Raw genomic sequence first — 57,671 nt, 5'->3', positions numbered from 1 at the left:
TACGTCGGTATTGCTGGCGAGATAGAAGCCGTATGTGCCTGTTTTGCCCGCAACAAATTCCGCTTTCGTCTTCGCATCGTCATTGCGCAAATAGAATTCTTTATCGATCAGCCCATGATTGTACTGGTAGTTCAGGTTTTTCAGGTATTCCTCCGTTTCCTTCGTAGTCAAGTCCGCTACGCCAAGATCGGAATACAGCGCGCGGTATTTCGGATCAATCGGCCAATCGCGGAAGGCATAGTTGAAGGTATAGTTGTTCTGCAAGAGGGATGCGCCGGCAACGCCAAGTCCAGCCGCCTTCCATTTCTCCAGCATTTCGTTATATTTCTCAAGAGAAGTCAAATCCTCTACTTTCATGCCAACCTTCTCCACCCAATCTTTGCGGATCAGCGTGGTGAAGTTATCGGCTGGCGGACGCTGTGCGAAGAAGAATACGTTTTTGCCGTCTACGACACCGTATTGCTTGATTGTCTCGCTCATATTTTTCCAGTAAGTAGGCGCGTAGTTGGCAATTTCATCGTAGTCCAGCTCCTGCATGACATCCTCGCCGTAGTAGGCAAGCGCTTGTGGCATATCGTAGTGGAAAATAATATCCGGAGCCTTATGCGAAGCAAGCAGCTGCTCATAGTCCGTTACTTCGCTGTTTCTTGTGATCGGTATGAATTTAACGTCGATATTGTATTTATCGCCGAATTCCTTCTGAATCCAGCGCGTATAGTAGTTATCCGATACATTCCAGCCTTCGAAAGCGCGTTCATAGACCGGAATCTGAAGCGTAACTTTCTCCGGGAAGCCTTTCGAATAATCCGGATACTTGCCTGCCGGGCTTTCGCTTGGCGTATTGCCCGCAGTATCGCTTGCGGAAGGAGAAGGTTCGGTAGAGCTCTTTGTATTCGCATTGTTGTTATTCGTGCAGCCCGACAAAATGCCGAGTGCCACAAACAAAGCCATAAATACGGATACCATATTTTTTCTGCTCATTGCTGGTTCCCCCAATCATTCATTTTCGTATTCGAGATTATTCCTTCACGGCTCCAAGCATAACGCCTTGGACAAAATACTTCTGGATAAACGGGTACACGCAAATAATGGGAAGAGTCGCGAATACCACGCAGGATGCTTTAAGAACTTCGGGATTACTGAGCGATACCTGAGTCGCTTCCAGCTGGAAGCTTTCGCTCGCTTGAATAACCAGGTAATACAGCTTCAGCTGCAGTGGCCGCATATCCACGTTTTGCTTGATGTAAAACAATGCGTCCTGGTACGTATTCCAGCGCCCAACCGCATAGAAGAGAGATAAGGTTGCAATGATTGGTTTGGACAGCGGCAGCACAATGCTGACAAGAATCCGGAAATGCCCGGCCCCGTCAATCCTGGCCGATTCCTCCAGACTGTCCGGTATGCTGCTCGACAGCGCCGTCTTCATGATCAGCAGGTTGAAGGCGCTGAAGGCGGGCGGCAGGATAATGGACCACATGGTGTCCAGCAGCCCCAGGTTGTTCACGAGCAAATATTCGGGAATGATACCGCCGCTGAAGTACAGGGTGAAGATAAAGATAAACGTCAGCACGGTACGTCCCTTTAATTGCTTGCGGGATAACGGATAAGCGGCGCAAATGGTAATAATCATGCCAATGATGGTGAACAGCACCGTTACCAGAACCGATACATACAAGGAACGCAATATACTGCGGTCCGCGAAAATTTTCTTGTACGCCTCGAAAGTAAACCCTTCCGGCCAGATGAAAACTTTATTCGCGATAACAAATGCGTCTTCGCTTAAGGATTTGGATACGACATGCAGAAACGGCAGCAAACAGGCAAGCGAGGCAATGATGATAAAGAGGTGAATAAGCACATCCCAAATATCAAACCGCCTTCTGCGATGAACAGCAAGCGTGCTGTTCGTTGCTTTCATGGTCACCTCTCCTTAAAAGAATTGCCACCTTTATGCTCTATATTAGGGCATTTGTGGGAATTCTTACTTCGTAAGAATTAACTCTATAAAATTCCGTCCTCGCCAAGCTTCTTCGCAATCCGGTCCGCCGCGAGCACAAGCACAAGCCCGATGACAGCCTGGAATAGTCCAAGCGCCGTTGCCCGGCTAAAGTTGCCGCTTTCGATGCCCCACCGGTACACCAGCACGGGAATCGTGACCGTGTATTCCGTCGTAGCCTTGTTTTGCAGAGCGAATACCCGTTCGAACGAGCCTTCCATGACTTTGCCGAGATTCATGATAAGCAGGGTAACAATGGTCACTCGAATCGATGGCAGCGTCACGTTCCATACCTTCCTCCAGCGCCCCGCGCCGTCAACGATGGCTGCTTCGTACATTTCCGGGTTTATGCTGCTGATCGAGGCAAGGTAGATGATCGTTCCCCAGCCCATGCTCTGCCAGACGCCAACCGCCAGATAACTGATCAGCCAATTGGAATCGTCCTGCAGGAACGGAATCCGGTCGCCGCCCATCATGGCAATGAGATTATTGATCGCGCCGTTACTCTCGCTGAGCAGCTGGTAAGCAATTGCGCCGATAATAATCCAGGATAGAAAATGCGGCAGATACAGCAGCGTCTGGTTCACGCGTTTGAATCTTACGCCTCTTACCTCGTTCAGCAGCAAGGCCAGCACGATCGGCATCGTAAAGCTGAATAACAAATCCAGGCTGTTAAGCAAAAGCGTATTGCGGACGGCGCGGCCAAAGTCATGCTTGGCGAATATCTCCTGGAACACTTGAAAGCCAACCCAGTCGCTCCCCCAGAACCCTTTGGCAATCTTATAGTTTTTGAAAGCAAGAATGAGGCCTGACATCGGTGCGTATTTGAAGGTCAGTACAAAGGCCAGCGGAATCATTAACAACGCGTAAAGCTGCCAATCCCGCCGAAGATAATACGCCATCCCGCGTCTGTTTAATCCGAGATGCTTTAAAGCGGTTTCGTTTTGTTGTGAAGCGCTTTCAATTTTCACATTCTCACCCCCCTCAGCCTTTAATCCCCCGGTCCTTTGCTCGCTTCAGACATCGTCCGCGGCTGACCTCATCATACCCCCGCTTTTTCCAAACGGTAAATCTTGAGTATTGATTCTCCCTGTCATTTTTGATCGCAAAGGCATCATTTCTGCTTATCCGGCGCGGTTTTTGATCAAATCTGATAGGCATGAGCAAAAATAAAAGCTGTCCTGCAGGCGGCATGACAGCTCTCATTCTATTACGCTTACGAAGTCTTGGATCTCGACGTCTTATAGCTGCTTGGCGGCATCCCTTCATACTTGCGGAAGAACCGGTTAAAGCTTTGCACGTTATAGTAGCCTACTTCGGAAGCAATTTGCGTGATCGTCATTTTGGATTCGATAAGCAGCTGCTTTGCTTTTTCGATCCGCAATTGATTCATATAATCGATGAGGCTTTTGCCGGTTAATTCATAGACGATCTTCCGCATGTAGGAATAGCTGATGCCAATCTCCTTCGCCATCTCCTCGAAGACGATTTCCTTGCGGAAATGCTCCTCCAGATAACGGATAATCCGCTCGCCGTGATTCGCTTCTCCCGTACTCCGCTCCAGATGCTGCACGATCTCGGTAAAGAAATCGCGGAGATGGTTCTCCAGCTCGTCAAGCGTATCGGTGGAAGCAATCGCCGAGTAGATATTTCCCCGTCCGGAGAAAATCCGCGACGTGCTGACGTTGTTTTCCCGGAGATGACGGATCGTAACGCCAATCAGCTGATTGTAGATAAACAGGATATTGTCATAGGAAACGTTGGAATCGGAATAAATGTCAGCCCGGATACTCTCCAATTCCTTCAGAATGCTGCCTAGGTCCGCACGCTCCAGGAAATTCACGATACGCCGCTCGCTGTTTGCCGGGTACATATATTTCTTGCCGCGGTCTTCATCAGGCTTCCAGTAAAAAATACAGCCGCTCCCCTTGATCATGCGTTGCTTGATGGCATCCGTCGCCTCCGCAACCCGCTCGGGGATCGACTCGCTGAATTCCGTCCGGCCGCTGACGCCGGTCGTAACCGAATGACCAAGCAGGTCCAGCGCCGTATCGCGGATTTGAACAAGCGTTGCCTTTATTCCTTGAAGCCCGTTCTCCGCCTCCTCCTGCCCGTAGTTGATCACGAATGCGAAGCAGCCTTCGCCTTGATAAATTCCCCGGGCATGCAGACCATCCGGAAACAGGCTCTCGCATTTCGTGAGAAGGAGATAACGGTGGAAGCTGCGGGTCTCCGGATTATTTTTGCTCGCGTATCTCCTATACCGGTCGATGGAGATAACCGCTACGGTGTAATAGGGCCCGGGAAACATCTCGGCGATCTGTTTCTTCACTTCGCCGCGCAGCAACTGATGAATCGATAAGCTTCGGGTATCCTGCTCCCGCTCTTGCAGCAGCGTATGCAAGCTTTCCTCCTCTTCCTGCATCCGCCTGAAAGCCGACTCCAGGAAAGCCAGCTCGTTTTTGTTCGTGCCGCCGTGATTGCTGCGCTCGCGCATTGTGCGGACAAGCTTCCGGAGCGGCTGGGATAACCAGGTGGCCAGCAATACGGCAATAATAGTGCCTGCGATGATGATCATGCCCGTAATGAAAATGATGCCCTTCTGCAGGTTGTACGTCTTCGTCATTAACTGGTCCATCGAATAAATATTGACGTTCCACCAGCCGAGCTGCACCGAGCGGGACCAGGTATACAGCAGCCGCTGGCCGTTTAATAGATGGTAGGCATAGCCTTCCCTTTTGCTATTGCTTAGGATCTGCCGGATAAAAGGCTGCTTGTTGCCGTCCGTCAGAAGCAAAGACTTGTCAGGATGCGAAATAATCGTGCCGTCGGATCTCAGAAGCATATAGCCTTCCGAACCCGGTTCTGAGGATTTTAAATAGCTTGCAATCTGGCTCTCCTTCAAATTCACGACAATCGTGCCGCGCGTAGTCGTTGACAAGCGGTTTAACGGCAGCACATAGGAGACGACCTGCATGCCGGATTGCAATTTGCGGGGGTACCAGACGCCTCCGATTCCTCTCCGACCCGCAAGCGCCTTTTCCATCCAATCGACCGGTTCGTATCGGTCCAGCGTCGTAATTCCCCGGTCGGTCGAGACCACGTAATCCGCTTCGTCAAGCAGGAAATAGGTCGAGTATACGCCGTCCACGCGGTGGTTCAGACTCGCCAGTTCATTTAGTATTCTTAGCGCGCTGTACACGTCGCTATAGTCCGAATTAAGCGCCGAATACGTCTTGAAGCTGCGGATCCGGTCGAATATATTCGTGCCGGCCAGCTGGACCGCATCCTGCGCCAAATTGCTCAGCGCATTCTCGTTAAGCTCCCTGTTTGCGATAAGTCCCTCCAGCGAGGTATCCGCAATGGCGCCTTCCGAATAACCCACGATCTGCGTCCCGCTATACCAGGTCAGTATGGCCGTCGGAATAGCCATGACACAGATCAGAATCAGCATCAGCTGAAGCATCATGGGAAATCGTTTCATCCGCCCGTCCTCCTATCGTTATTCATAATAGCCATGGAGTTCCTCTAAGCCGGATTTTTGTAAGCGCTTTAAATTTGTTCGAAAAAACCACCGACTCAACTACCAATATTGGATAATTATACACGATAAAGAACGGCTGGGTCTATTTCCCTATTTGAATTTTCACTATAAAAATAAGCCAGCCGTATAAAGAGCGGCTGGCTTATTTTTGAACCGGAGCTGCTATGCCCCTACACTACGCTTGATTAAGCTTAATGATCCGCACGTCATAGCCTTTAAGCTCCGTTGCGCCGCCTTGGACGCTGGCGCCCGTAAGCAGATCGGTCCCGGTCTGCTCTCCAAGCGCAACCGTAACGGCATCCGCATTGTGATTAAGCACAAACAGATAATCCTGGCCGTCTTTGGAGCGGACCGTTGTCTCCACGCCTTCCGGCGTGCCGGAGACAAGCGGCTTGATGCCGCGGGAAGCGCATAGCCGAGGCAGCCAGTCCCGCAGGAAGGCTTCTTCCGGGCTTGTCGCCAGGTACCAGGCTTCGCCTTCGCCAAACTTGTTAACCGTCAGAGCAGGCATGCCGCGGTAGAAATCATCCCCGTATACGGCCTTTACTTCGGCGCCTTCCGAATGAATCAGATCGCAGAGCATGCCGCACTCGTATTCCGCCTGCGAGCCAAGCGTGCCATCGGACAGAACAATCCGGTTGCGCTGCGAAGGAAGCAGGGCATCAATCTCTTCCGCCCAGATGCCGAATAAGTTACGCAGCTTGCCCGGGTAACCGCCCAACGTTACCAGATCGGTCTCGTTTACGATACCGCTGAAGTAGGTTGTAATAACCGCGCCGCCTGCAGCCGTATAAGCTTCCAGCTTCTCCGCCACGCCATCCTTCACCATGTACATGACTGGCGCAATCACCAGGTCGTAGCCGCTGAGGTCCGCTTCCACGCTGACCACGTCCGCCGCAATGCCGGCACGGTACAAAGCATCATAGAATTTATGCGCTTCATTCACGTATTTAAGAGCAATGGACGGACCGCTGGACATTTCAATCGCCCACCAGTTTTCCCAATCGAACAGGATAGCGACCTTTGCTTTCACTCTCGCATCCAGCAAAGCATCTCCCAGCTTCCCAAGCTCTGCGCCAAGCTCCGCGCATTCGCGGAATACGCGGGTATGCTCGTGGCCGGCATGCTCGATAACCGCGCCGTGATATTTCTCGCAGGCGCCGACGGAACGGCGCAGCTGGAAGAACAGGACCGTATCCGCTCCGCGGGCAACGGCCTGGTAGCTCCATAAGCGCATAACGCCCGGGCGCTTTAGCGAGTTGTACGGCTGCCAGTTCTGCTGGCTTGGCGTCTGCTCCATCAGCATAAACGGCTGGCCTTCCTTCAGGCCGCGCATCAGATCATGCATCATGCCGGTATAGCTGTGCGGCGTATCGAAGCGAGGGTAGTTATCCCAGGATACAACGTCCATATGCTTCGCCCATTTATGATAATCCAGCTTTTTGAAAGCGCCCATCAGGTTCGTTGTAACCGGAATATCCGGCGTAACCTTCTTGACCGCTTCGTACTCCAGCTTGTAGCACTCGAGCAGGCTGTCCGAATGGAAACGCATGTAATCAAGCGACAGACCTTGGAAGTTTGTCTCCGTCCGGCCGTTGGCGCCGTACCATTCCTCGCTGCGGCCGCTTGGCAGAACGATATCCTCAAAATCATAGAAAATATGACCCCAGAACGCCGTATTCCATGCTTTGTTCACTTGTTCAATCGTTCCGTAACGATCCTTGAGCCATATACGGAATGCCGCTTCGCAATTATCGCAATAGCAGTTGCCCGCTCCGCCGTATTCATTGTTGATATGCCAGATAAGCAGGGCCGGATGATCTTTGTACCGTTCGGCGAGCTTCCCGGCCATGCGCACCGAATACTTCCGGAATGTCGGGCTGTTCGGGCAGGAGTTATGGCGTCCGCCAAACTTGCGTTTGTTGCCGTTGAAATCGACTTGCAGCACATCCGGATATTTACGGGCCATCCACGCGGGATGCGCCGCCGTGCTTGTTGCCAGACAGACGCCAACGCCGTCCGCATGAAGCTTGTCCATCATTTCGTCGAGCCAGCCGAAATCGTAGGTATCCTCGTCAGGCTGGTTTTTTGCCCAGGCGAATACGTTAAGCGTCGCCACATCGATTCCGGCAAGCTTGAACATCCGTAAATCCTCGTCCCAGACTTCCTTCTCCCATTGATCCGGATTATAGTCACCGCCGTACCAGATCTTCGGTATTTTCGCATTTATCATCTTGTCACACCTCATTGTATATGATAAAACTGCATTATCTTTTTCTATTGTAAGCCCTAATATTTCTGTAACCCATATAAAATTAACGATTTCACATATAAAAATAGGGAGGTTCCTATGATGCGACGAGTCGTTCCCGCCTTCCCTTCGGAGCAGCTGCCCCTGCAGCTCGAAACGATTGGCTTGAACCCCGACCAGGAAACCTTGGACAGACCGGAAGGCTATCCGTATTTCCACTGGCTCCAGACGCTGGAAGGGGAAGGCGAATTAACGGTCAGCGGTCAAACCTGGAAAATGAATGAGCGCTCCGGCGTCCTTCTTGCCCCGGGCACGCCGCACCGGTACGAGGCCAGAAACGGCTGTTGGCAGACGGGTTATATCACGTTTCGCGGAGGGATGGCCGCCAGTATCGTGCAAGCCATCGGCTGGGGAAATGCCGAACGCTTCCAGTGGGAAGCCGGCAACGACCGGATTAGCGATCAGTTATTCCGCATGCTCGCCTTTGCCGAAGCCGGAAGCGATCCATCCGGGTGGCAGTCATCGGCCGATTTATACCAATTCCTGACGCTCCTTCGGACCAATGCCCGCACGGATAACCGACCGTCCATGTCCAAACGGCTGGAGCGGATTCAAGTGCTGCTGTCCTGGCTGGAGCAGCATTTTGCCAACCCGGAGATCGGATTGGCGGACATGGCCGCACAGCTTGGAATCGGCGAGAGACAGCTGAACGAAAGATTCCGCGAGCTGTTTGGCCAAACGGCCTACTCGTATCTCATTCAGCTTCGGATCCGGAAAGCGAAGGAATGGCTTCCCTCCCGGCCGGACTGGACGGTGCGCCGCATCGGCGAGGCGGTAGGCTTTCGCGACGCGAGCCATTTCGTCTCCACCTTTCGCCAACGGGAAGGCATGACGCCGGAGACCTACCGAAAGCTGTATGGACGTTAATATTGTGAAGGGATCCATCTATTATGAATAGTAACGGTCGCGATACTCCTGCGGCGTGCAGCCTTCGTTTTTCTTGAATTGATACGTAAAATAAGCAGGCGTTTGAAACCCTATCCGTTCTGCTACTTCGTATATTTTTATGGTAGGATCCTGCAGCATTTCCTTCGCTTTTTTCATTCTCAGGTTTTTCACAAAGTCGGAGATCGTCTGCCCTGTTTCTTTCTTGAATAACACGCTTAGATGGCCTGCGCTAAGATGAAACTTGTCAGCGAGCTGTTTCGCGGTTATGCTGACCGGCAGCTGGTCTTCCATATGGGACACGATGCGGCTAATCAGATGATGCTGTTGGAGTGACCGTTCTTTTCTCTCAAACAAAACAGCCGAACGAATATAATCGATAACAATATCCTTCGTCGCATCGATTGTTTTGCAATCCAGAAGTCGATGCCAAGCGCGCTTGTTCAGGAAATTAATCTCTTCCGAGTCTTGCCATACTTTTAAAGACAGCTCGCCAAGCAAACTGATGCTAAGCGATTGGATATAAGCGAAGGTATGCTCTCTTCGCTCCAAATCCGTAAAGGACTGTTCAACCTTATCAATCAATAATATCGGATCGTCACTTTCAGCCAGCATTAGCAACTCGGGCAGCATATTCTCATGCATTCGAAAGTCCTCAAATGCTTTTCTCTCCGCATTTCCTACATAAACGAGCTGCCCGCTCCCGCTATGCCGGGCATCGGCGATCGTAAATTTCACTTCCCTGAAGAGCTGGTTCATTTCCTGCCATTCGCTGCCCCATCGGCTGATCCCAACGGTAACCGATACACCATAGCTATTGTGCATATATTCCTGAACGAAATTGATTTGTTTGCTTATATAGCTTCGTTTATCAATCGGCGGACTAACAATAATAGCTACAAGCTGATCCGGCCTAATTTTTGAAACCAGAACATCGCCCAGCTCCCTTAACGCTATAGACGTCGATTGTTGAAGGGCCGAACCAACCATAAGCCTGTTGTGCGCACTGACGGAAGAATCGGCGTAGTTGTCGAGAACAGCTGTAATCAGTTGTATACCATCCGTCGGCCTCTGGGGCAGATGAAGTAGTTGGCACCAGGAGTGCAAAGTCTCCTCCTCCATCGCCTCTTCCTCCAGCAGATCGAAAATAAACGTGTCCTTGAGCATCTCCTGGCTATCCGTTACGATTTCCTTAAGCTTTACGGTCTGTTCATTAATCTGGGTTATCCTTTCAATCGTCTGCCGGAATGCAGACAGCTTGCGTTCGATTTCGGATAATTTGAGAGGTTTAAGCACGTATCCCTTTGCCCCAACTTCAATCGCTTCCTGAGCAAATTCAAATTCGTTGTAACCGCTGATGACTAGAATTTGAATATCGGGATATACCCGTTTGGCTTCCGCCGCAAGCTCAATGCCGTTCATGCCGGGCATAGAGACATCGGTTATCAGCACATCAATCGGACTAGCTTCCAGTATAGGGACAGCTTCCTCGCCTGACTCCGCTGTAAGCGGGTTTGTATAACCAAGCTTAGCCCAAGGGATATGCCTGACCAATCCATAAACATTTGACGGCTCGTCATCTACAATAAGTGCTTGCAGCAAGATTATCCCTCCCGTTGAATATGCGGCTTATGGGTATAAACAGGCATTGTAATTCTAATGAGAGTTCCCGTGTCGGGGCTGCTCTCAACGTGCAATTTGCCTGCTTCGCCAAAGTACAAATGAAGGCGTTCTCTAATATTTCTTAGCCCAAACCCATTCCCTTTTCCAGCTTTTTCCCCATTTTGAATCCGTTCCAGCGTTTTGGAATCCATCCCGGTGCCATTGTCCATTACTTCGTATCGAACCTGATTATTAAAACGTTTTACACGAATGACAATATAAGCATGAGGCCGGGTAAAGATCTTCCCGTGTATATAGGCATTTTCTACAATCGGCTGCAAAATCAGCTTGATTGAGTACAGCTCCGGTACATCCTCGTCGATATCCCATTCTATACGGACGCGTTCCGGATAGCGCAGCTGTTGAATATCCAGATAAGCTTTTACATGTTCCAGCTCATTATGAATCAACGTCACGTTAGAGGTATTATCAAGGGCGAACCGGTAAAAAGTTGTTAAGGCTTCAATGGTCTCAACCTGAGTGTGATCGCCTTGATCTAGAGCACGCCATTGCAGCAGACTAAGCGAATTATAGATAAAATGCGGATTAATCTGTGCTTGAAGCGCCCGGAAGGAAGATTCCTTCTCTTCCAATTTGGCGCTGCTCAGCATTTCTATCACCGAACCGAGCTTACCCGCCATTTGGTTAAACATAAGCTCGAGATCCCCAAGCTCATCCGTGCTTTTGCTTTGGACAGATACATCAAAATCACCCTCGGCGATATCGCTCATCCGGTGACCAAGCTTACGAATACGAAAAACAATGTTTTTCAGTACAATCCTCACAAGAAACAGAGAGAAGAACAGGAAAAAGACAGTTATAGCAACAATACTGTAGACAATAAACGCAGACTGCTTCTCCATTTGACGCATCTGGATAAGAGCGGCCACCTTCCATTCGCCATTGATGTGACGAACCGTGAAGTATTCGCCGTTATTCGTTCGGCTCGCATCTTCTTTCACGCTCGTCCAAAGCTTGGATAAGGCTGTCTCTCCAACGGGCTTGCCTATCAATGAACGGTCTGAAGCCGCAATAATCCGGTCATTCTCGTCTAATAAAAACAGGCTTCCCGAGCCTTTGAAAGGACGGTCCATTAGTTCGCCAAATACGCTGTTATAGTCGAGAAGCATATAGATGGCACCATAGGTATAGCCCGTAGCGTTCGTAATTTTTCTGGAGACAGCAAGCTGTGCATGTTCCCCCGGTGCATCGGACCATTGCAATGCGATGGGCGAAGCCATCACGCTATCATACCAGGATTTCTCGTCGGTATGATTTAACAGTCTGCCAGACGGTTTCCATAACAGTCCTCCATCTTCCGTAAGCGTTGGATTGTCATGATAAATCCGAAAGTTTTCAATACCCGGCAAATAGCGGCTCATCACCTGAAAGGAGCGGTCAATATAATTCACCGATTCCAGCTGTTCCGTAAAGCTCGTATAGGTTCGGCTTAGCCTGGAAATAAGCTCTCCGTCGGTCCCCGTCCGGTTCGCAAGAAGATCATAGCTTTGCTTGCGGAATTCAACGCTCTGCGTCGTCTGACGAACCGCTTCATTAATCGTGACGATATAATTGTCCCTGACGTTCTGAAGAGCCAGATAACCCGCTCCAACTCCCAGAATAATGGTAGGTATAACTACGATCAGTCCATAGAGCAAGACAATTTTGCCGCGCAGACTCATCCTGCGGGTCAATCGGATCGTATTTCTCTCAATCCAGCGTCGCATCAGGCATTTCTCCCATTCTTTGCCCGGTATCGTTATCTGCCAGGAAACTGCAAAGGGAGCATCCCCGGTAAAGGGGCTGCTCCTCGATATGCGTTTATCTCTTTATTTATTGCTCATTGCTTGGTATAACTCATTCCATTCTGTCTTCAGCTCGCTCCAATGTCCGCGTTTCTCAAGCGCGGAAGCGAACTCCGTCCATGCTTTCTCGAATTGCGCGTCATCCTTCGCCATAAGAAGCTTGGCGCGGTACTCTTTATATACGGTAGTTAATTCAGGTGCGTATTTTTCCCAAGCGCCGCCTGCTTTTGCTTTAACCATATCATAATTTTCCGCAACGCGAGTAGCTCCCATTTTGGCAATCTCTTGAGAGAACTCTCCTGTCTTCACACCGCCGGCATGAACATTTTCGTTAGTCCACCAAGCATACCATTCATTGCTGTAGTTCGAAGTCATATAGAGCTCCGGCGTCACTTGCGCTTTCTTGGCCTGATCACCCGAGTTGCGCAGTGCTTTGTAGTTCTCGTCCGTAAATGCCCACTTGCCGTAAGGCTGATCCACCCATCCCCAATATTTCCCTACCGGACCCTCATTGACGACCATGTTCTGCTCCGGCTTCTGCGTTAAGGTATAATCATAGAATTTAAGAATCGCATCCAGGTTTTTCGTATTTTTGCTAATATACGTATCGAAGCCTGGATAAGGATTAATCACTTGCGTAGTGCCCAGTACGTTTACGCCTTCAATTTTCGGGAAAGGAATCGGTTTGTAGAACCAGCCCGGTCCTGTCGGGCCATCCAGCTGCTCCCATAAAGATGAGTCAAAATTCCAGAAGCTTCCGATGTTCATTGCATAACGGCCGTTTTTGTTCTTTTCAACATATCTTTCACTCTTATCCGTCAAAGCCTCAGGATCAATGAGCTTATCACGATACAAACCGTTCATCCACTTGTAAGCAGCCTTGAATCCCGGATTATCGTACATAAAGATAAAGTTGCCGCCATCTTGTTTCACCGGAGTAACCCCGCCAGCCGATGCAACCGTTACGCCAAAAGCGGCCAGAACCGCATTCTCATCGTTTTTATCCGTAAGAATACCAAGCGGCAGCAGGTTTTTGCCCGACTCATCCTTAAGCTCTGCCGCTTTCTTCAGATACGATTCTACGCCATCAAGGGTAGTCAGATCATTCTCCGTCATACCCACCTTCTCCAGAACGTCCGTCCGGATAAACCAGGCACTGGAAGACCAGCCCGGCCATGGCTCGGAAGGATTACTGTCGAACCAGCTAGGAAGCGACCAGATATGACCATCAGCATCCTTCATCTGCTCCAAATATTCCTTCGGAATAGCAGCCAGACTTGGATACTTATCAGGCATGTTAAAATATTGCTCAAGAGGCATTAGCAGATTTGAACGCTTCATCGCATCGTCAATCACCTGGCTGCGGTTGAAGATCGCCGCGTCATCAAAGCCGCCTGTATTAAGCTTGAGGTTAAGCGCTGTCAGCGCGTCGCCTTGCGTCGCTTCAAGCTGAACGTCAACGCCCGGCTCTTCTGTTCTCCAGTATTGCTGCACCAGGCTGTCATTGTTAACCGTTGCCGTCCAGCCCAGCCACAGCTTGAACTTGCCTCCGCTGTCCTTCGTATTTGTATTCGTTGAACTAGCTGCTGCATTATTCGGTTCTGTATGGCTGTTTCCGGAGCATCCGGCCGCTATACCTACCGTAGCTGCCAGGGTAAGAGCAACGATACCGCTTCTTTTCAATTTCATGCTTTTTCCTCCCCTATTTATGCGAGTCTAGTCTTTCCAATGGTATATGGTAGATCAATTATACCCGAAGGTGAAAGGGCTATCGCCATCCTTGGCGAAGCTCGTTTCAATCAGCCTTTGACCGATCCGATCAAAACGCCTTTGGCAAAGTATTTCTGCAGGAATGGATAAATGGCGAGAATCGGAAGAGCACTGATCATAACCGTAGCCATTTTGACCGACATCAGCGTAATATTATCCATTGAACTCCGTGCCAGTACTTCCTGATTTTGATTAGAGCTCATGATCGCAGATAAGTCTTGTGCTGTCAGCAGCTGCTGCAGAAAGGTTTGGACCGGGATTAAATTCTGGCTCGTTACATAAAAGGCGCCCGAGAACCAGTCATTCCAATGGCCGACAGCCGTAAATAGTCCTAGAGCGGCAAGCATGGGCTTCGACAGCGGCACGATAATCTGAATCAGTATCCGAACGGGGCCGGCACCGTCCAATTCGGCGGATTCGAACAATGCTTCAGGAATGCCATGTATAAACTTTTGCATAACGAACATGTTCCACGCCGAGAAGAGACCCGGGATGATAAACACCCAAAACGTATTGGTTAATCCGAGCTTAAACAATTGTATATAGAAAGGAATCAAGCCTCCGCTGAATAGCATCGTTAAGAGAATATAAGTCAGTATGCCGTTTCTGAACGGAAGGCGTTTATATGATAATCCGTAAGCAGCTGCCAGGGTAATGGCAAGCCCGCCGATAGTGCCAATAACCGTTCTTGCAATCGTGATCAGATAAGCATGGCGGATGACCTGATTCCCAAGCACGATTTCATAGTTGATCCACGTAAATGACCTCGGCCAGAGATACACGCCGCCTTTTGCTGCATCTGCTCCGGTATTAAGCGAGATAGCCAGCATATACACAAAGGGATATATAATGGAAACGCACATGAGTAAGAGCAGGATTAGGATAATCCATTGTCCGACCCGTTCAAGCCCCGTTGCCTTCATCTGTCACCACAGCCCCTCGCCGTTGATTTTCTTGGAGAATGAGTTTGTTGTCACGACAAGCAGCAGACTAATGATCGACGAGACGAGGCCAACTGCGGTTGCCATTCCAAAATACCCCTGTTGAAGCCCGTTGCGAAGCACATACGTATCGAGAACATCGGCAACTTCCTGATTCGCTGAGTTCATCATCGGATAAATTTGATCCATCCCCACTGTAATCAAGCTTGGAATACTCAGAATAAGCACGATGGAGATTGTTGGCAAAATGCCCGGAAACGTAATATGCCGAATCTGCGCAAATTTCCCTGCCCCTTCAACCTTTGCTGCCTCATAAAGCTGCGGATCAATCGTGGAAATCGCTGCCAGATAGAGAATAGTGTTCCAGCCCACCTCTTTCCACAAGCCGCTGGATACGATCATCGGCCGGAACCATTCATTGGAACCAAGGAAGAAGATCGGCTCGCCGCCTACACGTCCAATAAGGTCATTAACCAGCCCGCCGTCCAATGTCAGGAACGATTGCAGAATATAAGCCACGACAATCCATGAGAAGAAATGCGGAAGATAGCTGACCGACTGGACGAACTTTTTGAAGAAAGGATGCGCCACCTCATTAATCATAAGAGCAAGGATAATCGGCAGCGGGAAACCAAAGACGAATTTCAATACCGAAATATAAAGGGTGTTCTGGACCACCTTCCAAAATTGCGGCTCATGCACGAATGAGAAATTGTCAAAACCAACCCAGCTGCTGTCCCAAATCGAAGTGCCGATGGAGAAGTTCTTGAATGCGATCTGAATGCCCAGCATCGGAATATAGTTGAATAAAAACAACAGCACAACCGCGGGCAAAATCATCAAGTACTGCCAGCGGTATTTATACATCTTAGCTATCATGTGTGTCCCCCTCCTTAGCTACACCTTCATTCTAATCGCAGGGCAAAAAGGGAGAAATGTAACAACGATCAGATTTCTATCAATTTGATAAGATGTTTGCAATAAAAAAACAAGCAGTGACAGTCCACTGCTTGTTTCTTTCACAACGATTGACGGCGGTACCAGGGCAGTCTGGACAGAGGCGATACATCCAGCCACACAGGACAACAACCTTAAACTATTGCAACAGACTATAACGAAAAGCCCTCGCGCAAGCTAAACTTGCGCCAGGGCTCTTTCTCTGCGTACGACAAACAGGATCCACCATCCGAGAAGTCCGCCAAAGCCATTCAGAATAAGGTCGTCGACATCAAAGCTGCCCATGGCCAATAGTAGCTGCGAGCATTCCAGGGCCAGGCTTAGGCCAAACGAAAGCGCCGCTGCGCCAAGGAAAGATATGGAGTCATGCTTCGTCCATAATCCGACAAGAATTCCGCAGGGCAGAAATATCGCGATATTGCCAAACAGATTGACCTGCTCGTGACGGTACGACAGACCGTGAAGATTTTGCGCGATCGATTTGAAAGGGGTAAAATTAGCCCGCTCCAGGCCGTACCGCATGTATTCCGGATATTCTAACGTCCAGTGAAGCTTTTGCCATAGAAACGCTATATTAACCGAGCCGAACTTAAACAGAATCACCTTAAGCAAAATATAAAGATAGAATAAAAAAAGAACCGATAGGATGCTGCCTCTCGTGTATTTCATCATACTTTTCCCTGCCCTTCCGTTAAGCCAATCGCCACCTGCGTTGACTTAATCAGAATAAGACTCATAGTTTAAAAATTAAGCAGGGCAAATCTAAAGTTTTTCTTAATTATTCTCCGCCCAGCATTGGGTTTCCGTCGTGACCGTTTCGCCCGTCTGCACGGATTGCTTCATCATAAGCGCCAGATAATGATCCTGGCAGGCTTCCGCCAGGCTGTAGAAAGCTTCGCCTCCGGCAGCGTATACGCCCATCTTCTCGAGGCATGCCGCCACCGCAATCTCGTCGTCGGTCAGACGCGCCGGCGCCGTGTCATTCTTATAGACGATCTGTTCGCCTAAGTGAAGGCTCTTCAAATAATAGCCTTCCAAATTGCCGTCCAATCCTGCCTGCTGACGGGTCAACTGCAGATGGACCGGCGTTAAATGATCAAGCAAATAACGGACGTCAAAGTTGTTGATTTCACCACGTTCGCCCCTCACAAGCAGGCGCGGCGAGCGGATCCAGGAGAAATACTGGTCGCCCGTAAAATCGTAAACGCCGTATTTGCCGCCAAAATCGAAGGAGGCCATAACCTGCTGCGATTGAACGATGCGGCTCTCCGCGGGCGCACCGGAACGTCCCGGCCCTTCGATAATCGGCGAAGCGAAATTCGCTGCGCGAATGCTTGCGTTCTCGAAGCCGATGCCGAGATAACGGCGCATCAGGCTGATGCCGTGGTAATCATGCGCGGCCGACACTTGCGCCTGCGTCACCTGGCCAAGCTTGCCGGAGCGCACGATGGCCAGCCTCCCGGCGTGATTCGGCTGAAACGCGTATTGCTCGGCAACCTGAATCCGTCCCTTGCCGCCCACCTGCCGGTATAAAGCGATGAGATCCTCCAGCTGCTCGGCTGGCGGCGTTTCGCATAACACCGCAACATCGCGAGCCGTCAATTCCAGCATCACGTCCGGAGCAACCTTCCGCGGCACGCTGACGACAACAAACGCAAGAGAAACCGCATCCAGCATCGCGGCAGCCGTGCGGAAGGTCGGCACGCCCCATGCTTGCTCGAATGCTTTGCCCTTCTCCTCATCCCTCACAACCACGCCTGCAATATCAAACCGTTCGGGCAGCGCTTGTGCAATGCGCAGAAAAAACTCGCTGCGCCAGCCGCCGCCCACAATGCCGAACCGTACAATACTCATAATATCCTCCTCTTGCCCGCTAAGTGTATGTTTAATTCCTTACTCCCTTTAGTATACCAGCTGCAGACGGGCGGCACGAAGCCCGCAGTCCGAAACGTTTCCGGACTACGGGCCTTAGAGACAAGCTGAACCATCAGGATGAGTTTTTTTCGCGGAGACGATCGTGGAGCGAAGCATGGTCAGGCACGGCAACGGACTGCCGGATAGACAGCGTGGGAGAAAGCACGATCCGTTCGCTCTCTTCTCCCGGCTGACTGATCTGGCGGACAAGCAGCTGCACCGCTCTTTGCCCCATCTGTTCAATCGGCTGGGCGACCGTTGTCAGCGGAGGATCCGTGACGGAGGCAAGCACCGTATCGTCAAACCCGACAATCGAGCAGTCCTGCGGAATCCGCAGTCCCAGCTCCTTGGCGGCGCGGAGCGCGCCAATGGCCAGGAGATCGTTGCAGCAGAAAATCGCGGTCGGACGGTCCTTCATCTGAAGCAGCTCCCATGCCCGGTCCTTGCCGTCCTTATGGCCGCAGCTGACGACGAATAACGGATCGAGCATAAGCCCCGCCGCTTCGGCGGTCTGCCTGAATCCCCGCACCCGCTCCCGGCTGCTGCTGATCGAGCCCTGCTCGGCCAGAACGGCAAGCCGGGTATGCCCAAGCGAGATCAGATGCCCGGCTGCCGCAGCCCCTCCCGCGTAATCGTCCACGACTACCGTCGGAACCTCGACGGAAGGAAACTCCCTTGCCAGCAAAGCAACCGGAACTCCTCCCTGAAGCAGCGGATTTAATGCGGACAGCTCCTTCAAGCCGGTACTGATAATAACGCCGTCGACGTTTTTCTGCTGCAGCAGCGCGGCATAATGCTCCACCTTCTCGTCCTTGTTGTCCGTGCTGCATATAAAGACGCTGTAGCCGTGACGTTGTCCTTCATCCTCAACCGCCCTGGCGATTTCCGCGAAGAATGGGTTCGAGATGTCCGGCACAAGCAAGCCTAAAGCATACGTTTTCTTGCCGGTAAGCGCGGATGCGATCATGCTTGGCTTGTAACCCATGCGCAGCATGATCCGCCTGATCTCTTCCCGGCGCTCCTCGCTGATTTTCCCTTTGCCGTTAATGACAAGGGATACCGTGGCAATGGATACGCCGGCTTCTTTAGCTACATCGTATATGGTTGCTTTCATCATTGACGGTCTCCAATCGCGCGAAACATAGTTAAGTCCATTATGCGCGTTAAGGAGAGCGCTTTCAACGTTTATCTGGAATATTTGAAAATTGCTTTTTTAAGAGCTCAAGTTTTCCACTTCAACCGATAGAACGTTTTTAAACCGGCGCATTTCCTCATAGATCGAAGTCGTCGGATACGGCTCTCCGGATGACAGGACAAGCCGGATTTGCAGCCGGCCCTCCCCGATATCCTTGATCGTTGTATGCTTGATCTGATGATCCGAGCGGATGCTTGCCAGCATCCCGTCCAGCTCGGCCGAGCGGTCGAAGGTCAGGCAGACCGATACGTCGCGCTCCCGCAGCTTGGAAGGGCCAAGCGCCCGAACGGCAAGGGGCACGAGGTTAACGGCAAGAATGATAATGCCGGCTGCCGTGAAAGCTTCCTTGTAAAAGCCCGCTCCCGCCGCGATGCCCAGCGCCGAAGCGGACCACACCATCGCGGCTGTGGTCAGGCCGGAGATGACATCGTTGTTCCGCCGCAGAATAACACCGGCCCCGATAAAGCCAACCCCGCTTACGATTTGCGCGGCGAGTCGCATCGGATCCATGTTGGTCATCCCCGGATGGGCAAGCCTGGAGGCCGCTTCAATGGACACCATCGTAATGAGGCAGCTGGCTACCGAGATGACCATGCTTGTCTTAATGCCAAGCGGCTTATGACGAAGCTGACGGTCCACGCCGATGAGCAGACCTAGGGCTAACGCCGCCCCAAGCTTAATTGCAAACAACCGTAATCCCCTCCTTGCGAAGCCGCACGCCCCCGTTAGACAACGCTTCCTGCGCGGTTAAGCCTGCTTACCTCAACTCCGGCAAGCATCATAATGCCGATGCCATGATTGTCGTTAACGACCGTGCGCAGGTCGTGCATATAGTAATCCGGCGAGAAGGAGTATCGCGAGCCGCTGCATACGCCATGGACGTTACCTCCGCGGTCGATCGCATTCTCGGTCAGACCTTTCCAGGCTTTCCTCGCTGCGGCCGCGTAATCGCGGTCCCCGTTATCCAGCCAGCCGAAACGGACGCCTCGGGAGAAGGCATAAGCGAACATCGCGGTACAAGAAGCCTCCTCGTACGCTTCGGGCTCGTTCAGCACTTGTCTCCAAAGGCCCGAGCCGCTCTGCAATTCGGCTACTCCGGAACACATCGCATTAAAGAAGTCGAGCAGCGCTTCGCGGTCCGAATGATCCTCCGGCAGACGTTCAAGCAGCTCGGACAGCGAGAACAGCACCCATCCGTTGCCCCGTCCCCAAGGCACTCGGGTTGCCTGGCCGTATTTGAAATCATAGACATGCGACATAATCCGTTCTTCTTCTATAAACAGGTAACGGCGGAACAGCAAAAACTGCCGGGCAGCTTCGTTCAGCACTTCCTTGTCGCCGGTTATAACGGCGTAACGGGTCAGGAACGGCGCGCTCATATAGAGATCGTCCGCCCACATGGTGTTGTCGAAGTATTCTCCTTCGCTCAGCCGGAAGAACGCTCCGTCTTCTCTCCGCTCCAAACGCTTCAGCATAAAGTCAACGATGGAGTCCGCAATGCGGCGGAACACGCCGTCTCCTTCCTGAAGGCAGGCTTCCAGCATCGCCGAGCCAAACGAGCCGCAATTGTCCAGCATCTTCATTAGCACCAGCTGATGATTAACGCTCGGGAATCCGTACTCTTCCCGGTCCCATAAGGAATAATCGTACATATCCGTACAGGTGCGGATATGCGACAGGGCATAACGGGACCAGTCCTCCCGGTTCAATTCGCGGGCCGTTCGCAGCAAGCCGTACATCGTAACGCCAAGCGGATAGTCCCACCGCCCGTAATTGGTAGCCGTGCCAACCGTCCATTTATTGCTCAGCATCGCATTTTCATAATAAGGACGCAGCCGGGTCTTAGGCATATCCAGCTCCCAATACGAGCGGCCCGCATCCTGACCGTCTAGTCGAACGGCAGGCAGCAGAGCCGACAAACGGCCAACCGCCGAAGGGTCCAGCTCCGCATTTGCCGCGATTGGACCGGCATAGATCCATTCTCCGTCATAGCCATGAATGTGTACGGGCTGCCGAAGAGCCATCGGCTTGCCGTCCGAGGAAGCCTTCAGCTCAAAGCCCCAGCCTTGCTCTCCGCTTTCCGTGCGAATTATCAGATCACCGTTACCGGTATCCGGCTTAAGACTTTCGCGAAACACTCCCGCTTCAGCCAAGCTTAGTACCAGCTGGCCGTCCAGCCATACCGACGCCGGTCCCAATACCCGTCCTTCAAGCACGAGCGAATCGGTTCCCGGCAGCAACGGAAGCTTGGTCCAGCCGCAGCCGGCCACGGTTGTCTCCGGAGTACCGAAGAGGCGCTCCAGGTTCGGCTTCGAAGCTTCATCCTCCTGCCACTTCGTGCGGGGAAGCCAGCGGATGCCGGTCTCCTCCTCGGGCAAGCGTTCGTTAGGGAATCCTGTCTCCCCGTACAATGCTTTCTTTACCGGTTCGGAGAACACCCATCCGGCGCTTCCGTCCCGTCCCGCGAATGGAGCAAGCACGTTCAGAATGCGCACCTTCGCCTCATCCGCCCCAAACCGGCAGCCAAAGCCCGCAGGGGTCCGTCTCGCCTCGACTAGAATCCGGTTCCAGCCTTGCGTCAGCAGCATCGGAACTACGACGCGGGCATCCGGCTTCATTTCCTCCACGGCGGAAGTCCGGAACAGCAGTTGATCGTTCATGTATAGCCGAATGGGGCCGATCGGCTCCAGATTGCAATCGATCGAGCGTTCATTGTCGCTCCATACAAGCCCGTAGACGTAAGCGTAATCGCCGGTTACCGCATCCGGCCATCTGGAGCCAAGCTCCATGTCGTACAAGCCTTCTTCATTTTGCAGAATGCCTTGCTTCGAGAAGGGGCGATACGCAAACGGGATTGGCGGATTTGCGCCGACATAACGGCTAGCCAATAGCTCCAAAATGCGGTGCTCTTCATCGCCAAACGCAGATCTGGCACTATCCCGAGGCTCTATATACACGGTCATTGTCCGTTTCTCCCCCCATCATTTGAAGACGAAAGCCGAATATCAAAGGTCCGGTCGTACGGCGTCAGCACATTCACCACAAGCGTCTGGCAGTCAGCCGGGTAGGCTGCTCCGCGAATCGACTTCATCCGATGCTCATGGGCGCCTCCGTCCAGTTGAATCCAGTCTTCGCCGGCCATGAACGTTACGATGCCCTCTTTCCAAAATTCGGTTCCCGTCTCCGCAGGCGTCCGATCTCCCCCGCTAAGCTCTCCGTCTTTCCCGAAAATAAAGGAAATCTGGGTCAACAGCACATCCGGCTTGCCGCAGCTTACGCGCAGTCGCCAGCCTTCAACGGTTTCAGTCAGCTCCACCTCCACCTGATGCTGCTGAAGATGCGTGACCTCGCGCAGCTGATGCGGCAGCAGATACCAAGGGCTTACCTGTTCTGCCGCCGATTCGGGCAGTTTGTCAGCGGCAATCGGACCGTAATAGCCCTTCGTTTCCGAACCGCTGAGCCTGTAGCCGTTCTCCGCCTGATCCAGCTCGTTCATCTTGATAAAACCCGGCTCAAACGAGCTGCTTACCTGCACGCCAAGCAGCTTAGCTTTGCCATGGCGAAGCGCAAAGAAGGAATTCGTCTCCGCCATTACCGTCACGCTGGTCCGCCCATCCCGCTGCCGGGCAACCGGTGCGCCAAATTCCGGATGAAGCCGGCTGTGATAAATTTTCCCGCCGTGTCCGGCGGCGTCCATCCGGCCTAAATAATGCTTCCTGTCGAACTTTCCGTTAATAACAACCTTGTAGGACTCCGGCAACCGGCCTGCCTCAACGGAAGGGGTGCGCAGCTCCGGGTGCAGCAAGAGGCCCAGCAAAGCGTTGTTGGGAATCGCTCCCGGATGGGTGGACGACTCGGCGCCCAGCTTGGCAAGCGCGGCGAATAACGGATCCTTGTCGTATTCGGCCATCAGGCAGGCTACGAACAAATAGCCGGACATATCGTATTTATGGCCAAAGTCCTGCCGGCCGGAATAGTCGGTTACGACTTCCCCTTCCGGATGAATCAGGTAAGCCATCATCCGCAGATTGCGGCGAACCGGCTCCAGCAGCTCGGGACGGCCAAGCAGCTCGGCGGTGTGGAAGAGCATCACGTCGCTTACGCCGTTATAAATCCCGTTGCTTCGTTCCGTCCATTCGCCGTCCTCCGTGCAATCCATCCCTTCCGCGAGCCATGCTTCGGCGCGGGCAATCAAAGCCTCATTGCCCGTAAGTGCATAAAGGAAGCCAAGCGCAGCCGTCAGCACCCAGCGGTGGTTAGGGGTATGGCAGCCGCCGGTAAGCATCGCCGGAACCGATTGCTCCAGGAAACGCCTAATCTTTAGGCATACGGGCTCCAAGGCCTTCCATTCGTGTTTGTCCAGCAGCTCGTACAGCTGGGCGAGCCCCACGACGGCAAACGCCGTGTCCGGCGGCGAATGCATATTCGTCCAGCCCGGGGAGATCGTGCCGTCGGCATGCTGCTGACGGACAATAAATGCCGCCGCCTTCTCCAGGCTGGCAAGCAGCTGCCCGTCATGATAGTAACGGGAATCCGAATTAACGAGCGCGCAGCCCCAAATCGCCATTACGGCTAACGTGCCGGTATGGGTAGGAAACGGAATCCCGCTGTCCGGATCCGCAACCCCGCCATAAAAGCGGCTTTGGCTGTCCTTTATTTGATTATCCAAACCTGGCGCAACCCAGTCGTCATTAACGGCTACAAGCTTCTCGTACATCGTAATCATCCTTCCAAAGGCTCCTTCAAGCCGGCAAGTGTATGTCTGATCGTTGCGAGTTCCGCTTCGATCCTATCCGGTATTTCCTCGTACAGCGATTTCCATGGAACAAACAGGCTTTCCTGCTTCGCAAGCTCGTAAGGGACAAATTCGAAAGACGGCGTAAACCGGTGATGCCTCTGCTGATACGCGCGGACCAGCTCACTCGTCTTGTCATCGTATTGCCCCTTGGCCTTATACCATGCCGGCAGCGTCAAGCCGTCCGAACCCGCCCCTTGCTGCGTTGCCGTTCTTGCATGGGGCAGCAGTTCGAATAAGACGGGCAGCGGCGAGAAAGCATGCTTGCCCGGCTGGGAGTAGAGGCTTACCGTTCTTCCGTCGAGGTTCGAGCGGTCCGGCAGCAAGGCTTTCAAATACTTGCCGTGAAAGCTCGCTTCGGCATCCGCTACTTCGCCGTTCGAATCGGCGTAAATCCATACATGCTCGAGCTCGTATAGATGCTGAATATCGTAATCCCAATAAATAGCGAATTCAATCACGTAATCGATTCCGCCCGCGAAATGCTCGAGCCTGCGCGGAAAGGAAGGGGAACTCTCGCCCCGATGAAGAACAGAAACCCCAACCCGCACCGGGTAAAAGGGTTCCTGTTTATCGAAATATAACCGCGGAGCGTATGCGGCCAGTTGGCGGATATCCATCTTCTAGCCTCCGAATGCCGCAAGCTTCCCGAGCAGCCGGTCATGGCTAAGCTCGATTTCTTCCGGCGTGCATGCCGCTTTCAGCTCGTACACCTTGACGGGAGCGGCTGCGATAATCGGGAGGAAGCGGTCAAAATAATGCATGTCGCCGCTGTGCACGTAAGGGCACCAATGATCCGACAGCCCCACCGTCTCGTGAATATGAATGCCGACGACATGATCCTTGATCGCTTCCATGTCGCGGGCGTTATCGTACAGCCCCATCCGTTCCATCATCATGCCATGGCCAAAATCGTACCATAACCCGACCTTGGCGCCCTTCAGCCGGTCAAAGACCGTCTTCGCTTCTCTTAACGTCGGCATTTGATAGCAGCGCGAGCGCGTCTCGATGCCGATCGATACGTTTAAGCCTTTCGCCTCGAGCCGGTCGCATACCTCCTCGAGACTGTCTCCAATCCTCTCGAGGTAATGGCCGGCTGCCGATTCCCGGCGTTCAATCATTTCGCTCCACAGCTTGACGTACGCAGCCGATTCCGGACCTTGCTCGTTGTAGATCTTTTTCAGCTCCTGATCGATATTGTAGTCGAACGGCACCTCTCCAGGATGGACCACAACCGCTTTCGCGCCATAACGATTCGCGTATTCGGCAGAGCGGAGCAGCAGCTCAATCGAACGCTGACGCTTCTCTTCGTCATCGAAGCCAAGCAGAACCGAATCGGTACCGTAATCGGGATCCGCCACATGCGGGAACGTATTATGCACGCTCGACACCCCGATTTGTCCCCGTTCAATCATCGGTTCAATCGTGGACAGCAGCTCGCTCGTCACATTGTAGTTCAGCTCTACGTACCGGAAGCCAAGCCCCCGGATCTCTTCGATCATGCCGCTGCCCGTTTGATGCCTTTTAATATTCCAACAGGTTGAGAACGAATATTGTCCTTTGTCCTTCCCCATGTCTTTCATCCTCCAGATGCATAGCGGCGATTGCCGCCTCTTTGGTTAGCCTTTTACCGCGCCAAGCATAACGCCGTTTACGAAATAGCGCTGCAGCCACGGATACACGATCAGGATCGGTACGGTTGCGAAAATAACGCTTGCGGCCTTCAGGCTTTCCGGCTGCAGCATTTGGCGTCCGCTTGCGCCCTCCGCCGCGATCAAATCGGTGACCATGTTGTTTTGAACAAGCTGGTACAGCTTTAATTGGAGCGGATACAACTCCGGGCTTGTAATGTACATCAGCGTATCGGTAAAGCCGTTCCAACGGCCTACCGCATAGAACAAGCTTAGCGTAGCAATAACCGGCATCGACAGCGGCACGATAATACTCGTTAACGTACGGAAATAAGAGCTGCCGTCGATCTCGGCCGATTCTTCAAGCGAATCGGGAATATTTTGAATAAACGTAATCAGAATAATCAGATAAAACGGACTGATTAGTCCCGGCAGCACAAGCGCCCAAATCGAGTCGAGCAGGTGCAGATTGCGCACGAGCATGTATTCCGGAATAATGCCGCCGCTGAAAAACATCGTGATGATGATAATAAACATGACAACCTTGCGGCCTTTTAATTTGGTTTTGGCCAGCGGGTACGCTGCCGCAATCGACATCACCATGCACAACACGGTGAATAGCACCGTCAGCAAAATCGTAAAGCCGAGTGAACGGATCATCGACATGTCCGTGACTACCTGCTTGTAAGCACCCCAATTGATTTCCACCGGATAAATACTGACATCGCCTGACATAATAGCGCGCGACGAGCTTAAGGAAATCGCAATTATATGAATAAACGGAGCCAGACATATCAGCACGAATAGAAGTATCGCAAGAGTGTTAATCACGTCAAATGACCGGCTGGCGTTTCGATCTCTCATGTCTTACCGCTCCTTTCCCGTTTTCGATAGCATAGATTACAAAATACTTTGATCCGCCAATTTCTTGGAGGCGTAGTTCGCGCCGAGTACAAAGACGAGTCCAACAAGAGCCTGGAATAAACCAACTACGGTAGCAATCGTATATTGCCCGGATTCAATGCCGATACGGTATACGAACGTGCTTAGCACATCCGCGTAATCCCGAACCGCGGTATTGCCGATAATGTAAGGACGTTCAAAACCGATTGCAATCATATGCCCCAGGTTGATAATGAGGAGAGTTACGATTGTAGGTTTCAGCGATGGGAGCGTAATGTTCCAGATCTTTCTGAGACGGCCCGCGCCATCCACGTCTGCTGCTTCGAACAATTCCCTGTTAATACCCGTAAGAGCAGCCAAGTAAATAATCGTACCCCATCCGGCACTCTGCCAGACGCCAACGGCCAAGTAGGTAATAAGCCAATCCTTCTTATCCGTCAGAAACGGAATGGCATCAAAACCAAGCGATGTAATGATGTTGTTAATCATGCCGGACTGCGTACCGAATACCTGCAATACGATACCGCCGATTATGACCCAGGAAATAAAATGCGGAATATACAAAATCGTTTGCGACAGCTTTTTGAACCAACCTATTTTCAGCTCATAGAGCATAATGGCCAGAAAGAGTGGAGCCGGGAACGATACAATGAGGTCCAAGAAGTTAAGCATCAACGTATTGCGCAGTACCTTGTAAAAGTCCGGCATCGCGAACACTTCCCTGAATCCGTCTAAGCCGATCCATTCGCTGCCGTTAATGCCCTGGAAGAAGTTGAAGTCTTTAAACGCGATCAGAATGCCGTACATCGGACCGTATTTGAAAATAATAAAGTAACTTACCGGTAGTATCAGTAGAGCATATAATTGCCAATATCTGCGTAAATACGAGAGTCCTTTCAATGCCATCCACCCCTGTCCGCTTACGATGTGCCGGGAGACGAGAGCCTTATGCTCGCTCGTCGTCCCCAGGCAAATATATTGTAGGATCTGCCTCTATTTCATTGCCTCGTAAGCTTTTGTGCGTTCATCCAAAATCGCTTGACCGCCGTTTGCCATGTAATCCTTCATTACGGACTCATAAGTGCTCTCGAATTGGTCCGGTTTCGCCATTGTTGTCTTTACAATGATTTCATTGAGCTTATCACGTAAAGCCGTGCCGTATTTCGCTTGCGCTTCAATCGGATGGTCGAACAGAACAGGCTTGATTGTGTCGGATCTGGAGATGCTGAGCGCTTTGCGTGTCTCATCCTGGTAAGCCTCAGGCATACCGTATACGTAAGCCTCTACGTTCTTGTCTGCATCGCCAAGCTGCTTCCCGTTCGAGATAATCGCCATATCTCCCCAGTTGTAAATCCGGTTTTTTACATCATCCGATGCATCTGTCTTTACAATAGGAACGCCGTTTTGAAGAGTATAATTCTCGCCTTCGACGCCATTTTGCATGTCGAACAGGTTATTCTCCGATGCCATCCAATCCAGATACTTAACTGCTTCTACCGCATTCTTGCTGCTCTTAGGAATCATTAAATACATGCCGATTGGCGCATATTCCGGTTTCGGATGCTTGCCTTCCGAGTTGGTATAAACATCAATTGCCGACAGCTTTGCATCAGGAATATTTTTCTGAAGCGTTGCGTACGTGCCGTCCGCATAGAAAGGATTCATGTCATCCTCGCTGTAGAAACCGATTAAACCTTTTGCGGCATCCTCTCCGAGCTTCTTCTTATCCTCATCAAGACTGAAATCGGCGCTCATAAGCCCTTCGTTATAGAGCTTATTCATGAATTGCAGCGCATCCTTGAAGCCTGGCAGCAGCACCGGATAATCATTGGAACCAAGCTGCTGCGTTAAGGTGTATCTCTGTTCCTCCGTCACAGGCTGGATGAAGGACCAGATCAATGGCTCGAATTGGGCCGGTGCAAGCGCCATGCCAAGCGGAATGACTTTGCCTCCGGTTTGACCCGGGTCTTTTTCCTTAAACGCTTTCAAGGTATTGTAAAGCTCGTCGGTTGTTGTTGGAACCGGAAGGTTCAGCTTATCGAGCCAATCCTGACGGATAAACGACGAGTATTTGCCAAGATGCGAGCGTTTCGCCGGCAGAGCAAACTGTTTCCCTTGATATTGTCCGTAAGCAAGAGTTTCTTCGCCAAGGAATTTTTTCAGGTTAGGACCGTATTGATCAAGCAGCTCACCAAGATCCGTCAGACCGCCTTGCTGCGCGTACCTGTAGAATGTGCCCGAGTCGTAAGTAAATACGATATCCGGAACGTCGCTGCCGCTCGCCATCAGTACGTTCAGCTTCTGAACCTCTTCCGACCGCGGAATCGGTACGAATTGCACGTTAATGTTGTTCGGCGTACCGAATTTGTCCTGTACAAGCTTCGTCAAGTAGTTGTTCGTAATGGTAGAGCCTGCAGGAGAATTGCCCCGGTCGAATACTTCAACCTTAAGCGTGGAGGCTTTGCCGACGGAAGCCGTTTCGCCTCCTTTTGATTCATTGGCTTTCTCGTTGCCGCCGCTATTGCTGCATGCGCTGAGCAGCATCGTGCCTACGAGCGTAGCCGTTAATAGAGTGCTGGCTGTCTTTCTTCCTTTTCTGCTTTGTTTCATTCGAATCCAACCCCTCTTTCATCCCTTTTCGATTTGCTTCCTGCACCCGGTGTAATGTATTGAACACGCTTACATGCATCGCTGCCGGCCCGTGTTTGGGAAGTGCCCTCAGTATGGCACGGACTTCAGGAAAGTGACAATAAACCAGTTTCGGCGATGCAAACCATTCCGCCAATGCCTTGCCCTATAAGGCTTTCGGCGGTTAGAATAAATCATTTTCCCGACATAAACCGTATAGCAAAAAGCCCGTAATAAAGCCGTTTCCCGCGATAAACTTTTGCGTTCCGGCTGACGGCACAGCCGTGATTATAAAAGAAGACAGCGGCTGTCCGAATAGATTGCTTATCCGGAACGCCGCTGTCTTAATCCGTTAATCGTTAGCCTCATCATCCGCGATGGACTCGTCTCGATTGCCCTGTGCGCCAATAAGAGCCGCGGAAGGGCGCATCTTCAGCTTGCGGAATTCGCCCGGCGTTACGCCGGTCAGCCGTTTGAACACCCGTCCGAACGTTATAGAGTTAGCATAACCAACCTGAAGGGCAATATTTTGTACCGTCTCGTCCGTTTCGGCGAGCAGACGCTCCGCCTGCTGCATCCGAAGCTGCACGAGAAAATCGACGAATTTCATATCGTACTCCAGCTTGAACAAGTGGCTGGCGTATTTGCCGGATATTTCGAACTTGTCGCTTAAATGCTTGAGAGACAAATCCGGATCGGCAAAGTTCTCTTGGATATAAGCTCTAATCTCGGTGATCATTGTCTTATAGCCTTTGGTCTGGCTCATCGCAACATAGGTATCATAGACCTGCACCAAATAATCCGACAGCTGTTCCTTCATCTCGCCAAGCGTTGCCGCGCCTCTTAGACCTGCGAGCACCTCCGCAATCCGGGCCTCGTCCAGGCATTCGTTCAGCGTATCCGACAGCTCCTTCAGCTCGCGGCTCAGCATCTGCAGGAAAAGCTGGATTAGCGATAAAATATCCTCGTCTTTCATGACATCCGTCTCGAAATGCTTGAACAGCTGCTCAAACGTATCCCGCCAGCCTTCATTGGTCAGCCGGAATTCCTGCACGCAATTGGTGCATTGCTGCGTGTAATTAAACATGCCGCGCGGTTGATCCTGAGGGATATCCCCGCTGAACGTAACCGCATCCCGGCCGATGGCGAATTGATATTCCATGCCGTTCAGCGCTTTGCGATAGGAGCCTCCGATTCCGTTCCAGTCCTCAACGATTGAGCCAATGCCGAGGGAAAGATTAAAGCGCAAATGCCCCTCTACCCATTCCCTTGCCACGATGGCGGTCCGGCGAAGCTGATTCAGCATCTCCGTTACGGCAGCTCCTTCAGCGGATGCGAATACGAACGTAATCCGGTCGGATGCCGACCATTCTCCCCAGCCTTGCAGGCCTTCGTTATTCGCCAGCTCCTGCATCACGTTGCCGAGCGCGAACTTTAATACATTCTGCTCATGAAGCGTATTATCCGCCTGGAATTCCTCGTACTTGTTCAGCTTGACGACCATAACCGCGAATCGTCCCTTATCCGGCAAAAGCTTCAGCCTGCGAAGCCGTTCCATCAACTGATCGCTGCGCTGTCCGCTTATTAACTCGTTAAACAGCTGTCTGCGCTGAAGCACGACGCTTTCGCGCTGCTCCTTCTCGTGATCGCGCGATTGAACGATAAGATTCTCGAGCGCGCGGTCAATCATCGTCAGATCATCCAGCTTTACCGCCGTGCCGTCGCTCCCCCGCAGGTGCAGCGCTTGAATCCGGTTCATCATGAGTCTGATCGGCTTATAATTTCGCCGGGTAACCCAAATAATATAAACAATGGCAGCTCCAAACGTCAGAACGGCGATAATGACCCATACATACGAGACAACCGATACCCAGCTCATCAAATGACCGGCTTGAAGACCGCTCTCGAAGATCCATCCAAGCGGCTGCGAGGTAATCGTAGTCAGCACGTTGCCGCCCGAGGCCGAGCCGTCATCCCCCGGGTACACGGGCTGCTTCGCCGCATCGGTAATTCGCATGAACGATACCTGATGGTTGGTCATGCTTCCGATCATCTGCCCGACATTGTAGAGATTGATGTTAATGACGAGAATGCCGTCCTTGCCGAAAGGAAGCGGCGTCTCCTTGTACATCGAAATGACTTTTACCGGCTTCAAGCCGTCGTATTCCTTAAATTCGCGGCTTGCCGACCAGCCCTTGTACTCGCGGGATTCCTCCGCCTTGCTCAGGAAGTCCCGGTCGCCAAACTCGGACAATTCGGTCTCGCCGCTCGACGTCAGTACAATATTATCCGACTTCCTGTATAAGTAAATCGATTCGACCAGATCGTTATCCTCGATCAGCGACCGCAAACTGTGAACCACGTTATATTTGATCGTCGTGGATTCGGACGAGCCGTTCAAATAAGCCGCATAGCTCTTGTTCGACTCGACCTCTCCCAGCACATTAAATTCCACTTCGTGAATGGACCGTTCCACGCTGTCTACGACATATCCGGTCGTAATCCGGTCAGCCTTGGCCATCTCGGACCGGGATATTTCATTTACTGCGATAAAAGACAAGAAAATGATCATGGATACGGTCAGCACCAGGATCGGAAAATAGGAAACGAGCAGTCGTATATACCAATTGTTCAGCTTGAGCATGTTTTTCCTCCTGCCACGCCCGACTCTGCAATGTAAGCGTTATCACAATCATCAGCCTAAATGAGTAAAGCGGTTTACTTGCCTACATTGTAGCATGGCTCACCCCGATTCGAAACCGTTTCGACAGTAAAAGTTGTAGCAATTTCTAGTTTTCATGCCGTTTGCGCAAAAAAAAGCCAGCCCGTTATTCGGGCTGACGGAAAATTATATTCGTCTTAGGTCTTAATGAAATATCCAATTATCGATTACGTGTTTGCCTTGACCGTAAACGACATCTCCGCATATAGCCTTGACTCCTTGCGGTACGGTTATTTCTAGGCAACCTGTATCCAATGCTGTCAAAAGCCGTTCCACCCGAACCGCCAAAGGCCCAAATGTTGTTGGAATAGAGCCTGCCGCCCACATTAAATCTTTCGGCAGCTTTGGCTGTATGATAACTACCCTCTTATTGGCTTCCGAAGGCTGAATGCCAAGGATGCTATGAAGAAACATATAGACCGGCATACTGCCCCATGCATGGCAGGCGGAACTAAAGGAAATATCTTCCTTATGCTCGTTCCCGTAAAATAAATCCCACCATTCCCATACCGAAGCAGCGCCGGCATCAATCATCCTGCCGTATCGCTCTCTCACCAGCTCAAGCATACGGTCTTCCCGCATAAGCTTCATGAGAGCCCTGTACACAACCGTCATAAAGAAGGGGCTTGCCTTAATCGATATCCCGTCCGCTTCCGGAGCGAACACTGACCTGTAGATCGTTTCACTGTGTTCATCTCCCGCCTCATGCAGAACAAGCAGGGCCAAGGCGTTGGCTGATTCGCTATAGAAGCGGCTGGCTTCACCGTTTACGAGGCACTCCGTATATGCGCCGCTGTCCGGCAACCATAAATATTGCCGAATACTGTTAGCCAGGCTGCCTGCGGCTTTCCTGTAATAGGCCTCGGCTTCCCGATCGTCGACAAGTCTGGCGTATTTCGCGGCGTTTTGCATCGCTTCCAAATAGAGCAGATTCAGCGAGGTTACGATTCCCCCCCGCTCTACATCCGGCCACCGGCCAAGCGGCGCTTCGCCGGCGTCTATATAGGCCCAATAAGGGACGTTTTCCAGCAACCCCTCCCGGTTCTCGAAGCCCGAGAACCAGCGGAGCGCCTGAACGATATTGGGCCACCATTCGATGAGCAGCCCGTCATCCCCGTAAGCATCCATATACTCGTTAAAAGAACTAACCCAATGCAGGCAGAAGGAAGGGATCGGCGGATAATTGTGATGGCCGTCCGGATAACGCTGGGCCGTCATGCCCTGCCAGTCCTGCGATTGTCCGACCTGCTCCAGCAGCTTGCGGTGCAGCCTTCCGTCACCGGAATAATAGGTCTGATACAGCCCTTGCCAACGCCCGTCTCCCATCCATTGCTGCTGCTCTCGGCTTGGTGAATCGACGAAGGCATCCTGCATGCAAATCCGGATCGTATGCTCGGAGATGTCCCAGATTTTCTGGAGCCGCTCATCGCTGCACTGGAAGACGGCGGGTTGATCAATCGGATATTTGCGAGTTCGCATTCCAACGCGATGCAGCATAATCGAACGGGAATCGGCATGTCTTATTCTTAACTGGACAAAGCGGCATGCTTTCCAGCCGAACCGGACCTCGAGCCGCTGCCAGCCCTCTTTAAGAATAAACCTGTCAATGGAACGGTTATTATTGACGTTAAGAAGCGCCTTGCCCTTCCACAGCTCTTCGGCATAGACAATATCAACGATTGTACCGTCTGTTCCCGTTACATCCAGCTGAAGATAGCCTGGCTCAATCTTGCCAAAATCATAGGTCAGCACCTCAAACTCGCCATGTGAAGCCTGCTTCGACGAGATGTTGTACGGAGTTGAGGATAAGAGATTGATTTTCATATTTTTTGTTTCTTCGATGATATCCAGATGCAGTCTTCCCGAAGGTTCCGCAAGCTGGCGGACGCTACCCCGGCTTACCAGCCTGAGAGCATCCAACTCCTTCTCTTCCATGAGAGGAATCGGTCTCCTTCCGAAGTTCCAGAAAGGCGATAAACCGATTCCGCGCGTCTTGGCTTTCTGCCATCCCTCCTCGTCAAAGCCCGGCAGATGCCAGCCTTCGGGTTCTTGCCTGGCATCATAAACTTCAATGGGTCCCTGACAGCCGTTTATCCGCGGAGAGCGGGAATCGTAAGCATCAGACAGACGGCAAACCCAGGAGGAATCGGTTCCGATGATTACATTTTCCTGCTCCGGGAGAGTAACCTTCAGCTCCGCGGCCAATGCAGGAATGCGGTCAATGGATTGCCCCGTCCCGTAACCGTAATACAAGACCATAACCGCTATCGTGTTCGTTCCGGCGTTAAGCAGCCCCGTAACGTCCAGCTCATCGACATACTGCCAGCGGGGATCGCTCCGGCAAGGTCCTCTTCCCGCGTATATTCCGTTCACGTATAAGATATACCGAGAATCGGCAAATATACTCAGCTTGCCTGTTACGGCTTCATCCTGATCTAATGAAAAGCTTTTGCGAAAATAGCAAAAGGATTGATAAGGATGCTCGTAATGATTCTCAACTTCCGCAGGATGCCAGATAATGCTTGTGCTCTGCCCCCATTCCCATACGGATGGATGCTTTCGAACAAATCGTGCAAGACCCACCTTATGCACCTGCTTTCATTTAATATTCATAAACGCGCAATTCAATAATTTCGGCATGCGGGCTGCCGTTTGTTGATTCCACCACAATTCGGATTTGGTTAGTGACAATCGTCTGGTCCAGCGTATGAACAACCTTCCTCACGCGGTTGCTTTGTCCGCGCGTGATTTCGATCCATTCTCCTCCGGCCAGCGCTTCAATGCGATAGTCTTTCACCAGCTCGGGCATGACTTGAAACGGGGTTTCATGATGATGCAGATTAATAAGGTCTACATTAACATCATCATTAAAAGTCACGTGAATTTCACCCGCAACAATTTGTACCGGCCAGGTCAGCTGCAACCATTCCTCGCGGCCTTCCATGATCGGTTCGGACAGCCACATATGCGGTCCGCCATAAGGGCGGGTTACCCCGTCAATTGCTTTCTCAGGTGAGAAAGCCGTTGTCTCCGGTTCGACGCGAATGGCCGGCAGCTTACGAAAGACGCGCTGTTGAGCCCATACCTTAACGGCATCCGGCTTCTTTTCTTCCTTGCTGCGATTCTCAAGCATGATCATTCCGGTTTGAGGGCGAGCTGCCATCTGGACGGAAACAAGCGGGTTCTCCCGCAATATAACGAAACCGTTCTGTGGACGGTCCGGGTACCAAGTGAGCGGGAAGCGGATCCACTGCCCTTCTCCCGCTTCGATCTTAACGCTGGCCACGGCGATCTGTCTGCTTGGGATGTAACGCTCCTCGCGCCCCGTATTCCACAGCTCGGCGGTGAGCTCGGTCTTTTCCCCGCTGTTAACAAGGAACGAAATAGCGTCCATACCCGGTTCTAGCGGGACGATTAACGCAATGTCCTTATCCAGAAGGTAGGTATCCTTGCCTGCTTCCAAGGCAAGCTGCTTCCATTCGCTCGAAGCGGTTACGCGGGCCTTACGGGCCAGATCCTCATGATCCTCGTTGGAATAGCCGATAACCGAAGCGTCGCTTTTCAGCAGGGTTTGGCGCAGATCCTGCAGGTGCTCGCGGTATAACGTTCTAGGCGTTACGCCTTTTTGCACGCATAAAGCTGCGCCGGTACCGGCCGCCTCGCCTATCGCGGCGCATGTAGCCATCACCCTTGTTGTGCCGAATGCCACGTGTGATGCGCTTATATTGCGTCCGGCAAACAGCAGGTTGCTTACGTTGCGGGAATATAGCGATCGGAAAGGAATCGTATAAATACCATCCGGGTGCATATGCTTGGAGCCGCCTTCGAGGGAATACATCCCCTGCGGCGGGTGAAGGTCAATCGACCAGCCGCCGAACGCCACACCGTCTTCGAAACGGGTCTGGGCAATAATATCATTCTGGTTCAATATATAATCGCCGACAAACCGGCGGTATTCGCGTTTGCCAGGAAGCGCTCCGACCCATTCCAGCGTCATATGATCGGCGTCGAATTTGCCGGAGTTCTTGATATAATCCCAAATACCGTAAATAACCGACCACAGCTCGTCACGGATAGCCTCGTTTTCGGTTACCGTGTCAAGCTCGCCGCCGAATTCGATCCACCAATAGTCGCAGCCCGAATCGCCGCTTCGGATGACGCGCTTCATCGGAAGCGTTGTCTTCGTAATATCCTTTGCAAAGCTTGGAGCGATATATTTGACCGGCTTGCCCGCATCCTTCGTATAGAACAGAATGGTGCTGCCGAGCGTAATATCGTCCGCGATTTCAGGTGCCCATTCTTCATTAAACTCCGAACGCGCCTCCCGTCCAATCCGGAACTCGGCGCCTGCAAGGAACCCGAGCAGTCCGTCGCCCGTACAATCAAGGAAATATTCGCTTTCAAAGACAATCCGTCGCTCCGAGCCCATCATCCAGCCGGTTGCGGATCGAATAACCCGGTTCTCCTTGTCGCCATATGCTTCAACCTCATGAACATCGGTATTCAGAAACAGACGGATATTGGATTCCGCCCGCACCTTCTCGAGCACGACCAAATCCCACAGATACGGATTGCCCTCTTTGTTCCGATACTGGTTCTCTACGAACAACTCGCCCATAATGCCGGTCTCCCTGGCGTAACGGTTTACCCCGTGACCGGTCGCGCCGCATACCCAAACCCTGACCTCGCTGCTAGAATTGCCGCCGAGAACAGGACGGTTCTGGACAAGCGATACCGTTTGTCCAAGACGGGCGGCAGCAATAGCCGCGCATACGCCGGCCAATCCTCCTCCAACTACCGTAATATCGGATTTCACTGTTTCTTCTCTCATTTCGCCAGTCCTCCATTCTCTCCTGCAAGAAACAGGATGCAAAGCGCCAGCGCTTTGCATCCTGTTTGATTGAGCATCTTGTCCTTACTTAGCTTGGTTAGCCAGGAAAGCGTCAATTTGACTTTGCAGTTCAGCTTGAATTTTGTCGATGCCGGCTGCTTTCAGCTGTTTCTGCAGCGTGTCGAGACCTTTCGCCGTATCCGGAATCAGACCGTATTCCAAAGGCACGCCGTAGCGCATCATTACGTTGCCGACGTTTGTTACTTCGTTCAGTACTTTCGAGTTATCAAAAACGAACGTTTCAAGCGGGTAGTGGTACACTTGTGCCGACCATTTCTTCTGAACGTCCTGCGCCGCTTGCGGGAACATGGTATCCACACGGTTCAGCGGGGAGTTCCAAGCCCAGTTCGAGAAGCTGTTGAAATCGCCGAATTTGTCCGTTTTGGTGTATTGGTTATCGCCAACCGGCTCGTAATGCGTACCGGAAATACCGTACATGATCAAATCGTGAAGCGTCTTGTCGTTTTGAAGCAAGTCGAGCACCATCAGAGCACGCTCCGGATTTTTGGAGGTTGCATGCACGGCAACACCGTTTTGCGTCGAAATCGCTTCCGATTTCTTGCTGTCCGGAGTCAAGTCCGCAAGCGCCGCTTTCCATTCCGGATGATCTTTGTTCACGGTTGCCAGGATACCGCCAAGCGCCGTTACGTTATGAGACATCGAAGCTACTTTGCCCGCCTTGAAATCGCCTGTTGTATCGCCTTTGTTAGTCAAGGCGTTGCGCGACCAGCCGCCATTGTCGGCGAGCTCTTTGTAATAAGCAAGCAGATCTTTAAACTCAGGCGTATCATAGATATTGAATACTTGACCTTTTGGATCGTCTACTTTATAAGCGAGCGGTACATCGCCGAGCATGTTCCAGCCATTCTTCTGCAGCAAAAGCTGCTTGTCCAGGTTATGCGTTTTGGAATCGCTAGCTTCGAGACCGTATGGCGTGATGCCTTTCTCGTTCTTCGCTACCGCTTCCAGATATGCCTTGTAGGTCTCTGGGCTATTAATCGGCTGCAGGTTGTATTTCTCGAGCAGATCGCCGCGGTACAAAATAAGCTTGTCGGTAAATTCGGTGTTTTGGTTTTGCGGCACCATGTACACTTTGCCATTAATTTTGGCTTGGTCCCACTTCACTTTAGGCATGGCAGCCCAAGTCTGCGGCATGTATTTCTCGAGCAGATCGTCCGTCAGCTCGAGGAAGCCGCCCTTAAGCGCCTGCTGGTTGTACTGCGCCCAGTTCGAGGTATAAATAAGGTCGAAGTCTTCGCCTGCCGCGAACTTTAGCGGATACTTCTGCGACCAGTCGGACCAGTCGAGGAACTCCGTATCCAAGGTTGCGTTTACTTTTTCCTGAAGCTGCTTGTTGATTTCGCCAAATACTTGATCATAATCGGCCGGTTTTGGTCCAAGCATGATCATCTTCAGCTTAACCGCCTGGGATGTGTCGACCTTGTCGTCAGCAGCCGGGCTTGTTGACGCATTGCCGTTTTTGTTGCCTGCATTATTGCTAGCTGCTTCGTTGTTGCCGCTGTTGCCGCATGCGCTGAGAATCATCGATGCTGCCAGTACGCTAGACAGCGCCAGACCCCATTTTTTCTTCATCATGATGCCTTCCCCCTTAAATGTATGAATGCCAGGAAAACTTTATAATAAACCAGGTTGCCCTGTGTTTATCCTTTTACCGCGCCAATCGTTAAGCCTTGCACAAAGTATTTCTGAATAAACGGATAAGCGAACAGGATCGGGCCGCACGCGACCACCGTCATCGCCATCTTCAAATTTTCTCCCGGAATATTGGCGTCCACTACTCCACCGGCTCCAAGCATCGCTTTACGCATGCCTTCAAGGTTGCCGAGCATCTGATACAAGTAATATTGCAGCGGCATGAGCTTGTCGTCGGAAATAAACAGAAGCGCGCTATACCAATCGTTCCAGTGGCCAAGCGCCAGAAACAGTCCTACTGTTGCGAGTGCCGGCTTGGAAAGAGGGAGAATGAGACTAATGAAAATCCGGAAATCACCGGCGCCGTCGATTTTGGCCGATTCGGATATCGCATCCGGAATACCGGCAAGGAACGCCCGCATGACCATGATATAAAACACATTGATCAGCGATGGAATGATAAGGGCCGCCAAAGTATTTTTCATATCCAGATAGTTCACGATAAGCAGGTACCAAGGAACAAGCCCGCCGCTGAACAACGTCGTAAAGAAGAAATAGAATGCGAAATGATTGCGCCACTTGAAATCTTTGCGGCAAAGCACGTATGCCGTCATGGCTGTCAGGAATAATCCAACCGCCGTACCGATTGCGGTGACGGTTATCGTTACCCCGTAAGACTGCAGAATGTCATCAGGGTATTTAAAAATCATCCGATAGGCATCCGTTGAGAAAATCGTAGGAATTAAGGTATAACCGTGCATTCGGATCGCTTCTTCATCGGAGAACGAAGACGACAGAATAATGACGAATGGCACGATACAGATTAGCGCAAACACCGCCAACGTTACGTAACCAATGATGGCAAGCAGAAGCTTGTCCTTCTGTTGGCGTCTAGCAGCCGCTCCACTCATTTTGTTGTCCCTCCCCGTTTAGAATAATGCGCGATCTTTGTCGTATTTGCGTACGGCGTAGTTTACGGACAGGATGGTTACAAAACCAAGCACCGATTGGTAAACGCCTGCTGCCGAAGACATGCCGAAGTCGTTGGTATCCATCAGAAGGCGGAAGACAAACGTGTCAATGACGTCTGTTGCGGAGAACAGCATGCCGTTATTGCCTACCATGTTATAGAACATTCCGAAGTCCCCGCGGAAAATATTGCCTACAGCCAGGAGCATCAGGATGATGAAGGTAGGCGCAAGATTTGGAACCGTAACCTTCATAATGCGCTGAAACACGTTTGCTCCGTCCATTTCGGCTGCTTCATACATCTCGGTATCAATGGCCGTGATTGCGGCCAGGTACATCACCGTGCCGTACCCAAGGGTCTTCCAGGTGTGGAAGAACAACAGAATATACGGCCAATAGGATGGGGTATTATAGATATCGATCCGTTCCAAACCCAAAGATGTCAATACACTGTTGATTGTGCCCACGTCGTAGCTGAAGAAGTTGTAAGCGATCGAGCCTACGACAACCCAGGAGATGAAGTACGGCAGGAACAGAGCGGATTGCATAATTTTACGGAACCATTTGCCTCCGACTTCAAACAGCAGGATGGCTGCGGCGATCTGCAGCACATTGCTGAGCACCATAAAGCCGATGTTGTACAAAGCGGTATTTCTCGTTACGCGCCAGGCATCGCCGGATTGAAAGAAGAATTTGAAATTATCCAATCCGATCCAGGGACTTCCGAAGATGCCGCCTTTGTAATCGAACTGCTTGAAGGCGATCACGATTCCTGCCATCGGTACGTACGAGAACAGCAGGATCAGCAGAACGGCCGGTGATATCATCAATAGCAGCGTTCGGTATTTCACGATATCGCGCCAGAAGGTATGGCGTCTTTCAGTCATTTACGCTCTACTCCTTTCTTATGTCTGTGCCTTTATTATAAAAAAAGGATAAGATTCGACATAAGTAAGCCGAGCAACTAAAACTAAAACAAATCCACGTTCGTGTTTAGATTTTTTTCTTTTTCCGGTATTCACCCGGCGTCATGCCAGTGGCCTGTTTGAACATGCGGTTAAAGTAAATGACGTTCTTATAGCCTACCCTCTCGGCAATTTCATAGACCTTCAGCCTAGGATCGTCCAGCATGACGCTTGCCTTCCTGATTCTTATGTCATTCAGGTAGTCGCTGAATGCGACCCCGGTCTCTTCCTTAAAGAGAAACCCCAGGTAATTGGGCGTAAAATGAAATTGGGCAGCTACCTCCTTCAGCGTGACCCTTTGGACCAAGTGCTCCTCCATATAGCCTATAATGTCGGCGATAAGCTTGCGGTCTTGTTTGCGGCGCTTATGGAATAAAAGCTCGGACAGCTCGAAGAACCGTCTTCGCAGCCACGATACGATATCATTCATCGTTTCGAATTCGAAAAGCATGTCCGGTTGTTGGGCTTCCCAGTTCAGGAGACCGTATAAATCCTCGTTCAGCAGCTGCAAATCACTATGCAGCTTGGACGTAATCCGAACGATCAGGTCGTAAGCCTCGCTTTTGCGAAGAGGACCATAGTCCTGCCAGAATAGCGCGATCAGGCAGTCGTCGATCTTTACGAGATCATAATCAAGAATGGCCTGAAGCATGTCGCTGACTAACTGCTCCACTCCGGCAGCTGCCGGCTTGCCAAGGGCCCGGGACGAGGCGTCGCGTATCAGCCGGTCTTTGCCCATAATCCATTTGATGCTTAGAGCCGTCTCCGCTTGACGGTATGAATCATGAAGCTCCTGTTCTCGGTGGGCTAAATCTCCTAGGCCAATCGTTATGGTGAACGGGAAATACGCTTTATAGGCACGGATCAGCTTTTCCAGCTGGCCGCCTTCTTTGTCCACGCCTGAAGCCAGCAGAACAAAACGGTTGTCGAAGCCGTTCATGAAATCGCCAAGACCTTCTTTTTGTACAAAGGTTTTGAGGAAGTCTTCCACCTCCAGCCACAGCGCCCGCTTCTCCTCAACCGTCTTGTCCTTTGCATACCGCTCCAGATCATCGGTCTCTATTAATGCCGCTGCAACCCCTGCTTCCAGATATGGTTCAAGAAATGCGGCCACCCGCTCCTCTACGGGCCCTGGGGAGGCTTCACGGAACCAGCGCAACAGCAATTCCCTTTGCACATAAGGCAGCGCCTCCTGCACCGTAGACCGGTTCCGCCGGTCTTCCCTTACCTTGGCGCATACGCCGTTCACCGTTGCTTTCAGATCCTCGTCATCAACGGGCTTAAGCAGATAATCATACGCCTTTAACTGGATTGCTTCCTTCGCGTAATGGAAATCTTCATGCCCGCTTATAAAGACGATGCGCACATCCGGCTGAAGCTCCTTTGCTCTGCGCGCAAATTCAATGCCCGACATAATCGGCATTCGTATATCCGTGAGAATAATGTCGATTTTCTCCTTCTCCATAATCGAAAGCGCGGCAAACCCGCTTTTGGCCGTTCCAACGACCCGAAGCCCTTGAAAGCCGCCATTCTCCACCCTCACCTGCAGCCATTCCAAATCGATCGCTTCGTCGTCAACAAGCAGCATCGTAATGTCCATTTATTTTCTCTCCTTTTTCCCGGGGTAGCTCGGCTCGTCATTCATTTCGCTTGCTTCCGTCTGAATGGGAAGCTGCAGCCTCACGGTCGTACCTCCGCCATACACGCTCGCGATTTGCACGCCGTATTCGTGGCCGTAACGCAGCTTGATTCTTTCCTCCACATTCTTGTAGCCGTAAGCGTTAGAGGGCGTCGTGCTTCGCCGCACGCGATCAATCGTCTCTTGCCTCATGCCGATTCCGGTATCGATTATTTTCAGCTCAAGATTGTTTCCAACACGCCGCGCCGTTAGTCGAATGGCAATCGTCTCGCCAAACCAGGCATGCTTAAATATATTCTCAACGAATGGCTGATACAGAAGCTTGATGATTCTGACCTCGCTTACTTCCGGCTCCATGTCTACGTACACCTTAAACGAGTCTGCGTATTTGACCTTCTGGATATCGAGATAAGCTTGAACCTGCTCGAGCTCCTTGTGAAGCGGAATAAGCACCTGTCCGTTGTTCAACGTAAGCCGGTAGAACCGGGAGAGCTTCTTCACCATTTCGGTAACTTCCTTTGTTTTGCCCAGATTGTTCAGACTGCTGATCGTCGACAGCGTATTGTATAGAAAATGGGGATTGATCTGCGCCTGAAGCGCCTCAAGCTCCGCCTGCTTCCTCCGGATGCCCTGCCTGTACACATCTTGAATCAGGTTCTCGATACTGGCAGCCATATTATTGAAGGAATGAGCGATAAGCACAAATTCGTCATTGCCGCTCATCATAAGCCTACGGTCGAGATTGCCGTCCTGGAAGGAACGTACATGGGAAACGATCCTCTTCATTCTTCTTCCGGACAAAGTGGCAACGGCGAAGCCGATAGCTCCCATAACGACAAAGCTGATCGCGCAGATCAAGCCCAGCGTAAGCTGGAGACGCTTGGCATCCTTGTTCAAGTAATCGTGAGGAACCTGAATTTCGATGGCGAAAGGCGTCTCTTCAAGGTCCTCCCTCAGATTCAAGTAAGCTTCGTCCTTCTTCAAGGCCGAAGACGGGGTGCGCGAGTATATGACTTCATCATTGGCACGGTCGATGACGCGCAGGCTTAGCCCCTGCTCATCCGGATACTTCGTCAAGTTGCTAAGCAGACCGTCAAAGTTGACGGTTATCCGGATATAGCCGATAACGGTCTGATAATCGCCGAATGAAACAAGCTTCCTAATATGGGATACGTTGTTCAGCTGATGATCCGTGTCGGCCTGGATCCAGACGTTCGTGTCCTTGCTTTTCGTCTTTAGCTCCTGAAACCAGGTGCGGTTCTTCAGTGCGGAATAGGATTGCACAAAATATTCGCTTTTGGTAATCGGAGTTTCGTCGGCATACTGCTTGCCCGTCTCTCCTATGTCCGGATTAACGGCGTATAGGGTCAACCGGATCGGACTGCCGTACAAATCCAGCGGAGCATTGAGCTGCGGCAAGATGTCATCAATCATCGTGTAATACATTTCCAGTCGGTCTCCATGCTTCTGCAAAGCCTGCTGGAAGGCTAGGTTGCCAAACAGAAGGTCCGAGATCCGCTGAATTTCGGTCATTCTGTAGTCGGCATTGTTTCTGGTTTGTTCGAGTGCCGCCCGAATACCCGTCTCGGCAACCTCGGTGCGCGATTTCACGAGCATGCCGTACGATACGAAGCCAATAACGATGTCGGTGACGAAAACCAGTACCAGATAGGGAATCATCATTTTATAAGTAAACGGTAAATATCTTCGAATGGAAAAAAGACGCACCATTGCACACCTGCCTTTAAAAAAATAGTTCGAGCGACAGCTATCGGCCAGGAATAAAACGGAAAAAACCGGAGACACCTATAAGGTCATCCCCGGTAAACTTTGAGGCAAAACTTAACGATTAACTGAATTTCAACCTTTTACTTCATATACTTTCCATTATTTACGCTTTTCATTTTGATGTGAGGATCGTCACATTCAACCTGCTGTTTCTAAACTTGCTGCATCCGAGCAAATGGAGAAATACTCCCCCTAATTTTTTGTCCCACCTTCCGCTCATTAAGCGCTTCCAACTCATCTGCAAATCCAGTGTAGGGCATACACGTAAGCTTTGGACATACAGCAACGCAACGATAAATAATACAATTCAACGACGTATTGGACCAATGCTCGCAATCAAATCCCATTGTAATATGGGTAAAACAAATCTCAATGAACAGATCCCGATAAATGTCGATCATCGCCAAGAAAATCTTGATAGTCTATTTTTCATGCGCCGTACATATTCTCTATTTGTCCCTCTTTTCCCGGTAATCCCGTTAAATTATCAGATTTGCGTGAAGATTGGATGAATTTTTGCAACTTGGATTGATTTCGGTTTGATAACGTTTTATAAAGAGGATAAGTGCAAATTTTTTCTACCATTTGCTACTTCAATAAAGCTAATAGGAGATGATTGGATGGACGCTACAGTTCCTAACGCAGGCAAATGCCCGGTGATGCATGGAAGCGCTACAAGCTTCAAATCTAGTGGTACTTCAAATAGAGATTGGTGGCCCAATCAGCTGAACCTTAACATTCTGCACCAGCATGACAGAAAATCGAATCCTATGGGTGAAGACTTTGACTACGCGGAACAATTCAACAAGCTTGACTACCAGGCCCTTAAACAGGATCTTCGCCATTTAATGACGGACAGCCAGGAATGGTGGCCGGCCGATTACGGACATTACGGCCCGTTCTTTATACGCATGGCCTGGCACTCCGCGGGTACATACCGGACCGGCGACGGACGCGGCGGTGCCGGCAGCGGCACGCAGCGCTTCGCTCCCCTTAACAGCTGGCCGGACAACGGCAACCTGGATAAAGCGCGCCGCCTGCTCTGGCCGATCAAGCAAAAATACGGCAATAAAATTTCCTGGGCCGACCTGATGATCCTGACGGGCAACGTAGCCATTGAATCCATGGGCGGCAAGACGTTCGGATTCGGGGGCGGACGCGAGGACGTCTGGCATCCGGAAGAAGATATTTACTGGGGCAACGAAAAGGAATGGCTGGGCGACAATCGCTACTCCGGCGAACGGGATCTGGAAAATCCGCTTGCCGCCGTACAGATGGGTCTCATCTACGTCAACCCGGAAGGTCCCAACGGTAAGCCCGATCCGGCCGGAAGCGCCCGCGACATTCGCGAAACGTTCGGCCGCATGGGCATGAACGATGAAGAAACCGTCGCGCTTGTTGCCGGCGGGCATACCTTTGGCAAGGCGCACGGCGCTGGCGACGCCTCTCTTGTTGGTCCTGACCCGGAAGCAGCTCCACTCGAAGCGCAAGGTCTTGGCTGGCTAAGCTCGCATGGCTCCGGCAAAGGCCGCGACGCCATCACGAGCGGCGTTGAAGGCGCGTGGACGCCAAATCCGACCCAGTGGGACAACGGCTTTTTCGATATGCTGTTCGGTTACGAATGGGAGCTGTCCAAGAGCCCTGCCGGCGCGCATATCTGGGTAGCGGTCAATCCTGACGAGAATCATCTTGCGCCGGACGCGGAAGACGCATCCGTCCGTGTTCGGACCATAATGACCACGGCCGACATGGCTTTGAGAGTGGATCCCGAATACGAAAAAATCTCCCGCCGTTACCACCAGAATCCGGAGGAGTTCGCGGACGCTTTCGCCCGCGCGTGGTTTAAGCTGACTCACCGCGACATGGGACCCCGGGACAGGTATCTCGGACCCGAAGTTCCAACCGAAGAGCTGATCTGGCAGGATGTTGTACCGGCTGTGGATTATACCTTGTCCGATGAAGAGATTGCCGAGCTGAAAACTAAAATTTTGGATTCGGGTCTCACCGTCAGCGAGCTGGTCACTACGGCATGGGCGTCGGCCAGTACCTTCCGCATTTCGGATAAACGCGGCGGCGCCAACGGAGCCCGTATCCGGCTTGCTCCGCAGCAGGATTGGGAAGTCAATCAGCCGCAGCAGCTCACTAAGGTCCTGACGATTCTCGAAGGCATTCAAGAGGACTTGGACAAAAAAGTCAGCATCGCCGACCTGATTGTGCTGGGCGGCAGCGCCGCGGTCGAAAAAGCCGCGCGCGATGCGGGCTTTAACGTCACGGTTCCATTCTCCCCGGGGCGCGGCGATGCCACGCAGGAGCAAACCGATGAAGAAAGCTTTGCGGTCCTGGAGCCGGTCGCCGACGGCTTCCGCAACTATCTGAAGAAGCAATACAGCGTATCCGCCGAAGAGCTTCTGGTTGACAAGGCACAATTGCTGAACCTGACCGCGCCGGAAATGACCGTTCTTGTCGGCGGCCTGCGCGTGCTGGGCACCAACCACGGCGGCACCCAGCATGGCGTGTTCACCGACCGAGCGGGCACTCTTACCAACGACTTTTTCGTGAAGCTGCTCGACATGAACATTGCGTGGGAGCCTAGAGATGGCGGCATCTATTACGGCCGCAACAAGTCGACTGGCCGGGTTGACCGCACGGCAACGCGAGTGGATCTCGTGTTTGGCTCGAACTCCATCCTTCGCGCGATTGCCGAAGTGTATGCGCAGGACGACAACCGAGAGAAGTTTGTTCGCGACTTTGTGGCCGCTTGGGTTAAAGTGATGAACGCGGATCGTTACGACCTTCGTGTGAACTAATTCTTTCTTATATAAACAGCCTGCCCGAGGTTCTCGGGCAGGCTGTTTAATTTACTATTCTCTCCTTCCATGCCCTCCGGCTATAAAAATGTCCTTACGATCTATAATCCTGTCCTGTTTCTCCCTGACCGGAAATGATTAACTATACATGAACGCACACTCAATGCGAAGGGCTGGTGTATTGATGAAATCGAAGTTTTTTGAAAGCGGTGTCAAAGGCTTGGTTCTACTCCTGTTGTTGCTGTTTGTTCTGCCCGGTGCGGCAAGCGCAACTCCCTCAACGCAAAGCAGCAGCTTTTATAACGTGATTTTCCAGGACGGCGCGGACCCTTGGATCTACAAGCATACCGACGGCTTCTATTACTTCACGAAAACAACCGGCGGCGACGTGACCATCTGGAAATCCAGCTCGCTTACGGGCGTTGACGCCGGGACCAAAAGAGTGATCTCGACCGGCTGCTGCAATGTCTGGGCTCCCGAGATTCATTACGTCAACGGTGCCTGGTACATTTATTACGCCAAGGATGACGGCAATAACGACAATCACCGCATGTACGTTCTGGAAAATACCTCCGCCGATCCCATGACGGGCACATGGGTGAACAAGGGACAAATTACCGACTCGACGAACCGCTGGGCGATCGACGGAACCGTGCTTCAAGTAAATAGCAATCTGTATTTCATATGGTCAGGCTGGGAAGGGACAACAAATGTCTCGCAAAAGCTGTATATCGCCCATATGAGCAATCCGTGGACGATCGACTCGGCCCGGGTTGAAATCGCGCATCCGACCTATTCGTGGGAGACGAATACTTCCCCTTCGGTTAACGAGGGGCCGCAAGTCATCGTCCGCAATGGCGTGATCAGTCTTGTCTACTCGGCTAGCGGAAGCTGGACGGACGGCTATTGCTTGGGGCTGATTACCGCAAATACGGGCAGCAACCTGCTGCAGGCTTCTTCATGGACCAAGCGCGGCCAGCCCATCTTCAAATCCGGCAACGGCTTGTATGGCCCGGGTCATCATTCTTTCACGAAATCTCCTGATGGAACGGAGGATTGGATTGTCTATCACACGGCCAAATACGCCGGCAGCGGGTGGAATCGAGAAATCCGTGCCCAGAGGTTTACCTGGAACGCCGACAATACTCCAAATCTCGGATCCCCGGCAGCCCCGAATACGCCAATTGCGATCCCTTCAGGTGATACGACCCGTGCCCGTTATGAAGGAGAGGCTGGCGTTTTCGGCGGAATTGCGTATGCTTCCTCCAGTCCGAACGGTTCCGGCGGAAGCAAAGCCGGTCACATCGATACGGCAGACAGTTATGTAGAATTTGACGTCTATGCGGCAACGGCGGGAAATTATGTGCTGTCCGCGCGCACCGGCAATGGCACTGCTGGATTGGACTGGTCCTATTGGATTATGACGATCAATAATTCAAGCTCAAGCAACTTTTACATTACGAATAAAGGCTGGGAGAACTGGGGGGCTTCCGTCGCGCGTATCACATTAAACGCCGGCTGGAACAAAATCCGTTTTTCCAAAGGGGAAGGTTACGGGGAGCTCGACTGCTTCGACCTGTTCCCGGCTTAATTCCATACCAAAAAACGCAACCAAACCGGTTGCGTTTTTTGGTTCAGCCGTTCGCTTTCCGGTAATCCCCCGGCGTTAATCCCTCGTACCTTTTGAAAAAGCGAATAAAGCTGTTCGCGTTGTTGTAGCCGATATTGGCCGCGATCTCAGTAATGGTGTGATCCGTTTCCCTTAACAGCACCTTGCTGGCCTCAAGCCGTTTTACGGTCAGATATTCGAGGAGCGTTTTGCCTACCTCCTGCTTAAACATGCGGCTTAAATAAGCATGATGAAGATTAACCTGCTCCGAAATCGTTTCAACGGACAGATCGAGATGATAATTCTGGTCCATGTACGCCTTCACGATTTCAATATAGCCGTTCCTTTTTGGCTGCTGCTGCAAAGCTTCGCTTATTTTCCGTACGATGCCGCATGTCCACTGATGGATGGCATGAATCGTTTCTTTTGCCGCAAGCTCGCGGAACAGATTGTGGTTGGGCCCAAAAAGCTGATTCGTATTCATGTTCAGCTCATTCAAGCTCCGCAAAATATCTTCGACAATAAGACTATACGTTCGGAAAATAACCTCTTCGCTGAGCTTGGCGCGCGCCTTGATCTGCTCATACAGCTCGTTTAAATTGTTATGGGCTTCCTCCAGCTGTCCGGCCTTCAGGAAATTAATCTTCAAGCCGAGGACGGTACCTATAACAGCACCGCTCAAGTAAAAACGCTTGGCAGCGGCTGGACGGGAAGCGGTTTTGTAAACTTTATGAATGCGCCTGGCAGCGTGCAAATGAATGTGAACATTCCGGCCGAGAATGACTATGTGCTTGATATCAAATACGCCAATGGCGGAGGCAGCGCGGCGATTAAGCTTACGATTGACGGCGTTGTCGTGAATCCGTCCGTTACGATGCCAACCACGAACAGCTGGAACACCATATGGAGCAGCGTGCAGCAAGCGGTTCATTTGACGGCGGGCAGTCATGCGATTACCGTGGAAACCGTCGGTACGGCCTATATCAACCTGGATGCCGTTATAGCGACGGAGGTGACCGTGCCGCCGACTCCTGGTCCATTCGATGAGGCGTTGCAAGCGGAGGATGCCGCTCATAGCGCAGGTATTACGACAACCTCCTACGGATCCGGCTGGAATGGAAGCGGATATTCGAACTTTAATAACGGCCCGGGCTATATCGAATGGACGGCGGACGTTCCGGAAGCGAATTATACGCTGAAATTCGCTTATGCGAACGGCAGCGGCAGCCGTTCAATGAAATTGATCGTCGACGGCAAAGAAATAACGACCTTGAGCTTCCCCGGAACAGGGCACTGGAATCTGAATTGGTCCGAGGTCGCTTTCAGCCTGGATCTGACAGCCGGCGAACATACGATTCGTCTGGAGACAACAGGGACAAGCGGCCCGAATATAGACCAATTGCTATTCACTGGAAACTAACGGCTCTTCCTGTAAAGCAAGAGGGTTTCAATCGTCATTCGAGTGACGATTGAAACCCTCTCTTGCTTGATCCGTCGGCCAGCTTTATAGAGCCTGCGCATATTGTAAATTTGGTTATTCGTATAGGGCGATTACGGCTTTTCCCTGATTCACGATCCTCTTAATCAAATATTCCGGCTTAACGAGTTTAATGGCCCCGCCAAAACCTAATATATATTCCACGGCCTCCTGCTCCGCATTAAAGCGAAGCGTTGCCGGCATCATCCCGTCCACGGCCGGTGCAGCCATGTCGACCTTCTCGACAAACCGGTCCGTGAAGGTAAGGCGTCCGATAATCGACGGATGTACGAGAACCTGCACTTCAAACGTAGGAAGCGAACCGGCAAAGTCCAGCTTGCTTTGCTTCCAGTATTCCGCAAGCTCGAACCCGGCGGGCCGCTCAAATAATTCCCCGGTTGCTTCGGCTTTCCTGATTCTCGACACCCGGAAGCTCCGGTAGTCTCCGTCTTCGTTCATGGCAACCAAATACCAGGAGCTGCCCTTCGCTACCAGCCCCAAAGGACTAACCGTTCTTTCCGAGCCGGTTCCGTCGGCTTTCTGATAAGCTATGTTGATCTTGGCATCTTCCCATAACGCTTTTTGAATCGTGAGCAGCGCTTTATTCTTGTCCGCGGCAGGCTTCCACGTTCCGGTATCCATATAGATTTTCTCCATGTAACGCAACGCTTCGCTCTTGGAGGCATCGGGCAAGGAGGCCAGCAGCTTCTGACGGATATCCAGCCCCTTAATCTCCACGCCTAAATCCTTCAGCATTTGTTCGGCCGGAAGAATAAATAAAGCCTTTGTGTCCTCCAGCTTCAGGCCGCTTAAGTAGCTCCGGAAATGATCCATCAGCCTCCATCCGCCTGTTTTCCCCCGGTCCGCTATGACAGGCACGCCGGACAGACTAAGCGCATCCATATCGCGAAGAATCGTCCGGTCCGATACCTCGAGCTTTTTGGCAAGCTCCCTGGTCGTCATAATTTCATGATTCTGGAGCAAAATCATAATGCTAAGCAGGCGGTCCGCCCTCATTTCGCATTCACCTTCGTTTGTTTTATATATGACAAAAGATGTCGTCATTATAGTTTACAATGAGGAAAGAATCAATAAAGGCACACACTTATATTCAGGAGGCTTATATGGAGATGAAACCTTTACATGGAAAAATCGCTCTTGTAGCAGGAGGAACGCGGGGCGCCGGGCGTGGCATTGCCATAGAGCTGGGAGCGGCAGGCGCAACGGTGTATGTCACGGGGCGCACGACGCGGGCGCAAGTATCCGAATACAACCGGCCGGAAACCATCGAGGAGACAGCGGAGCTTGTTACGAAAGCGGGCGGACAAGGAATTGCCGTACAGGTGGATCATCTGGTCCCCGAACAAGTACAGGCTTTGGCGAACCGCATTGAGCGGGAGCATGGACGGCTTGATATTCTGGTCAATGATATATGGGGCGGCGAGAATCTCGTGGAATGGAATATTCCGGTATGGGAGCATTCGCTCGAGAAGGGGCTGCGCATGCTAAGGCTCGCCATTGATACCCATCTGATTACGAGCCATTTTGTTCTTCCTCTTCTTATCAAGAATAAGAACGGGTTGATTGTCGAGATGACGGACGGAACGGCCGAGTACAATCAGAATCATTACCGATTGTCGATGTATTACGATTTGGTCAAAAACTCTATCAATCGCATGGCTTGGGCGCTGGCTCAAGAAGTGAAGCCCCATGCATGCACGGCCGTTTCCTTGACGCCGGGCTGGCTTCGTTCCGAAATCATGCTGGAGATTTTTAAGGTAACGGAGGAGAATTGGCGGGATGCCGCGGCCGAAGAGCCCCATTTTATTATTTCCGAATCGCCCCGCTATGTGGGACGTGCCGTCGTTGCCCTTGCGGGAGATCCGGAAGCAAGCCGTTGGAATGGGCAATCCCTGTCAAGCGGCCAGCTTGCGCAGGTGTACGGCTTCACGGATGTGGACGGTTCGCAGCCCAACTGCATGCCTTATCTGGTTGAGGTTATTGAGGCGGGCAAACCGGCGAATACGACAGGTTACAGATAAAAAGAACGCCAAATCAATAACGCACTGCGGCGATGCCGGGCTTTTTGCGTACCCTTAGAGTCCTTGGGGACCTTAAGGGCCTTCTTCTTGCCCGGGCGAAGGAGGGTTAAGGCCCATTACATGATGGACCTTAACCTGGGCCGTAGAGCCTTTCCCGATTGCTTTAGCGTTTAGCGGCTAACTGCCGCTTTATCCTTCTCCGCCTTCTTCCCGGGAAGCGGCAGACCCAAATTCCCGCGCAGCGTGCTGCTCTCGTATTCGGTACGAAACAGTCCCCGCCGCTGCAGCTCCGGAATGACGAGCTCGATAATGTCTTCGAATCCGCCCGGGAAATACGGCGACATGATATTGAAGCCATCCGCTCCTTCATTCAGGAACCATTCCTCCAGCTGATCGGCAATTTGCGAAGGCGTTCCGACGATTTCGCGGTGTCCGCGAGCCCCCGCAATTCGTTCGTACACGGCGCGGATCGAAGTTAAATTCTCGCGCCTTGCTATTTCCCGGATAATATTGTACCGGATGCGAGGATTGGTCTTATCCTCTATCGAGCTTATATCAGGCAGCGGCTCATCCACATCGTAACCGGACAAATCGATATTGGTAAATCCGGACAGATAAGCCAGACCAACCTCCGGCAGAATGTAGCCGTTCAGCTCCTTCTGCTTCGCCAGCGCTTCCTCTTCGGTCTTGGCGACCGTAATAAAGACGCCCGGCATAATTTTCAGCTCGTCTCTTTCACGTCCGTATTTGGCCAGCCTACCCTTCACGTCCCGGTAAAAAGCCTGCGCCTCCTCCAGCGTCTGCCACGCCGTAAAGATAACCTCGGCCGTCTTGGCCGCCAGCTCCTTGCCGGACTCGGATGAGCCGGCCTGCACGATAACCGGATTGCCATGCGGGCTGGCCGGATTATCGAGCGTGCCCGTTACTTTGAACCATTTGCCGTCATGATCGACAGGGTGCACTTTATCAACATCCAGGAACCGTCCTTGCTCCTTGTCGATCACAAGCGCATCGGCTTCAATGGATTGCCACAGCTTCTGAACAAGCTCAACAAATTCCTCCGCCCGCTCGTAACGGCTTGCATGCTCCAAATGCTTATCCTTGCCAAACAGGAAGGACTCCTTGTCATTAGCGGAAGTAACGACATTCCAGGCTGCGCGGCCGCCCGACAGGTGGTTGATCGAGCCGAACTTGCGTGCGACATGGAAAGGCTCGTTATAAGTGGTTGTTAAGGTAGCGGCTAACCCGATTTTCTCTGTTACGGCTGCAAGCGCCGAGATTAGAATAACCGGATCCAGCTTAAGCGCGGAGCTGGAATGCTTATTCAGATTGGAGCCAAAGCCGTCCGCGAAAAAGATCATGTCGAACTTAGCGCGTTCCGCCGTGCGGGCGATCTCCGATAAATACGCTAGATCAAAGGTACGGTCCGCCCCGGAATCAGGATGTCTCCAGCTCGCCACATGATGTCCGGGCAGCATGATAAAAGCACCTAGCTTCATTTGTCTTACCGTCATCTTCACCACTCCATCTCTTCTTATATATTCAGGTTTTCCTTATTTCTTGGCGTAGGAATTAAACTCGTTGGTATACAAGTCTTCCGCCTTAACCTGCCCTTTCTTCAAATCGCCGTTAGCGACCAGCCAGTCAATCCAGACCTGGTATTCTCCCGGCGTTATGACGCCTCCGGCCTGCGCAATCCCGGTGCTCTTCCAATATTTCAGGTTTTCGGTCGGTTCGTTGGGGTCACGCTTCTTGATAATCGCCTCGAACCTCCGAATGACCTCTTCCCGCGGGGTCGTGCGCGCCCATTCAATAGCCTTGGCCACCCCTTCAACAAACTGCCTCACCGTGTCCGGGTTATTCTTGATATACTCCTCCCGGAAGAAATAATCGCCTGCCGTAAATTCGGTCTTATAAACGTCCGTATCCTTAAAGAGCTCAACGATGCCCCCTTTGTCCAGGGCACGGTCTCTTGCGATACCGCTCATGAGCACAACGTCAATCTGCTTGCTGCGGAGAATTTGCTCGGCATTTGCGGATGGGATCGTCACGAGCGTCACTTGTTCGATCTCCTTCTCGGTTAAGCCGCCTTTCCTTAAATAATCCTTCGTAACAAATTCCAAGTGTGCCCCCAGCGTATTCACGCCGACTTTTTTGCCGATAAAATCCTTCGGGGATTTAATCGAGCTGTCAGCCAGCACGTAAGCGCCGATGTAAGTGTTCTTATCGCTGCCGTACGAGCCGATAACGGATTTAATCTTTACGTTTTGCGAGATGGATTTGATAATCGCCCCGTTAAAAGCCGAGCCAAAATCAATCTGTTTGGTTGCCGTTAATTGAATGCTTTCCGGTCCGCCCGTCGTGCTCCCGATCGATTCCAGCTCCAAATCGCCCAGGTACCCCAAATCCTTCGCCAGCTCCGGAAACGATACGCTTCCCGGCGCCGAGTTGTACTGAAGCACCTTGTCTTCTTCCCCCGGCTTGGCTTTGCTCTCCGAGCATCCTGCAAGCAAAGCGCTAACTAAGCCCATCGTTAACAGAAATGCCTGAACGTGAGTAAATCGTTTCTTCATAGGATCCTCTCCCGACCTCTTCGTATTTATTGATGCGATTGCTGCGGCTGCTTGCGATAGGGATTAACCGGAATAGATAAACCCAGATTCCCCCGCAGCGTATGGCTTTCGTATTCCGTACGGAACAATTCGCGGCGCTGCAGCTCCGGAATAACAAGCTCAACAATATCGTTTAAACCTTCCGGGAACGTAGGCGGCATCATATTAAAGCCGTCGGCTCCTTCGTTTAAGAACCATTCTTCCAACTGATCCGCGATCTGAGCCGGCGTGCCTACAATTTCCCGATGCCCACGTGCACCCGCGATAAATTCGTACACCTCGCGCAGCGTGCTTAAGCCTTCCCGCTCCGCGAGTGCCCGAATAATATTCGTGCGGGTCTGCGGGTTCGTCTTGTCCTCGCTTTCCCCGCTTGCCGGAAGAGGAGCATCCACGTCGTAACCGCTCAAATCGACGCCGATAAAATTCGATAAGTACTCCAGACCAACCTCTGGCGAAATATAGCTGTTTAACTCTTTACGCTTCGCAATCGCTTCGGCTTCCGTGCGAGCAACCGTGATGAACACGCCCGGCATAATTTTCAGGTCATCCGGCTGGCGTCCGTATTTGGCAAGACGTCCTTTCACGTCCCGATAGAAGGCCTGCGCTTCCTCCAGCGTCTGCCAGGCGGTAAATATCACCTCGGCCGTCTTCGCGGCGAGCTCTTTCCCCGCCTCGGAGGATCCCGCCTGCACAATGACGGGATAACCTTGCGGCGTCGACGGAGCATCCAGCAGACCCTGCGCTTTAAACCATTCCCCTTGGTGATCAACGGGGTGAACTTTGTCAACGTCCAGGAACCGGCCATTCTCCTTGTCGATAACAAGCGCATCCTCTTCAATGGAGAACCAAAGCTTTTTCGTCAGCTCAACGAACTCTTCCGCCCTCTCGTAGCGCCGCGCATGCTCGAGATGCTTTTCCTTGCCGAACAGCTGCGCCTCCTTCTCGTTGCCCGAGGTTACCACATTCCAGCCCGCACGCCCTCCTGACAAATGGTCGATAGCCGCGAACTTGCGCGCTACCTGGAACGGCTCGTTGTAAGTGGTCGTAAGAGTCGCCGTAAGGCCGATATTCCGCGTGACGGCCGCAAGCGCCGAAATAATAATAAGCGGATCAAGCTTGATCGTAGAGGTCGCGAAATTGCCCAAACGCTTAAGACCAAGGATATCCGCGAAAAAAATCATATCGAATTTGCCCCGCTCCGCCGTCTGCGCCAGCTCCTTTAAGTACTCGAGATCCAAGGTCCGGCGAGGATCCGTAGACGGATAACGCCAGCTGGCCACATGATGGCCCGGCAAGTTAAAGAAGGCTCCCAGCTTCATTTGTTTTTTGGTCATATTCCACACTCCTAGTATTCCTATATTTTTAATAGACTTTGGAGCAAAAAAAGAACCGCTTCGTTTATGCTTGCTGCTTCCATTTGGACAACTTGCGTTCCAGCACGCTTAATCCCTGATTAATCAACAAGCCAAGCAAAGCGATCGTGAGGATACCGGCAAACATTTCGGGGATTTGGAAGTTATATTGGGAATACGTGATGAGGTAGCCGAGACCTTCCTTGGCGCCTACCATCTCGGCGGCGATAAGGACGAGAATCGCTCCGGTTCCCGCCATCCGGATTCCCGTAAAGATCGTTGGAACCGACGCCGGCAGGATGACCTTGAGGAACAGCTTGAATGACGAGAGATTCATGGACCGGGCTGATTTGATCAGCAGCGGATCAACGTTGCCTACGGCTGCGATCGTATTCAGAAGGATTGGCCACGTGCAGGCAAACAAGACAATGGCGATTTTGGACGTCTCTCCGATTCCGAGGATAAGCATAAACACGGGAAGCAAAGCAAGCGCTGCTGTATTGCGGAACAATTCCATCACCGGATTGAGAAGCTCCCTGGCAAGAGGATACCAGCCAATCGCAAGCCCTAACGGGATGGCGATAACAAGGGCTAACGCAAATCCGCTTAACGAACGAACCATACTCGCCGCAAAATGATGGAACAGCTCGCCGGACAATATCAAATTCCAGAGCGCCTGAATGACATCGGAGAACGGGGGCAGGAAAGCCGGATCCGCGAAGCCCGCAAGGGGAGCAATCTGCCAGACGAGGGCCAGCAAGATCAGAACGATAGACTGCTTGAACAGCTTGCGGATATGAAGCGAGACGCCCAGTTTGACTCTTCTGCTTTGCAGGGGTCTAGGAACCGCTTTAACATTTTCCATTTCGATACGCTCCTTTCGTAAATCCGTTAAATATACGCGCCTTGGTATTCCAGCTCGTGCAGCAGGCTCCATACCTCGTGCCGCGCCTTGACAAACTCCGGATTGGAGCGGATATCCGCATCATCCAACCGGTGCTTCAATGGAATATCGACGATCTTCTTCACGGTACCCGGACCGGGAGTCAGAACCACAACGCGTTCTCCCAGGTATACCGCTTCGTCAATGCCATGCGTGATGAAAATAATCGTTTTTTTCGTTTTCTGCCAGATCCGGAGCAGCTCGCTTTGCAAGGTTTCCCGGGTTTGCGCATCCAGCGCCGCAAACGGTTCATCCATAAGCAGAACATCCGGGTTAAATGCAAGGCTTCTGGCAATCGCTACGCGCTGCTTCATGCCTCCGGACAATTCGTGGGGATACCGGTTCGCGAATGCGCTCAATCCAACTAACGCCAGAAAATGCTCCGCCAATTCCTTTCGCTCCTGCTTCGGGATGCCTTTGGCCTCCAGTCCGAACTCAATGTTCCCCCTTGCCGTCTTCCAGGGAAATAGAGCATATTGCTGAAAAACAATCCCTCTGTCGAGACCGGGACCGGTAATTTCCTTCCCGTCCATGTAAATACGCCCGCTAGTAGGAAGCGATAAACCGCTAATGAGGTCAAGCAGGGTTGATTTTCCGCAGCCGCTTGGTCCTACCAAGGTAATAAACTCGCCTTCCTTAACGGTAAAGCTTAAGTCCTTAACCGCCGTAAATGGCTGCGTCGCCCCTTTTTGTTTCGGATCGCGCACGATAAAGCTTTTTGCCACATTCTCGAATCGAAGCTTTTCTAATGCCGGCATCTCTCTCACCCTTTCTCTTGTACCCGGGAATAAACAAAAAAGCGCAGCCGACCACAACAAGCGTTGGTCTTCTGCGCTTCCGGTTGCCCGGTCAGCGGTTCAATTGTTTGGATGGTTCATTCAATAGGTGCCATTTAATTCCAAGTAAAACCATGAGATTAATATAGCATAAACGCTTCGGTTGTCAATATAGGCCATTTAGGCCAATTTCAGGCGCCAAGCAAGGATTGCGCTACCTCATCGACAATACGGTTAATTCCCGTTGGACCGTAAGAGCCAATCCAGGTCGAGGCATCCACGGTGTACACGCATTGCTGCTTCACGGCATGAAGCGAGTTCCACTCTATGCTTCGCTGCATGCTCAAGACCTGCTCCTTGAACATGTCGTTGCTTAGCAGGAAATAATGATTGGCGTTCACGCCGGGCAGATCTTCAATCGAGATATGGTAGGCCGTATCCGAGACGGATTCCCCCGTTATATAAAAGGGAGCAGGCAGCCTCAAATCC

42 protein-coding genes (2 of these 42 running past the window's edge) are annotated in these 57,671 nt (G+C 51.8%); 5 read left to right on the top strand and 37 right to left on the bottom strand.

Annotated features, from left to right (window positions below):
• The 5 genes from EV294_RS02755 to EV294_RS02735 form a co-directional block, all read right to left on the bottom strand.
• A protein-coding gene (locus tag EV294_RS02755; protein WP_132303553.1) for a type 2 periplasmic-binding domain-containing protein crosses the window boundary here: on the bottom strand, nucleotides 1-981 show its 5' portion. 681 nt of this gene lie to the left of the window's left edge; 981 of the gene's 1,662 nt are visible here — the first part of the coding sequence; it begins with the start codon at nucleotides 979-981; its stop codon lies beyond the left edge, outside the window.
• Nucleotides 982-1,018: 37 nt separating this feature from the next.
• On the bottom strand, nucleotides 1,019-1,918 hold the full coding sequence (locus tag EV294_RS02750; protein WP_132303551.1) for a carbohydrate ABC transporter permease: 900 nt from the start codon (nucleotides 1,916-1,918) through the stop codon (nucleotides 1,019-1,021).
• Nucleotides 1,919-2,001: 83 nt separating this feature from the next.
• On the bottom strand, nucleotides 2,002-2,967 hold the full coding sequence (locus EV294_RS02745; RefSeq protein WP_132303549.1) for an ABC transporter permease: 966 nt from the start codon (nucleotides 2,965-2,967) through the stop codon (nucleotides 2,002-2,004).
• A gap of 245 nt (nucleotides 2,968-3,212) precedes the next feature.
• A complete protein-coding gene (locus EV294_RS02740) occupies nucleotides 3,213-5,480 on the bottom strand; it encodes an AraC family transcriptional regulator (protein ID WP_132303547.1) in 2,268 nt (755 codons plus the stop codon).
• 235 nt (nucleotides 5,481-5,715) lie between these two features.
• Nucleotides 5,716-7,773, bottom strand: a complete 2,058-nt coding sequence (locus EV294_RS02735) for a beta-galactosidase (protein ID WP_132303545.1) — start codon at nucleotides 7,771-7,773, stop codon at nucleotides 5,716-5,718.
• A 117-nt stretch (nucleotides 7,774-7,890) separates the two neighbouring features.
• Here EV294_RS02735 and EV294_RS02730 point away from each other — a divergent pair, with 117 nt between their 5' ends.
• Nucleotides 7,891-8,718, top strand: a complete 828-nt coding sequence (locus tag EV294_RS02730; RefSeq protein WP_132303543.1) for an AraC family transcriptional regulator — start codon at nucleotides 7,891-7,893, stop codon at nucleotides 8,716-8,718.
• Nucleotides 8,719-8,739: 21 nt separating this feature from the next.
• Here EV294_RS02730 and EV294_RS02725 read toward each other — a convergent pair whose 3' ends face one another.
• From EV294_RS02725 to EV294_RS02610, 24 genes are all read right to left on the bottom strand, one after another.
• Entirely contained in the window at nucleotides 8,740-10,338 is a 1,599-nt protein-coding gene (locus EV294_RS02725; RefSeq protein WP_132303541.1) for a response regulator transcription factor, read from the bottom strand.
• Nucleotides 10,339-10,340: 2 nt separating this feature from the next.
• Nucleotides 10,341-12,125, bottom strand: coding sequence for a cache domain-containing sensor histidine kinase (locus EV294_RS02720; RefSeq protein ID WP_132303539.1), 1,785 nt, complete (start codon nucleotides 12,123-12,125; stop codon nucleotides 10,341-10,343).
• A gap of 102 nt (nucleotides 12,126-12,227) precedes the next feature.
• Nucleotides 12,228-13,892, bottom strand: a complete 1,665-nt coding sequence (locus tag EV294_RS02715) for a type 2 periplasmic-binding domain-containing protein (RefSeq protein WP_132303537.1) — start codon at nucleotides 13,890-13,892, stop codon at nucleotides 12,228-12,230.
• A gap of 110 nt (nucleotides 13,893-14,002) precedes the next feature.
• Nucleotides 14,003-14,896 carry a carbohydrate ABC transporter permease gene (locus EV294_RS02710; protein WP_132303536.1) on the bottom strand — a complete coding sequence of 298 codons (894 nt, stop codon included), beginning with the start codon at nucleotides 14,894-14,896 and terminating at the stop codon, nucleotides 14,003-14,005.
• A gap of 3 nt (nucleotides 14,897-14,899) precedes the next feature.
• A complete protein-coding gene (locus EV294_RS02705) occupies nucleotides 14,900-15,793 on the bottom strand; it encodes an ABC transporter permease (protein WP_132303535.1) in 894 nt (297 codons plus the stop codon).
• A gap of 255 nt (nucleotides 15,794-16,048) precedes the next feature.
• Nucleotides 16,049-16,543 carry a VanZ family protein gene (locus EV294_RS02700; RefSeq protein ID WP_132303533.1) on the bottom strand — a complete coding sequence of 165 codons (495 nt, stop codon included), beginning with the start codon at nucleotides 16,541-16,543 and terminating at the stop codon, nucleotides 16,049-16,051.
• 102 nt (nucleotides 16,544-16,645) lie between these two features.
• The gene (locus EV294_RS02695; protein WP_132303531.1) at nucleotides 16,646-17,725 is read right to left on the bottom strand and encodes a Gfo/Idh/MocA family protein; all 1,080 of its coding nucleotides are present in this window, start codon (nucleotides 17,723-17,725) and stop codon (nucleotides 16,646-16,648) included.
• Nucleotides 17,726-17,858: 133 nt separating this feature from the next.
• Entirely contained in the window at nucleotides 17,859-18,899 is a 1,041-nt protein-coding gene (locus tag EV294_RS02690; RefSeq protein WP_132303529.1) for a LacI family DNA-binding transcriptional regulator, read from the bottom strand.
• Between the two features lie 99 nt (nucleotides 18,900-18,998).
• Nucleotides 18,999-19,670, bottom strand: coding sequence for an MgtC/SapB family protein (locus tag EV294_RS02685; RefSeq protein ID WP_132303527.1), 672 nt, complete (start codon nucleotides 19,668-19,670; stop codon nucleotides 18,999-19,001).
• Nucleotides 19,671-19,705: 35 nt separating this feature from the next.
• Complete coding sequence (locus tag EV294_RS02680) at nucleotides 19,706-21,943, bottom strand: glycoside hydrolase family 88/105 protein (protein WP_132303525.1); 2,238 nt, start codon at nucleotides 21,941-21,943, stop codon at nucleotides 19,706-19,708.
• Nucleotides 21,940-23,706, bottom strand: coding sequence for a prenyltransferase/squalene oxidase repeat-containing protein (locus tag EV294_RS02675; RefSeq protein ID WP_132303523.1), 1,767 nt, complete (start codon nucleotides 23,704-23,706; stop codon nucleotides 21,940-21,942). The genes EV294_RS02680 and EV294_RS02675 overlap by 4 nt, the downstream gene beginning before the upstream one ends.
• Nucleotides 23,703-24,395, bottom strand: a complete 693-nt coding sequence (locus EV294_RS02670; protein WP_132303521.1) for a hypothetical protein — start codon at nucleotides 24,393-24,395, stop codon at nucleotides 23,703-23,705. Before EV294_RS02670 ends, EV294_RS02675 begins: the two co-directional genes overlap by 4 nt.
• A 3-nt stretch (nucleotides 24,396-24,398) precedes the next feature.
• Nucleotides 24,399-25,349: a sugar phosphate isomerase/epimerase family protein gene (locus EV294_RS02665; protein ID WP_132303519.1), complete on the bottom strand. Its 951-nt coding sequence runs from the start codon at nucleotides 25,347-25,349 to the stop codon at nucleotides 24,399-24,401.
• A gap of 45 nt (nucleotides 25,350-25,394) precedes the next feature.
• Nucleotides 25,395-26,270 (bottom strand): carbohydrate ABC transporter permease, encoded by an 876-nt coding sequence (locus tag EV294_RS02660; RefSeq protein ID WP_132303517.1) that lies wholly within the window; start codon nucleotides 26,268-26,270, stop codon nucleotides 25,395-25,397.
• Nucleotides 26,271-26,306: 36 nt separating this feature from the next.
• A complete protein-coding gene (locus tag EV294_RS02655; protein ID WP_132305242.1) occupies nucleotides 26,307-27,209 on the bottom strand; it encodes an ABC transporter permease in 903 nt (300 codons plus the stop codon).
• A 93-nt stretch (nucleotides 27,210-27,302) separates the two neighbouring features.
• On the bottom strand, nucleotides 27,303-28,919 hold the full coding sequence (locus tag EV294_RS02650) for an extracellular solute-binding protein (RefSeq protein WP_132303515.1): 1,617 nt from the start codon (nucleotides 28,917-28,919) through the stop codon (nucleotides 27,303-27,305).
• Nucleotides 28,920-29,289: 370 nt separating this feature from the next.
• Complete coding sequence (locus EV294_RS02645; protein WP_132303513.1) at nucleotides 29,290-31,581, bottom strand: helix-turn-helix domain-containing protein; 2,292 nt, start codon at nucleotides 31,579-31,581, stop codon at nucleotides 29,290-29,292.
• Nucleotides 31,582-31,803: 222 nt separating this feature from the next.
• Nucleotides 31,804-34,242 carry a family 78 glycoside hydrolase catalytic domain gene (locus EV294_RS02640; protein WP_165930563.1) on the bottom strand — a complete coding sequence of 813 codons (2,439 nt, stop codon included), beginning with the start codon at nucleotides 34,240-34,242 and terminating at the stop codon, nucleotides 31,804-31,806.
• 19 nt (nucleotides 34,243-34,261) lie between these two features.
• Nucleotides 34,262-36,490, bottom strand: a complete 2,229-nt coding sequence (locus EV294_RS02635) for an FAD-dependent oxidoreductase (protein ID WP_132303509.1) — start codon at nucleotides 36,488-36,490, stop codon at nucleotides 34,262-34,264.
• 84 nt (nucleotides 36,491-36,574) lie between these two features.
• Nucleotides 36,575-38,146 (bottom strand): extracellular solute-binding protein, encoded by a 1,572-nt coding sequence (locus tag EV294_RS02630; RefSeq protein WP_132303507.1) that lies wholly within the window; start codon nucleotides 38,144-38,146, stop codon nucleotides 36,575-36,577.
• 65 nt (nucleotides 38,147-38,211) lie between these two features.
• Nucleotides 38,212-39,114, bottom strand: a complete 903-nt coding sequence (locus EV294_RS02625; protein WP_132303505.1) for a carbohydrate ABC transporter permease — start codon at nucleotides 39,112-39,114, stop codon at nucleotides 38,212-38,214.
• Nucleotides 39,115-39,132: 18 nt separating this feature from the next.
• Entirely contained in the window at nucleotides 39,133-40,059 is a 927-nt protein-coding gene (locus tag EV294_RS02620; RefSeq protein WP_132303503.1) for an ABC transporter permease, read from the bottom strand.
• A gap of 106 nt (nucleotides 40,060-40,165) precedes the next feature.
• On the bottom strand, nucleotides 40,166-41,737 hold the full coding sequence (locus EV294_RS02615) for a response regulator transcription factor (RefSeq protein WP_132303501.1): 1,572 nt from the start codon (nucleotides 41,735-41,737) through the stop codon (nucleotides 40,166-40,168).
• Entirely contained in the window at nucleotides 41,738-43,507 is a 1,770-nt protein-coding gene (locus tag EV294_RS02610; RefSeq protein WP_132303500.1) for a sensor histidine kinase, read from the bottom strand.
• A 677-nt stretch (nucleotides 43,508-44,184) separates the two neighbouring features.
• Between EV294_RS02610 and katG the strand changes: the two genes are divergently transcribed.
• Together katG and EV294_RS02600 are read left to right on the top strand one after the other, a co-directional pair.
• On the top strand, nucleotides 44,185-46,371 hold the full coding sequence (katG, locus tag EV294_RS02605; RefSeq protein ID WP_132303499.1) for a catalase/peroxidase HPI: 2,187 nt from the start codon (nucleotides 44,185-44,187) through the stop codon (nucleotides 46,369-46,371).
• 184 nt (nucleotides 46,372-46,555) lie between these two features.
• Nucleotides 46,556-47,962 (top strand): family 43 glycosylhydrolase, encoded by a 1,407-nt coding sequence (locus tag EV294_RS02600; protein ID WP_132303497.1) that lies wholly within the window; start codon nucleotides 46,556-46,558, stop codon nucleotides 47,960-47,962.
• 43 nt (nucleotides 47,963-48,005) lie between these two features.
• Here the strand turns inward: EV294_RS02600 and EV294_RS02595 are convergent, their stop codons facing one another.
• Nucleotides 48,006-48,629: a helix-turn-helix transcriptional regulator gene (locus EV294_RS02595; protein WP_132303495.1), complete on the bottom strand. Its 624-nt coding sequence runs from the start codon at nucleotides 48,627-48,629 to the stop codon at nucleotides 48,006-48,008.
• Here EV294_RS02595 and EV294_RS02590 point away from each other — a divergent pair.
• A complete protein-coding gene (locus EV294_RS02590; RefSeq protein ID WP_132303493.1) occupies nucleotides 48,585-49,400 on the top strand; it encodes a carbohydrate-binding protein in 816 nt (271 codons plus the stop codon). The two genes, EV294_RS02595 and EV294_RS02590, sit on opposite strands and share 45 nt — an antisense overlap.
• Nucleotides 49,401-49,514: 114 nt before the next feature.
• On the opposite strand, the gene EV294_RS02585 is transcribed toward EV294_RS02590, so the two are convergent.
• Nucleotides 49,515-50,474: a helix-turn-helix transcriptional regulator gene (locus tag EV294_RS02585; RefSeq protein WP_132303491.1), complete on the bottom strand. Its 960-nt coding sequence runs from the start codon at nucleotides 50,472-50,474 to the stop codon at nucleotides 49,515-49,517.
• 113 nt (nucleotides 50,475-50,587) lie between these two features.
• Here EV294_RS02585 and EV294_RS02580 point away from each other — a divergent pair, with 113 nt between their 5' ends.
• Entirely contained in the window at nucleotides 50,588-51,499 is a 912-nt protein-coding gene (locus EV294_RS02580; RefSeq protein ID WP_132303489.1) for an SDR family oxidoreductase, read from the top strand.
• A gap of 170 nt (nucleotides 51,500-51,669) precedes the next feature.
• Here EV294_RS02580 and EV294_RS02575 read toward each other — a convergent pair whose 3' ends face one another.
• From EV294_RS02575 to EV294_RS02550, 6 genes are all read right to left on the bottom strand, one after another.
• On the bottom strand, nucleotides 51,670-53,013 hold the full coding sequence (locus EV294_RS02575) for an LLM class flavin-dependent oxidoreductase (RefSeq protein WP_132303487.1): 1,344 nt from the start codon (nucleotides 53,011-53,013) through the stop codon (nucleotides 51,670-51,672).
• Between the two features lie 39 nt (nucleotides 53,014-53,052).
• Nucleotides 53,053-54,072 (bottom strand): ABC transporter substrate-binding protein, encoded by a 1,020-nt coding sequence (locus EV294_RS02570; protein WP_132303485.1) that lies wholly within the window; start codon nucleotides 54,070-54,072, stop codon nucleotides 53,053-53,055.
• A 26-nt stretch (nucleotides 54,073-54,098) separates the two neighbouring features.
• The gene (locus EV294_RS02565) at nucleotides 54,099-55,445 is read right to left on the bottom strand and encodes an LLM class flavin-dependent oxidoreductase (RefSeq protein ID WP_132303483.1); all 1,347 of its coding nucleotides are present in this window, start codon (nucleotides 55,443-55,445) and stop codon (nucleotides 54,099-54,101) included.
• A gap of 64 nt (nucleotides 55,446-55,509) precedes the next feature.
• Nucleotides 55,510-56,328: an ABC transporter permease gene (locus tag EV294_RS02560; protein WP_132303481.1), complete on the bottom strand. Its 819-nt coding sequence runs from the start codon at nucleotides 56,326-56,328 to the stop codon at nucleotides 55,510-55,512.
• 26 nt (nucleotides 56,329-56,354) lie between these two features.
• Nucleotides 56,355-57,164 carry an ABC transporter ATP-binding protein gene (locus tag EV294_RS02555; protein WP_207918087.1) on the bottom strand — a complete coding sequence of 270 codons (810 nt, stop codon included), beginning with the start codon at nucleotides 57,162-57,164 and terminating at the stop codon, nucleotides 56,355-56,357.
• A gap of 209 nt (nucleotides 57,165-57,373) precedes the next feature.
• Nucleotides 57,374-57,671 carry the 3' end of a helix-turn-helix domain-containing protein gene (locus tag EV294_RS02550; RefSeq protein ID WP_132303479.1) on the bottom strand. The gene runs 1,406 nt beyond the window's last position, so 298 of the gene's 1,704 nt are visible here — the last part of the coding sequence; its start codon lies beyond the right edge, outside the window; it ends in the stop codon at nucleotides 57,374-57,376.

The sequence above is a fragment of the Paenibacillus sp. BK033 genome (assembly GCF_004345425.1).
Lineage (GTDB): Bacteria > Bacillota > Bacilli > Paenibacillales > Paenibacillaceae > Pristimantibacillus.
This window is presented reverse-complemented; position numbering and strand designations above follow the sequence as displayed.

What these genes read in the sequence shown, in the direction of transcription:
- EV294_RS02610 (WP_132303500.1), bottom strand. Translation starts at nt 43,507, where the DNA reads ATGGTGCGTCTTTTTTCCATTCGAAGATATTTACCGTTTACTTATAAA.
- EV294_RS02695 (WP_132303531.1), bottom strand. Translation starts at nt 17,725, where the DNA reads ATGAGTATTGTACGGTTCGGCATTGTGGGCGGCGGCTGGCGCAGCGAG.
- EV294_RS02720 (WP_132303539.1), bottom strand. Translation starts at nt 12,125, where the DNA reads ATGCGACGCTGGATTGAGAGAAATACGATCCGATTGACCCGCAGGATG.
- EV294_RS02565 (WP_132303483.1), bottom strand. Translation starts at nt 55,445, where the DNA reads ATGACCAAAAAACAAATGAAGCTGGGAGCCTTCTTTAACTTGCCGGGC.
- EV294_RS02590 (WP_132303493.1), top strand. Translation starts at nt 48,585, where the DNA reads ATGGGCTTCCTCCAGCTGTCCGGCCTTCAGGAAATTAATCTTCAAGCC.
- EV294_RS02670 (WP_132303521.1), bottom strand. Translation starts at nt 24,395, where the DNA reads ATGGATATCCGCCAACTGGCCGCATACGCTCCGCGGTTATATTTCGAT.
- EV294_RS02690 (WP_132303529.1), bottom strand. Translation starts at nt 18,899, where the DNA reads ATGAAAGCAACCATATACGATGTAGCTAAAGAAGCCGGCGTATCCATT.
- EV294_RS02750 (WP_132303551.1), bottom strand. Translation starts at nt 1,918, where the DNA reads ATGAAAGCAACGAACAGCACGCTTGCTGTTCATCGCAGAAGGCGGTTT.
- EV294_RS02625 (WP_132303505.1), bottom strand. Translation starts at nt 39,114, where the DNA reads ATGAGTGGAGCGGCTGCTAGACGCCAACAGAAGGACAAGCTTCTGCTT.
- EV294_RS02705 (WP_132303535.1), bottom strand. Translation starts at nt 15,793, where the DNA reads ATGATAGCTAAGATGTATAAATACCGCTGGCAGTACTTGATGATTTTG.
- EV294_RS02675 (WP_132303523.1), bottom strand. Translation starts at nt 23,706, where the DNA reads ATGATTACGATGTACGAGAAGCTTGTAGCCGTTAATGACGACTGGGTT.
- EV294_RS02635 (WP_132303509.1), bottom strand. Translation starts at nt 36,490, where the DNA reads ATGAGAGAAGAAACAGTGAAATCCGATATTACGGTAGTTGGAGGAGGA.
- EV294_RS02580 (WP_132303489.1), top strand. Translation starts at nt 50,588, where the DNA reads ATGAAACCTTTACATGGAAAAATCGCTCTTGTAGCAGGAGGAACGCGG.
- EV294_RS02715 (WP_132303537.1), bottom strand. Translation starts at nt 13,892, where the DNA reads ATGAAATTGAAAAGAAGCGGTATCGTTGCTCTTACCCTGGCAGCTACG.
- EV294_RS02615 (WP_132303501.1), bottom strand. Translation starts at nt 41,737, where the DNA reads ATGGACATTACGATGCTGCTTGTTGACGACGAAGCGATCGATTTGGAA.
- EV294_RS02660 (WP_132303517.1), bottom strand. Translation starts at nt 26,270, where the DNA reads ATGAGAGATCGAAACGCCAGCCGGTCATTTGACGTGATTAACACTCTT.
- EV294_RS02620 (WP_132303503.1), bottom strand. Translation starts at nt 40,059, where the DNA reads ATGACTGAAAGACGCCATACCTTCTGGCGCGATATCGTGAAATACCGA.
- EV294_RS02710 (WP_132303536.1), bottom strand. Translation starts at nt 14,896, where the DNA reads ATGAAGGCAACGGGGCTTGAACGGGTCGGACAATGGATTATCCTAATC.
- EV294_RS02665 (WP_132303519.1), bottom strand. Translation starts at nt 25,349, where the DNA reads ATGGGGAAGGACAAAGGACAATATTCGTTCTCAACCTGTTGGAATATT.
- EV294_RS02680 (WP_132303525.1), bottom strand. Translation starts at nt 21,943, where the DNA reads ATGACCGTGTATATAGAGCCTCGGGATAGTGCCAGATCTGCGTTTGGC.
- EV294_RS02555 (WP_207918087.1), bottom strand. Translation starts at nt 57,164, where the DNA reads ATGCCGGCATTAGAAAAGCTTCGATTCGAGAATGTGGCAAAAAGCTTT.
- EV294_RS02740 (WP_132303547.1), bottom strand. Translation starts at nt 5,480, where the DNA reads ATGAAACGATTTCCCATGATGCTTCAGCTGATGCTGATTCTGATCTGT.
- EV294_RS02650 (WP_132303515.1), bottom strand. Translation starts at nt 28,919, where the DNA reads ATGAAACAAAGCAGAAAAGGAAGAAAGACAGCCAGCACTCTATTAACG.
- katG (WP_132303499.1), top strand. Translation starts at nt 44,185, where the DNA reads ATGGACGCTACAGTTCCTAACGCAGGCAAATGCCCGGTGATGCATGGA.
- EV294_RS02630 (WP_132303507.1), bottom strand. Translation starts at nt 38,146, where the DNA reads ATGATGAAGAAAAAATGGGGTCTGGCGCTGTCTAGCGTACTGGCAGCA.
- EV294_RS02730 (WP_132303543.1), top strand. Translation starts at nt 7,891, where the DNA reads ATGATGCGACGAGTCGTTCCCGCCTTCCCTTCGGAGCAGCTGCCCCTG.
- EV294_RS02735 (WP_132303545.1), bottom strand. Translation starts at nt 7,773, where the DNA reads ATGATAAATGCGAAAATACCGAAGATCTGGTACGGCGGTGACTATAAT.
- EV294_RS02560 (WP_132303481.1), bottom strand. Translation starts at nt 56,328, where the DNA reads ATGGAAAATGTTAAAGCGGTTCCTAGACCCCTGCAAAGCAGAAGAGTC.
- EV294_RS02700 (WP_132303533.1), bottom strand. Translation starts at nt 16,543, where the DNA reads ATGATGAAATACACGAGAGGCAGCATCCTATCGGTTCTTTTTTTATTC.
- EV294_RS02585 (WP_132303491.1), bottom strand. Translation starts at nt 50,474, where the DNA reads ATGAGGGCGGACCGCCTGCTTAGCATTATGATTTTGCTCCAGAATCAT.
- EV294_RS02570 (WP_132303485.1), bottom strand. Translation starts at nt 54,072, where the DNA reads ATGAAGAAACGATTTACTCACGTTCAGGCATTTCTGTTAACGATGGGC.
- EV294_RS02575 (WP_132303487.1), bottom strand. Translation starts at nt 53,013, where the DNA reads ATGACGGTAAGACAAATGAAGCTAGGTGCTTTTATCATGCTGCCCGGA.
- EV294_RS02600 (WP_132303497.1), top strand. Translation starts at nt 46,556, where the DNA reads ATGAAATCGAAGTTTTTTGAAAGCGGTGTCAAAGGCTTGGTTCTACTC.
- EV294_RS02645 (WP_132303513.1), bottom strand. Translation starts at nt 31,581, where the DNA reads ATGCTCAAGCTGAACAATTGGTATATACGACTGCTCGTTTCCTATTTT.